The 56,358-nt window shown below is 66.5% G+C and carries 49 protein-coding genes (2 of these 49 running past the window's edge); 24 read left to right on the top strand and 25 right to left on the bottom strand.

The window, feature by feature from the left end:
• The 5 genes in view from DES47_RS15705 to DES47_RS15725 are tightly spaced (at most 39 nt apart) and all read right to left on the bottom strand, a layout consistent with a single transcriptional unit that may run on beyond the window.
• On the bottom strand, window positions 1-1,570 hold the 5' portion of the coding sequence (locus DES47_RS15705) for an ABC transporter ATP-binding protein (protein WP_133701689.1). 299 nt of this gene lie to the left of the window's left edge; only the first 1,570 of its 1,869 coding nucleotides appear in the window; it begins with the start codon at window positions 1,568-1,570; its stop codon lies off the left edge, out of view.
• 34 nt (window positions 1,571-1,604) lie between these two features.
• Window positions 1,605-3,104, bottom strand: coding sequence for a diguanylate cyclase domain-containing protein (locus DES47_RS15710; RefSeq protein ID WP_133701690.1), 1,500 nt, complete (start codon window positions 3,102-3,104; stop codon window positions 1,605-1,607).
• Between the two features lie 39 nt (window positions 3,105-3,143).
• Complete coding sequence (dbpA, locus tag DES47_RS15715) at window positions 3,144-4,568, bottom strand: ATP-dependent RNA helicase DbpA (protein WP_133701691.1); 1,425 nt, start codon at window positions 4,566-4,568, stop codon at window positions 3,144-3,146.
• A 34-nt stretch (window positions 4,569-4,602) separates the two neighbouring features.
• Window positions 4,603-5,238 carry a 7-carboxy-7-deazaguanine synthase gene (queE, locus tag DES47_RS15720; protein WP_133701692.1) on the bottom strand — a complete coding sequence of 212 codons (636 nt, stop codon included), beginning with the start codon at window positions 5,236-5,238 and terminating at the stop codon, window positions 4,603-4,605.
• A gap of 2 nt (window positions 5,239-5,240) precedes the next feature.
• Complete coding sequence (locus DES47_RS15725; RefSeq protein WP_133701693.1) at window positions 5,241-6,338, bottom strand: 6-carboxytetrahydropterin synthase; 1,098 nt, start codon at window positions 6,336-6,338, stop codon at window positions 5,241-5,243.
• A 171-nt stretch (window positions 6,339-6,509) separates the two neighbouring features.
• On the opposite strand from DES47_RS15725, the gene DES47_RS15730 reads away from it, so the two are divergent.
• The 3 genes from DES47_RS15730 to DES47_RS15740 all read left to right on the top strand — a co-directional run bounded on the left by DES47_RS15730 (window position 6,510) and on the right by DES47_RS15740 (window position 9,367).
• Window positions 6,510-7,460 (top strand): carbon-nitrogen hydrolase family protein, encoded by a 951-nt coding sequence (locus DES47_RS15730; RefSeq protein ID WP_133701694.1) that lies wholly within the window; start codon window positions 6,510-6,512, stop codon window positions 7,458-7,460.
• A 34-nt stretch (window positions 7,461-7,494) separates the two neighbouring features.
• A complete protein-coding gene (locus tag DES47_RS15735; RefSeq protein WP_133701695.1) occupies window positions 7,495-8,340 on the top strand; it encodes a phytanoyl-CoA dioxygenase family protein in 846 nt (281 codons plus the stop codon).
• 145 nt (window positions 8,341-8,485) lie between these two features.
• Window positions 8,486-9,367 carry a transposase gene (locus DES47_RS15740; RefSeq protein ID WP_133701696.1) on the top strand — a complete coding sequence of 294 codons (882 nt, stop codon included), beginning with the start codon at window positions 8,486-8,488 and terminating at the stop codon, window positions 9,365-9,367.
• Window positions 9,368-9,441: 74 nt separating this feature from the next.
• Here DES47_RS15740 and DES47_RS15745 read toward each other — a convergent pair whose 3' ends face one another.
• From DES47_RS15745 to DES47_RS15765, 5 genes are all read right to left on the bottom strand, one after another.
• Window positions 9,442-10,245 carry a peptidylprolyl isomerase gene (locus tag DES47_RS15745; protein WP_133701697.1) on the bottom strand — a complete coding sequence of 268 codons (804 nt, stop codon included), beginning with the start codon at window positions 10,243-10,245 and terminating at the stop codon, window positions 9,442-9,444.
• A 106-nt stretch (window positions 10,246-10,351) separates the two neighbouring features.
• Window positions 10,352-10,627: a BolA family protein gene (locus DES47_RS15750; protein ID WP_133701698.1), complete on the bottom strand. Its 276-nt coding sequence runs from the start codon at window positions 10,625-10,627 to the stop codon at window positions 10,352-10,354.
• Window positions 10,624-11,277, bottom strand: a complete 654-nt coding sequence (locus DES47_RS15755) for a septation protein A (protein ID WP_133701699.1) — start codon at window positions 11,275-11,277, stop codon at window positions 10,624-10,626. The genes DES47_RS15750 and DES47_RS15755 overlap by 4 nt, the downstream gene beginning before the upstream one ends.
• A gap of 87 nt (window positions 11,278-11,364) precedes the next feature.
• Complete coding sequence (gene msrB / locus DES47_RS15760; RefSeq protein ID WP_133701700.1) at window positions 11,365-11,775, bottom strand: peptide-methionine (R)-S-oxide reductase MsrB; 411 nt, start codon at window positions 11,773-11,775, stop codon at window positions 11,365-11,367.
• Window positions 11,772-13,295 carry a protein adenylyltransferase SelO gene (locus tag DES47_RS15765; protein ID WP_133701701.1) on the bottom strand — a complete coding sequence of 508 codons (1,524 nt, stop codon included), beginning with the start codon at window positions 13,293-13,295 and terminating at the stop codon, window positions 11,772-11,774. The genes msrB and DES47_RS15765 overlap by 4 nt, the downstream gene beginning before the upstream one ends.
• A gap of 83 nt (window positions 13,296-13,378) precedes the next feature.
• Here DES47_RS15765 and DES47_RS15770 point away from each other — a divergent pair, with 83 nt between their 5' ends.
• From DES47_RS15770 to DES47_RS15795, 6 genes are all read left to right on the top strand, one after another.
• The gene (locus DES47_RS15770) at window positions 13,379-15,028 is read left to right on the top strand and encodes a 3-(methylthio)propionyl-CoA ligase (protein ID WP_279537338.1); all 1,650 of its coding nucleotides are present in this window, start codon (window positions 13,379-13,381) and stop codon (window positions 15,026-15,028) included.
• A 164-nt stretch (window positions 15,029-15,192) separates the two neighbouring features.
• A complete protein-coding gene (locus DES47_RS15775) occupies window positions 15,193-16,431 on the top strand; it encodes a branched-chain amino acid ABC transporter substrate-binding protein (RefSeq protein WP_133702158.1) in 1,239 nt (412 codons plus the stop codon).
• 151 nt (window positions 16,432-16,582) lie between these two features.
• Window positions 16,583-17,560 (top strand): branched-chain amino acid ABC transporter permease, encoded by a 978-nt coding sequence (locus DES47_RS15780; protein ID WP_243748365.1) that lies wholly within the window; start codon window positions 16,583-16,585, stop codon window positions 17,558-17,560.
• A 393-nt stretch (window positions 17,561-17,953) separates the two neighbouring features.
• Entirely contained in the window at window positions 17,954-19,249 is a 1,296-nt protein-coding gene (locus DES47_RS15785) for a branched-chain amino acid ABC transporter permease (RefSeq protein WP_133701703.1), read from the top strand.
• Window positions 19,246-20,028, top strand: coding sequence for an ABC transporter ATP-binding protein (locus DES47_RS15790; RefSeq protein ID WP_133701704.1), 783 nt, complete (start codon window positions 19,246-19,248; stop codon window positions 20,026-20,028). Before DES47_RS15785 ends, DES47_RS15790 begins: the two co-directional genes overlap by 4 nt.
• Window positions 20,025-20,732 carry an ABC transporter ATP-binding protein gene (locus tag DES47_RS15795; protein ID WP_133701705.1) on the top strand — a complete coding sequence of 236 codons (708 nt, stop codon included), beginning with the start codon at window positions 20,025-20,027 and terminating at the stop codon, window positions 20,730-20,732. The genes DES47_RS15790 and DES47_RS15795 overlap by 4 nt, the downstream gene beginning before the upstream one ends.
• A gap of 88 nt (window positions 20,733-20,820) precedes the next feature.
• Here the strand turns inward: DES47_RS15795 and ybiB are convergent, their stop codons facing one another.
• Genes ybiB through DES47_RS15810 form a run of 3 tightly spaced genes read right to left on the bottom strand, consistent with a single transcriptional unit; the run spans window position 20,821 to window position 25,340 of the window.
• Window positions 20,821-21,741 (bottom strand): DNA-binding protein YbiB, encoded by a 921-nt coding sequence (ybiB, locus tag DES47_RS15800; RefSeq protein WP_133701706.1) that lies wholly within the window; start codon window positions 21,739-21,741, stop codon window positions 20,821-20,823.
• Between the two features lie 36 nt (window positions 21,742-21,777).
• The gene (locus DES47_RS15805) at window positions 21,778-22,836 is read right to left on the bottom strand and encodes an HD-GYP domain-containing protein (protein ID WP_133701707.1); all 1,059 of its coding nucleotides are present in this window, start codon (window positions 22,834-22,836) and stop codon (window positions 21,778-21,780) included.
• Window positions 22,833-25,340 (bottom strand): PAS domain S-box protein, encoded by a 2,508-nt coding sequence (locus tag DES47_RS15810; protein ID WP_166652029.1) that lies wholly within the window; start codon window positions 25,338-25,340, stop codon window positions 22,833-22,835. The genes DES47_RS15805 and DES47_RS15810 overlap by 4 nt, the downstream gene beginning before the upstream one ends.
• A gap of 261 nt (window positions 25,341-25,601) precedes the next feature.
• Here DES47_RS15810 and DES47_RS15815 point away from each other — a divergent pair, with 261 nt between their 5' ends.
• From DES47_RS15815 to DES47_RS15825, 3 genes are all read left to right on the top strand, one after another.
• Window positions 25,602-26,111: a DUF1993 domain-containing protein gene (locus DES47_RS15815; protein ID WP_133701709.1), complete on the top strand. Its 510-nt coding sequence runs from the start codon at window positions 25,602-25,604 to the stop codon at window positions 26,109-26,111.
• A gap of 96 nt (window positions 26,112-26,207) precedes the next feature.
• A complete protein-coding gene (locus DES47_RS15820; RefSeq protein WP_133701710.1) occupies window positions 26,208-27,305 on the top strand; it encodes a hypothetical protein in 1,098 nt (365 codons plus the stop codon).
• Between the two features lie 90 nt (window positions 27,306-27,395).
• Window positions 27,396-30,350: an HD domain-containing phosphohydrolase gene (locus DES47_RS15825; protein ID WP_133701711.1), complete on the top strand. Its 2,955-nt coding sequence runs from the start codon at window positions 27,396-27,398 to the stop codon at window positions 30,348-30,350.
• A gap of 2 nt (window positions 30,351-30,352) precedes the next feature.
• Here DES47_RS15825 and DES47_RS15830 read toward each other — a convergent pair whose 3' ends face one another.
• Both DES47_RS15830 and DES47_RS15835 read right to left on the bottom strand, forming a co-directional pair.
• Entirely contained in the window at window positions 30,353-31,246 is an 894-nt protein-coding gene (locus tag DES47_RS15830; protein ID WP_133701712.1) for a DUF4399 domain-containing protein, read from the bottom strand.
• A 23-nt stretch (window positions 31,247-31,269) separates the two neighbouring features.
• Window positions 31,270-32,046: a substrate-binding periplasmic protein gene (locus tag DES47_RS15835; protein ID WP_133701713.1), complete on the bottom strand. Its 777-nt coding sequence runs from the start codon at window positions 32,044-32,046 to the stop codon at window positions 31,270-31,272.
• Window positions 32,047-32,293: 247 nt separating this feature from the next.
• Between DES47_RS15835 and DES47_RS15840 the strand changes: the two genes are divergently transcribed.
• Complete coding sequence (locus tag DES47_RS15840) at window positions 32,294-33,130, top strand: class I SAM-dependent methyltransferase (protein ID WP_166652030.1); 837 nt, start codon at window positions 32,294-32,296, stop codon at window positions 33,128-33,130.
• Between the two features lie 107 nt (window positions 33,131-33,237).
• Window positions 33,238-34,113: a patatin-like phospholipase family protein gene (locus DES47_RS15845; protein WP_425057455.1), complete on the top strand. Its 876-nt coding sequence runs from the start codon at window positions 33,238-33,240 to the stop codon at window positions 34,111-34,113.
• A gap of 59 nt (window positions 34,114-34,172) precedes the next feature.
• On the opposite strand, the gene phaP is transcribed toward DES47_RS15845, so the two are convergent.
• Window positions 34,173-34,727: a TIGR01841 family phasin gene (gene phaP, locus DES47_RS15850; RefSeq protein ID WP_133701716.1), complete on the bottom strand. Its 555-nt coding sequence runs from the start codon at window positions 34,725-34,727 to the stop codon at window positions 34,173-34,175.
• Between the two features lie 213 nt (window positions 34,728-34,940).
• Between phaP and DES47_RS15855 the strand changes: the two genes are divergently transcribed.
• The 9 genes from DES47_RS15855 to DES47_RS15895 all read left to right on the top strand — a co-directional run bounded on the left by DES47_RS15855 (window position 34,941) and on the right by DES47_RS15895 (window position 44,840).
• Complete coding sequence (locus DES47_RS15855; RefSeq protein ID WP_133701717.1) at window positions 34,941-35,888, top strand: histone deacetylase family protein; 948 nt, start codon at window positions 34,941-34,943, stop codon at window positions 35,886-35,888.
• The gene (locus DES47_RS15860) at window positions 35,885-36,322 is read left to right on the top strand and encodes an acyl-CoA thioesterase (protein WP_133701718.1); all 438 of its coding nucleotides are present in this window, start codon (window positions 35,885-35,887) and stop codon (window positions 36,320-36,322) included. The genes DES47_RS15855 and DES47_RS15860 overlap by 4 nt, the downstream gene beginning before the upstream one ends.
• Window positions 36,319-37,020 carry a nitroreductase gene (locus DES47_RS15865; protein ID WP_279537339.1) on the top strand — a complete coding sequence of 234 codons (702 nt, stop codon included), beginning with the start codon at window positions 36,319-36,321 and terminating at the stop codon, window positions 37,018-37,020. Before DES47_RS15860 ends, DES47_RS15865 begins: the two co-directional genes overlap by 4 nt.
• On the top strand, window positions 37,013-38,410 hold the full coding sequence (locus tag DES47_RS15870) for a sodium:proton antiporter (RefSeq protein WP_133701719.1): 1,398 nt from the start codon (window positions 37,013-37,015) through the stop codon (window positions 38,408-38,410). The genes DES47_RS15865 and DES47_RS15870 overlap by 8 nt, the downstream gene beginning before the upstream one ends.
• Window positions 38,411-38,419: 9 nt before the next feature.
• The gene (locus DES47_RS15875) at window positions 38,420-39,418 is read left to right on the top strand and encodes a 2-hydroxyacid dehydrogenase (RefSeq protein WP_133701720.1); all 999 of its coding nucleotides are present in this window, start codon (window positions 38,420-38,422) and stop codon (window positions 39,416-39,418) included.
• Between the two features lie 97 nt (window positions 39,419-39,515).
• The gene (locus tag DES47_RS15880; RefSeq protein WP_133701721.1) at window positions 39,516-40,043 is read left to right on the top strand and encodes a GNAT family N-acetyltransferase; all 528 of its coding nucleotides are present in this window, start codon (window positions 39,516-39,518) and stop codon (window positions 40,041-40,043) included.
• A 79-nt stretch (window positions 40,044-40,122) separates the two neighbouring features.
• Window positions 40,123-42,180, top strand: coding sequence for a fused MFS/spermidine synthase (locus DES47_RS15885; RefSeq protein ID WP_133701722.1), 2,058 nt, complete (start codon window positions 40,123-40,125; stop codon window positions 42,178-42,180).
• Window positions 42,181-42,225: 45 nt separating this feature from the next.
• Entirely contained in the window at window positions 42,226-43,659 is a 1,434-nt protein-coding gene (locus DES47_RS15890; protein WP_133701723.1) for a DNA recombination protein RmuC, read from the top strand.
• Window positions 43,656-44,840, top strand: coding sequence for an MFS transporter (locus tag DES47_RS15895; RefSeq protein WP_133701724.1), 1,185 nt, complete (start codon window positions 43,656-43,658; stop codon window positions 44,838-44,840). Before DES47_RS15890 ends, DES47_RS15895 begins: the two co-directional genes overlap by 4 nt.
• 39 nt (window positions 44,841-44,879) lie before the next feature.
• Here DES47_RS15895 and DES47_RS15900 read toward each other — a convergent pair whose 3' ends face one another.
• From DES47_RS15900 to DES47_RS15925, 6 genes are all read right to left on the bottom strand, one after another.
• The gene (locus DES47_RS15900; protein WP_133701725.1) at window positions 44,880-45,509 is read right to left on the bottom strand and encodes a glutaredoxin family protein; all 630 of its coding nucleotides are present in this window, start codon (window positions 45,507-45,509) and stop codon (window positions 44,880-44,882) included.
• Window positions 45,510-45,592: 83 nt separating this feature from the next.
• Window positions 45,593-46,486, bottom strand: coding sequence for an alpha/beta hydrolase family protein (locus DES47_RS15905; protein WP_133701726.1), 894 nt, complete (start codon window positions 46,484-46,486; stop codon window positions 45,593-45,595).
• A gap of 86 nt (window positions 46,487-46,572) precedes the next feature.
• Complete coding sequence (locus tag DES47_RS15910) at window positions 46,573-47,856, bottom strand: sensor histidine kinase (protein ID WP_133701727.1); 1,284 nt, start codon at window positions 47,854-47,856, stop codon at window positions 46,573-46,575.
• Window positions 47,853-48,539, bottom strand: a complete 687-nt coding sequence (locus DES47_RS15915) for a response regulator transcription factor (protein WP_133701728.1) — start codon at window positions 48,537-48,539, stop codon at window positions 47,853-47,855. The genes DES47_RS15910 and DES47_RS15915 overlap by 4 nt, the downstream gene beginning before the upstream one ends.
• 9 nt (window positions 48,540-48,548) lie before the next feature.
• Window positions 48,549-49,607: a type 1 glutamine amidotransferase domain-containing protein gene (locus DES47_RS15920; protein ID WP_133701729.1), complete on the bottom strand. Its 1,059-nt coding sequence runs from the start codon at window positions 49,605-49,607 to the stop codon at window positions 48,549-48,551.
• A 58-nt stretch (window positions 49,608-49,665) separates the two neighbouring features.
• Entirely contained in the window at window positions 49,666-51,702 is a 2,037-nt protein-coding gene (locus DES47_RS15925; RefSeq protein ID WP_133701730.1) for a M3 family metallopeptidase, read from the bottom strand.
• A gap of 178 nt (window positions 51,703-51,880) precedes the next feature.
• On the opposite strand from DES47_RS15925, the gene DES47_RS15930 reads away from it, so the two are divergent.
• The gene (locus DES47_RS15930; protein ID WP_133701731.1) at window positions 51,881-53,368 is read left to right on the top strand and encodes a sulfatase-like hydrolase/transferase; all 1,488 of its coding nucleotides are present in this window, start codon (window positions 51,881-51,883) and stop codon (window positions 53,366-53,368) included.
• Here the strand turns inward: DES47_RS15930 and folD are convergent.
• From folD to DES47_RS15945, 3 genes are all read right to left on the bottom strand, one after another.
• Window positions 53,365-54,222 (bottom strand): bifunctional methylenetetrahydrofolate dehydrogenase/methenyltetrahydrofolate cyclohydrolase FolD, encoded by an 858-nt coding sequence (gene folD, locus DES47_RS15935; protein WP_133701732.1) that lies wholly within the window; start codon window positions 54,220-54,222, stop codon window positions 53,365-53,367. The genes DES47_RS15930 and folD overlap by 4 nt on opposite strands.
• Window positions 54,223-54,338: 116 nt before the next feature.
• Window positions 54,339-54,962 (bottom strand): response regulator transcription factor, encoded by a 624-nt coding sequence (locus DES47_RS15940; RefSeq protein ID WP_133701733.1) that lies wholly within the window; start codon window positions 54,960-54,962, stop codon window positions 54,339-54,341.
• Window positions 54,959-56,358: the 3' portion of a PAS domain S-box protein gene (locus DES47_RS15945; RefSeq protein WP_133701734.1), read on the bottom strand. It continues 1,153 nt past the right edge of the window; only the last 1,400 of its 2,553 coding nucleotides appear in the window; its start codon lies beyond the right edge, outside the window; the stop codon is at window positions 54,959-54,961. The genes DES47_RS15940 and DES47_RS15945 overlap by 4 nt, the downstream gene beginning before the upstream one ends.

Below are 56,358 nucleotides of genomic sequence, written 5' to 3' on the forward strand. Positions count from 1 at the left end.
GCAGTATCGGCGCGTCCTTCAGCATCACGCGGGCGATGGCGATGCGCTGACGCTGGCCGCCCGAGAGCTTGACGCCGCGCTCGCCGACATGGGCGTCAAAGGCGGTGCGGCCCTTGGGGTCGGTCAGGCTCTGGATGAAGTCGGTCGCCTCGGCACGCTCGGCCGCGGCGATCATGTCGGCATCGCTGGCATCGGGCCGGCCGTAGAGGATGTTGTCGCGCACCGAACGGTGCAGCAGCGAGGTGTCCTGCGTGACCATGCCGACCTGGGCGCGAAGGCTGTCCTGCGTGACCTCGCTGATGTTCTGCCCGTCGATCAGCACCCGGCCCTGCTCGACGTCATAAAAGCGCAGGAGCAGGTTGACGATGGTGGACTTGCCCGCGCCCGAGCGGCCGACCAGGCCGATCTTCTCGCCGGGGCGGATGTGCAGATTCAGATGGTCGATGACCTTCTTCTCGCCGCCATAGGCAAAGGTGGCCTGCTCGAAACGGATCTCGCCGCGGCTGACCTGCAGCGGCTTGGCGCCGGGATGGTCGACGACGGCATGGGGCCGGGCCAGCGTGTTGATGCCGTCCTGCACCGTGCCGATGTGCTCGAATAGCGCGGCGAATTCCCACATGATCCAGTGCGAGATGCCGTTCAGCCGCAGGGCCATTGCCGTTGCGGCGGCCACTGCGCCGACGCCGACCTGACCTTGAATCCACAGCCACAGCGTGATGCCGGCGGTGCTGGCGATCAGCAGCATGCTCAAGGCATGGTTGACGATCTCGAAGCCGCTGACCAGGCGCATCTGCGCGTGCGCCGTCTGCATGAACTCCTGCATCGCCGAGCGGGCAAAGCCAGCCTCGCGCTGCGCGTGGGAGAACAGCTTGACGGTGGCGATATTGGTGTAGGCATCGGTGATGCGGCCGGTCATCAGGCTGCGGGCGTCGGCCTGGCTCTTGGCGACCTTGCCCAGGCGCGGCACGAAGTAGCGCAGCGCCGCCACATACAGCACCAGCCAGCCGGCGAACGGGCCCAGCAGCCACAGATCGAAGCTGCCGACCACGGCCACCATGGTGATGAAGTAGATGACCACGAAGACCAGGATGTCGGCCAAGATCATCCAGGTGTCGCGCACGGCCAGGGCCGTCTGCATCACCTTGGTGGCGACGCGGCCGGCGAACTCGTCCTGATAAAAGCTCATGCTCTGGCTGAGCATCAGGCGGTGGAAGTTCCAGCGCAGCAGCATGGGGAAATTGGCCGCCAGCGCCTGGTGTTTGAGCAGAGTCTGCACGGCCACGATCAGCGGGCTGACGAACAGGATGGCGGCCAGCAGCAAGAGGCTGTCACGCTCCTGCGCCCACAGCTGGGCCGGCTCGACCTTGCCCAGCCAATCGACGATCTTGCCCATCATGCTGAACAGCAACGCCTCGAAGGCGCCGATCACCACGGTGCACAGCGTCATGCCGAGGATGAAGGGCCTCAGGCCGCGAGTCGCCGCCCACAAGAAAGCAAAAAAGCCCTTGGGGGGCGTTTGCGGCGGGGCGTCCGGATAGGGGTGAACGAGTTTTTCAAACCAGGCAAACAAGCGGGATCTCCGGATATGTAGAGGGGCCGTGCGCTCAGGCGCCGGCCTTGTCATGCCGCAGCGCGCTCTGCGCCAGGGCGATCAATTCTTCGGGCTGCTGCAGGGCATCGTCGATCTGGGCCACGCCCAGGCTGAGCGTCAAGGTGACGGGGCGGCCGTCGGGGGCATTCAAAGTGCCGGCCTGCAGCTTGGCACGTATGCGCTCGGCCACCTGCCGACCCTCGGCCAGATCGGTGTCGGGCATGACCAGGCAGAACTCCTGGCCGCTGACGCGGGCCAGCCAGTCCACCAGGCGGATGCTGCCCTGAGCCAGCTCGGCAAAGTGCTGCAGGGCCTTGTCGCCCGCCGCCCAGCCATAGCGCTGGTTCAGGTCATGCAGATGGCTGATGTCCATCCAGGCCAGGCTCAGCGGCCGGCCGTGCTTGCGCGCGCTGCCGAACTCGCGCTCCAGGCGCAGATCGAAATAGCGGCGGTTGTTGAGCTGCGTCAGCGGGTCCTGGTAGCTTTCGCGCAGCACCGCGTCGCCGGCATTCGGGCCAACCGGCTTCAGCAACTGATCCATCCGTTCGGACACCACCTTGGTCACGTTCAGCAGGTGCTGCAGCTGGGCCTGCTCCTGCGGGGTGCTGCCCAGCGGGCGTATGCCCACTGGCGCGGCATAGACCTCCAGCCGGTTGCGGCCGGCCGTCTTGGCCTCGAACACGGCCACGTCCAGCTGGCGCCACAGCTCCGGCGCGGGTGCGCCCGGCGCCAGAAAGGCCAGGCCGGCGCTGGCCGTCAGCGACAGATGGGTGGGTGCCGCACCCTCGGCCGCATGGGCGTCGATCATGAACTGGTGCTGGGCAATGCGCTGAACCAGCAGCCGAGCATCGGCCAGCAGGGTGGCGCGGTCATAGCGGCTCAAGAGGCAGACGAATTTGTCGGCGCCAACGCGGGCCAGCAGGTCGCTGGGTGCCAGCTCGCTGCCCAAGAGCATGGCCATCTGCACCAGCACCAGATCGCCGCCCAGGCGGCCATATTGCTCGTTGACCTGGCTGAACTGGTCCAGATCGAGAAAGACCGCGGCCTTGTGTACGTCGGCCGACAAGTTGACCAGACATTGCGTCAGCTCGGCGTCGAAGCGCTCGCGGTTGGGCAGGCCGGTCAGTGCATCGGTCTGGGGCGGCGCGGCGCGCTTGACCTGGCTGGCACGCCGGGCCAACCGCTCTAGCCGCAGCGCCAGCAGGTCGGCGCGCGGGGTGAACGGCGCCAGATCGTCGTGCTCGGACAGATAGCCCAGCACGCTCAGCTCCTGCGCCTCGGCGCTGGTCAGCACCAGGGTGGGGCGGGTGTCCTGCAGATACTCGGCCTGCAACTCGTCCGGGCCGGCAAAGGCATAGGCCGGCAGCACGCGCAACTCGGCCTTGAGCTGCCAGGAGTCACCCGGCAGGCAAGACCTGGCACTGAGACCCAGCGCCCCCAGCGCCTCCAACAAAGGCGCCAGTTCGGCGCCCGTGTCGGAGGTGGCAACCCACACCACACGTGTTGTATCCAAGACTAGCTCCCCGCAATGCTGGGCTTATTCTGCCTGTGATCAGCGTGTCAACTCTTCGAGCAATCTGACTTTGACTTTCTTGCCCTTGACCTTGCCCGCCGACAGCTTGCGCACCGCCTCGGCGGCGATATCACGGGCCACCGCCACATAGGTGTGGAACTCGGTGATATTGATCTTGCCGACCTGGGCTGCGGTGTAGCCGGCCTCGCCGGTCAGCGCACCCAGCACGTCGCCGGGGCGTATCTTCTCCTTGCGGCCGCCGAGGATCTGCAGCGTCTCCATCGCCGGCAACAGCGGTTCGCTGCTGGCGGGGGTCAGCTCACTGAGCTGGTGCCACTTCGATTCCTGGCCCTGCATCTTTTCGATATTGCCCACGCGCCCCATCTCGTCGAGGCTGGCCAGGCTGAAAGCCCAGCCGTCCTCGTCGGCGCGGCCGGTGCGGCCGATGCGGTGGGTGTGCACCTCGATGTCGGGCGTGATGTCCACATTGATCACCGCCTCCAGCTGGGCGATGTCCAGGCCGCGGGCGGCGACGTCGGTGGCCACCAGCACCGAGATGCTGCGATTGGCGAACTGGATCAGCACCTGGTCGCGATCGCGCTGCTCCAGATCGCCATGCAGGGCCAGCGCCTTGTAACCCTGGGCCTCCAGCACGTCGACCAGATCGCGGCATTGCTGCTTGGTGTTGCAGAAGGCCAGCGTGCTGGCCGGCCGGTAGTGGGCCAGCAGCAGCGACACCGCATGCAGGCGCTGCTCCTCGGTGACCTCGTAGAAGCGCTGGCGGATCTTGCTGGCTGAATGCTGGGTGGTCAGCTTGACCTCCAGCGGGTTGCGCAGGAACTGCTTGCTCAGATTGGCGATGCCCTCGGGGTAGGTGGCCGAGAACAGCAGGGTCTGGCGCGTCTTCGGGCACTGCTTGGCGACGGTGACGATGTCATCGAAGAAACCCATGTCCAGCATGCGGTCAGCCTCGTCGAGCACCAGGGTGTTCAGCGCACTTAAGGAGAGGGTTCCGCGGTCCAGATGGTCCATCAGCCGGCCGGGCGTGCCGACGACGATGTGCGCGCCATGCTCCAGGCTGGCGATCTGCGGGCGCATCGTCGAGCCGCCGCACAGCGTCAGGATCTTGATATTGTCCTCGGCGCGGGCCAGGCGGCGGATCTCCTGGGTCACCTGGTCGGCCAGCTCGCGGGTCGGGCACATCACCAGCGCCTGGACCTCGAAGCGGCGCAGATCCAGCTTGTTCAGCAGGGCCAGCGCAAAGGCGGCCGTCTTGCCGCTGCCGGTCTTGGCCTGGGCGATCAGGTCCTGGCCGGCGAGTGCGGCGGGCAGGCTGGCGGCCTGGATGGGCGTCATCTGCGAGTAGCCCAGCTGCTCCAGATTGGCCAGCATGGCGGGCGTCAAGGGCAGGCGCTTGAAGGCCAGGGAGTCGTCGGCGGACGTGTCTTGTAAGGCGATAGTCATCGCCCGATTATCCGGGTTTCCCCCGAATGCTCTCTCAGGCGATGCCGATGACCTTGTGCATCTGCACACTCAAGCGCCATTGCGGATGGGCCATGCAGTACTCGACCGCGCGGCGTGTGTTGTCGGCGCGCAGGACGCTGTCCATCGGTTGCAGGAAGAAATGGGTGAAGTTCAGCCCCTCGAAGCGCTCGGGCAGCGCCTGCGGCTGGGGGAAGACCAGCTTCAGCTCGTCGCCCTGGGTCAGCACGATCTCGGTATCGGCCTTGGGGCTGACGCAGATCCAGTCCAGGCCCTTGGGCGGTAGCTGCGTGCCATTGGTCTCGACGGCGATCTCGAAGCCGACTCCATGTAGCGCATCGACCAGCGCCTGGTCCAGCTGCAGCAGCGGCTCACCGCCGGTGCAGACGACATAGGGCTTGCCGCCCGCACCGGCCGGCCACAGTGCGGCCACCGCCTGGGCCAGCGCCTCGGGTGTGGCAAAACGTCCGCCGCCGATGCCGTCCATGCCGACGAAATCGGTGTCGCAGAAGTTGCAGGGGGCGGTAGCGCGGTCCTGCTCGCGGCCGCTCCACAGATTGCAGCCGGCAAAGCGGCAGAACACCGACGCGCGGCCGGCCTGGGCGCCTTCACCTTGCAGGGTGAAGAACATTTCCTTGACTGCGTAACTCATGCTCAAACCGGCAGTGCCGGCCCCTCCGAGGCAGCGCTGACGATAGCGCCGCAGCCGCGTGTTTCATACAGGTCCACGCGGTCCAGCTGCGGCAGCTGGGCGCGGGCCTTCTCCAGTATCCAGGCGGCGATGCTGGCGGTGTCGCCGTCGGCCATGTCTGCGATCTCGTACAGCGGCCGGTGGTCTATGGCCTTGAAGATGGGGTCGAACAGCGTCTTCACATCGCCGAAATCGACGGTCCAGCCCATCACCGTGTCCAGCGGCGCGCTCAGGTGCAGGCGCAGGGTGTAGGTGTGGCCGTGGATGCTGCGCAGGGCGCTGCCGTCGGGGGCTCGCTTGAGCTGAATCGCGCTGTCCAGCGTCAGCTCCTTCCAGATGCGGTAGCTCTCGCCATCGAAGTTGGCGCCGCAGGAGCCGGTTTCATAGACGGTGACCCAGGACAGCTCGGGCAGCTGCGGCTTCAGCCGCTGCCACAGCCAGCTGGAGATGACCTCGCTGGTCGGGTTGTCCAGGCCGGCTATGTCGTTCAGGCACTGGTAGTTCAGCTGGTGGTGCAGCGGCGCCCAGACCTCGTCGAGATGGTCGTAGTCAATCGAAAGATCGCGTGTGCCCAGGTCCTGATTCGCATGGACGATGACCTCGAAGCCATGGCCATGCATGCGTCCGCATTTGTGGCCCAGCGGCACCTGGGGCAGGCGATGGGCGGCCTGGAAGCGGTAGCGGCGCCAGACGTGGGCCATGCCTGCGGCGTCCAGATCGACGCCCGAATGGGCCGTGCTCTGGATGCCGATCTGGGCGATGCCGGGCACGTCCAGCCGTTCACGGATCCAGCGGGCGATGTTCTCGTCGGTGGGCTGGGCAATGGTGTTGTTCAGCAGCTGGTAGTCCAGCGGCGCCAGGCACTCTTCAAGGCGGGCGCGCAGGGCCTCGACCTCGCCGCCGGGGAAGGGCGCCCAGCCGGCCGACAGATCGGCGCGCACGGTGGCCAGATAGCTGTGGCCATGCAGGCCGCGCGAGCGGTGACCGACCGGCAGCAGGGTGACCTGGGCGGCCGATTCAAAGCCGCTGGCGGCGGAAAAAAGGGTGTGGGGCGTCGTCATGCAAATACCGGTAGCGGGGAGCGGCGGGCCGTGGAAGGGCAGCGCTCAAGGCGGTATTTTCGCTGTTTCGGCGCGCTGCCGGGCAGCCGGGGCCATTTGCGCAGGATTCTGCAAGCGCCGGTCGGGCGCGGGAGCTACAAATGGCGATCACTTTTGCTCAGGGAGATAGAAATGATTTCAAGCGTGTTGACCGTGGGCCTGGCCCAGATAGCGCCCATCTGGCTGGACCGCGCGGCGACGCTGGCCAAGATGGTGGACTGGGTGGCCCGTGCCGGCCGCGAGGGCTGCCAGTTGGTGGCCTTTGGCGAGGCGCTGCTGCCGGGCTATCCCTTCTGGGTCGAGCTGACCGATGGCGCGCGCTTCGAGTCGGCGCTGCAAAAGCGCTTCTATGCCCACTATGCCGAGCAGGCGGTGCGCATCGAGCGCGGCGACCTGGCGCCGCTGTGCGCCGCCGCCCGGGCGGCGAAGTGCTGGGTGCTGCTGGGTGTGATGGAGCAGCCCGCCGCGCGGGGCCACAGCGTCTATTGTTCGATGGTCTGGATCGATCCGCAGGGCGAGGTGCGCAATGTGCACCGCAAGCTGATGCCCACCTTCGAGGAGCGTCTGGTCTGGGCCACCGGCGATGGCGCAGGCCTGCGCACCTTCGACGTCGGCCCTTTCCGCGCCGGTGGCCTGAACTGCTGGGAGAACTGGATGCCGCTGCCGCGCGCCGCGCTGCAGGCGCAAGGGGAGGACCTTCATGTGGCGCTGTGGCCGGGCAATGTGCGCAACATCATCGATCTGACCCGCCACATTGCCCGCGAGGGCCGCAGCTTTTCGCTGGCCGTCAGCGGCCTGATGCGGCGCGGCGATGTGCCGGATCACATCCCCGAGGCGGCCCTGCTGCGCGAGGTGCTGCCCGAGACCTCGGCCAATGGCGGCTCCTGCATCGCCGGGCCGGACGGACAGTGGCTGGTCGAACCGGTGGCGGACGTGGAGACCTTGATCGTCGCCCAGCTGGATCTGGCCCGGGTGCGCGAGGAACGCCAGAACTTCGACCCCAGCGGCCACTACGCCCGGCCCGATGTCTTGCGTCTGGAGATAGACCGCCGCCGCCAGCAGGTGCTGATCGAGCGCGACTAAACTGAACTTCTCACATACAGACGGAGACCTCGGCATGCTCAGCGCGGCGCAACAACAGCAGTTCCAACAAGACGGCTACCTGGTCATGCCCGGCTTCAAGTCGGCTCACGAAGTGGCCGCGCTGCGCGAACGGGCCCAGGCCATCGTCGAGGCCTTCGACCCGGGCGAGCAGAAGAGCATCTTCACCACCGACGAGACCAAGCGCCAGGACGACAGCTACTTCCTGGGCTCCGGCGACAAGATGCGCTGCTTCTTCGAGGAGAAAGCCTTCGATGCCCAGGGGCGCCTCGGCCAGGCCAAGGCCCTGTCGATCAACAAGATCGGCCACGCGCTGCACGATCTGGACCCGGTGTTCGACGCCTTCTCCCACGGCCCCGAGCTGGCCGCGCTGGCCCGTGATCTGGGTCTGGGGCAGCCGCAGATCTGGCAGTCGATGTACATCTTCAAGCAGCCAGGCATCGGCGGCGAGGTGCGCTGGCACCAGGACGCGACCTATTTCGACACTGATCCGATGAGCGTGACCACCTTCTGGTTTGCGCTGGAAGACGCCACCCGCGACAACGGCTGCCTGTGGGTGGAGCCGGGCGGCCAGCAGGGGGCGCGCGGCGTGCTGCGCGAGCTGTTCGTGCGCGACGGCGACAAGACCGAGCTGCTGAAGCTGGACGCCACGCCCTGGCCGGACGACAGCCTGGCCGTGCCGGTGGAGGTCAAGGCCGGTACCCTGGTGTGCTTCCACGGCCTGCTGCCCCACTACAGCGCGCCCAACCTGTCGCCGGTCTCGCGCCATGCCTACACCCTGCATGTGACCGACGCGCGCACCCGCTACTCGCCGCGCAACTGGCTGCAACGGGACGGAGCGCTGCCGCTGCGCGGCTTCTGACCGGGGCTTGCTGCCGCAGGCCGGGGGGCCAGGTCTCCACCGGTATTGCGCCGGTTTTGACTGCGGGTTTTCACTCCAGATTCTTTCGGGATCAGGTGCCGGGCCAGGTCTTGTCTTTTTTTCATTTTGAGCCTAGATTGCAGTCATGGCACGCCCTCTACGCATCGAATTCCCCGGCGCGGTTTATCACGTGACCTCCCGCGGTCATGCGAATGCCGCGATCTTCATGGACGACGCGGATCGGCAGTCCCTGCTGTCGGTGATTGAGCAGGGCATGGCGCGCTTCGACGCCCAGGTGCTGGCTTACAGTCTGCTGGGTGAGCACTACCAGCTGCTGCTCTACACGGCCCAGGGCAATCTGTCGCGGTTGATGCGGCATATCAACGGCGTCTACACCCAGGCCTTCAACCGGCGCCACGGCAAGAACGGCCCGGTGTTCCAGGGCCGCTTCAAGGGCGTGCTGGTGAACCGCGATCAGCATCTGCTCTCGGCCTGCCAGTATGTAGAGTCGGCGCCCAAGCGAGCCGGACTGACCCGTGGTGATGGCTACTGGCCCTGGTCCAGCCACGCCGCCCACACCCTGCAGACCGACACACCCGCATGGCTGGAGACCAAGGGCCTGCTGAGCTATGTGCTGGGCCGCGAGGCGCGCACGCCGGGGGACCAGCGCAAGGCGGCGCAGAAGTACCAGTCCTCGCTGGCGGTGTTTGACGGTGACAAATTCTGGGACGCCACCCTGCGCCACCAGATCTATCTGGGCGACGAGGCCTTTGTGGCGCGCATGCAGGCAACGGCTGGCGCCGGCAAGGGTCGGCCGGCAGGCAAGAGCGGCAAGGCCAGGAACGGCAAGACCGGCGTGGCGCAGTGGATCAAGGACAGCGACAGCCGCGAGCAGGGCCTGCTGCGTGCCTATACCGAGGGGGGCCTGAGCATGACGGCAATGGCTGATGGCCTGGGCCTTTCGGTGTCTCGGGTCAGCCGGCTGATTGCACGGGCCGAGGCGCAGCGCGGCGGCGTCCCCCGATAAGGACGGACAGGCAAGACCTGGCGCCATGAAAAAAGCCTCCCGCGGGAGGCTTTCTCATTGGCGCAAGTCTGGACTTAGCGCGAGAACTTGTAGTCCGTCTTCGCCTTGTCCTTCAGCTCGTCGCGGAACTTGGCCAGCTTTTGCTGGGCCATGCGCTGCTGGATCTGGGGCTTGACTTCCTCGAAGCCGGGGAACTGGGCTTCGCGCGTGTCTTCCAGGCGGATGACGTGGAAGCCGAACTGGGTCTTGACCGGGGTCTCGGTCATCTGGCCCTTGGTCAGCTGCGTCAGTGCCTGGCTGAACTCGGGCACATAGCTGTTGGCATTGGCCCAGTCCAGGTCACCGCCGTTTTCGGCCGAACCGGTGTCCTTGGACGACTTCTTGGCCAGGTCTTCGAACTTGGCGCCGGCCTTGATCTGGGCGATCAGGGTCTTGGCGTCTTCTTCCTTCTCGACCAGGATGTGGCGTGCGCGGTACTCGCTGCCGCTGGCCTGGGCCTTGACCTTGTCGTACTCGGCCTTGGCTTCAGCGTCGGTGACCGGGTTCTTCTTGCCGAAGTCTTCGAACAGCTCGCGTATCAGCAGGCTCTGGCGAGCCAGCTCCATCTGGGCCTTGTAGTCTGCGCTGGCGGGGATGCCGCGCTTCTCGGCTTCCTGCATGAAGATCTCGCGCAGCACGACTTCATCGCGCACCTGCGCTTCCATTTCGGGCGTGCGCTGCTGCTGGCCGTTGCGTGTGACTTGCTGAATCAGCGTGTCCGCACGCGACTTCGGCACGGCCTTGCCGTTCACGGTCGCAATGTTCTGCGCGCTGGCCGAGATGGGCAGCAGGGCAGCGGACGCGGCCGCCAGCAGGGCGGTCAGGACGATCTTCTTCATGGGGGTGTGGCCTTTCAACAGACTCGACCGGCAGTTCCTGCCGGGACATTCGACACCGCGCAAGGCGGCTGTGGGCAAATTGACGGTTTGGGAAGACTTGAAAACGTCAGCACTCCTGAGGCGTGCGGGCGTCGATGACGAGCGCATGTATGCCTTGGTGCATCAATTCACGGAGGGCATCATATACGAGGCGATGGCGGGCCACTCTTGACAGGCCGGCGAAGCGTTCGCTGACCAGGCGCACCGTGTAATGGCCGCCCTCGCGGGCACCGGCGTGGCCGGCATGGAGGTGGCTGTCGTCCCGTACCTCCAGGCCCTGCTCGCCGAAGGCCAGGGCCAGGCGCTCGCGTATGGCTTCAACGCCGGCGTGTGTCGTGCTCATGGCGTGGCATCCTTCGCGGCACCTTCGGGCGGCGTCTCTTCCTTCAGATGGGGGCTGAGGTAGAGGCCCTGGGCGATGGTGAACAAAAGGATCAGCCCGGTCGTGCCGAAAACCTTGAAGCTGGCCCAGGTGGAGGTGCTGAAGTTGTAGGCCACCAGCAGATTGAGCACACCCATGAAGGCGAAGAAGCCTATCCAGGCCCAGTTCAGGCGCTGCCAGATGGCGTCGGGCAGGGGCAGCTCCTTGCCCATCATGGCCTGGATCAGGTTCTTGCCGAAGAAGCGGGCGCTGACCCAGAAGGTCAGGGCCATGGCCCAGTACAGGCCGCTGGGCTTCCACTTGATGAAGGTCTCGTTGTGGAACCAGACGGTGGCGCCACCCAGCACGACCACCAGCACCAGGCTGATCCACAGCATTGTGTCGACCTTGCGGCGCATCAGCTTGAGCACCAGCACCTGGGTCAGGGTGGCGGCAATCACCACCAGGGTGGCCAGCAGCACCGGCGCCTCGCTGGCGCCGACGACACCGCCCTTCACCAGAAAGCCGAAATGCTGGCTGGCAAAGGCCGCCGCTGCGTCCGCCGAGCCTTCGGCGAACTTGAAGGTCGCAAAAAACAGTATCAGCGGCAGGAAGTCGAGCAGGATTTTCATGGGCGAGGTCGGGCACGGCAGGGAGCAGCGCCATCTGATGTCAGGCGGCGTATTTGGTTCAATCGCGCCAGCCCGGGCGCTGGTGTATCAAGCCTTGGGCGCGAAGTCTATCGCAGCCGAGTTGATGCAGAAGCGCTCGCCGGTCGGCTCGGGCCCGTCGGGGAAGACATGGCCCAGGTGCGAGCCGCAGTTATTGCAACGCACCTCGACCCGCACCATGCCATGGGCCTTGTCGATCACCCTCTCGACCACGGCGCTGTTCACCGGCGCCCAGTAGCTGGGCCAGCCGCAGCCGGCATCGAACTTGGTGTCGGCCTCGAACAGCGGCGTGCCGCAGCCCACGCAGTTGTAGTGGCCGGCCTCGAAATGATCCCAATACTTGCCGGTGAAGGCGCGCTCGGTGGCGGCGTGGCGGGCCACCTGGTATTGCATGGGGTCAAGCTCGGCACGCCATTGCTCGTCGGTCTTCTTGACCGGGTACTTGCTGTCGTCGCTCATGATGAACAGGAGACCTCCAGATGTTGGGCCCAGTCGGGCGGGAAGGCCGCGTCGGCGGCCACTGCAGGTTCGTCGTACGGGGACGCCAGAACTTTCAGCAGGCGTTCGACCTCGCTGAAATCACCATCGCGGGCCTGGCGTATGGCCTGCTCGGCCAGGTGGTTGCGCAGGACCACGGCCGGATTGGTGGCCAGCATCCGCGCGTGGCGCTCGGCGGGCACCGAGCGCTCCTGCGCCAGCCGGTCCTGGTAGCGCAGCGCCCAGGCGTCGAAGGCATCGCGGTCGAGGAACAGATCGCGCACGGCGCGGCGGCTGGCCTCATCGTCGGCGTCGAATCGGGACAGGCGGCGGAAGGTGATCGTGAAATCGGCGCGGGCGGCGGCCATCAGTCGCAGCAGGTCATCGACCAGCGCGCGGTCGGCATCCAGCTCGGTGGCCAGGCCCAGCTTGGCGCGCATGCGGCGCATCAGCGCCTCGGGGAAGACTGTCTTGTAGGGTTCCAGCGCGGCGATGGCCGCCTCGCTGCCGTCGTTCAAGTCATTCAACAGAGGCAGCATGGCCTGGGCCAATGCATGCAGATTCCAGAACGCGACATTGGGCTGGCGGGCGTAGGCGTAGCGGCCCTGGTTGTCGGAGTGGTTGCAGACATGGCCGGGGTCGAAGGCGTCCAGAAAACCGAAGGGGCCGTAATCCAGGGTCAGGCCCAACATCGACATATTGTCGGTATTCATCACGCCATGGCAGAAACCCACCGACTGCCAGGCCGCCATCAGTTCGGCGGTCTGGCGGGCCACTTTCTCCAGCAAGGCCAGATTGGGATTCTCGGCGGCCAGGCATTCGGGTGCGTGGTGCTGAATCATGAAGTCGGCCAGCTCGCGCAGCGCGGCGTGCTGGTCGTCATTGGCGATATGGGCGAAGTGCTCGAAATGACCGAAGCGCAGAAAGCTCGGCGCGACGCGGGTGACGATGGCCGCCGTCTCCATCTCCTCGCGGCGCACGCCCAAGTGCGAGCCGGTGATGCACAGCGCCCGGGTGGTCGGTATACCCAGGGCGTGCATGGCCTCGGAGCAGAGGAATTCACGGATCGACGAGCGCAGCACGGCGCGGCCATCGCCCATGCGGGAGTAGGGCGTCAGGCCCGCGCCCTTGAGCTGCACATCCCACAGGCCCTGGGGCGTCATCGTTTCACCGAGGCTCAGCGCCCGGCCATCACCCAGCTGGCCGGCCCAGACGCCGAACTGGTGGCCGCTGTAGACGCTGGCCAGTGGCCGCATGCCCGGCCACAGCGCATTGCCGCTGACGACCTCCAGCGCGCCGGGTTGCTGCCACCAGTCCGCGGCCCAGCCCAATGTCTGCGCGCAGGCCTCGCTGCGCGCCACCCAGTGTGGGGCGGGGGCGGGGCTGGGCGGCAACTCGGTGTAGAAGCGGTTGCCGAGCGCTGCAATGCGTTGCGACCAGGCGGGAGGCGAGGGAACTTCGGGCGCTGTTTCGGGTCGCGTCAGACCGGTGTCGGCAAGCATCGTCGCAGTGTAACGAGGGTGACTTTGACCCGTGAATTGCAGGGGTAAACTGAACTGAACACACCAGCAACAGGAGACAAGCAATGCCAGCCTTGATGGGTCAGATGATGCAGATGCCGCTGCTCATATCGTCCTTGATCACCCATGCGGCGCGCCACGCGGCCGACACGGAGATCGTCAGCAAGCGCAACGAGGGCGATCTTCACCGCTACACCTGGAAAGACGCCGAACTGCGCTCGCGCAAGCTGGCCCAGGCGCTGGCCCGGCTCGGCTGTGAGGCCGGCGACCGCGTCGGCACGCTGGCCTGGAACGGCTACCGTCACCTGGAGATCTACTACGGCAGCTCGGGGTCGGAGCTGGTTTGCCACACCATCAATCCGCGGCTGTTCCCGGAGCAGATCGTCTGGATCGCCAATGACGCGGCCGACAAGGTGCTCTTCTTCGACCTGAGCTTCCTGCCCCTCGTGGAGAAGATCGCCGCCCAGTTGCCGACCGTGCGCCACTTCGTGCTGATGACGGATCGCGCCCATATGCCGGCCGCCAGCGTCATACCGGATCTGCTGTGTTTTGACGAACTGGTCGAAGCCGAAGATGGCCACTACCAGTGGCCCGAGTTCGACGAGAACACTGCATCGTCGATCTGCTACACCTCGGGCACGACCGGCCATCCCAAGGGCGCCGTCTACAGCCACCGCTCGACCCTGCTGCACGCCTTCGGCTCGGCCCTGCCCGATGCGATGGACTGCTCGGCCAAGGACGTGATTCTGCCGGTGGTGCCGATGTTCCACGTCAACGCCTGGGGCCTGCCCTACAGCGGGGCGCTGGTCGGCGCCAAGCTGGTGTTCCCCGGCCCGCACCTGGACGGCAAGTCGCTGTACGAGCTGTTCGAGGGTGAGCAGGTCAGCTTCAGCGCCGGCGTGCCAACGGTATGGTTGGGCCTGCTGACCTATATGAAGGCCAACGGCCTGAAGTTCAGCAGTTTCAAGCGCACCGTCATCGGCGGCTCGGCCTGCCCTCCGGCAATGATGAAGACCTTGCAGGAGGACTTCGGCGTCGAGGTGATCCACGCCTGGGGCATGACCGAAATGTCGCCGCTGGGCACCTTGGCCAAGCTCAAGGCCAAACACCTCAAGCTGAGTGCCGCCGAGCAGACCCAGCTGTTGCAGAAGCAGGGCAAGGTGATCTACGGCGTGGACATGACCGTGATCGACGACGATGGCAAGGAACTGCCCTGGGACGCGCAGAGTTCGGGCAATCTGGTCGTGCGCGGGCCCTGGGTGATAGAGCGCTACTTCCAGCGCGACGAGTCGCCGCTGGTCGAGATTCCAGGCAAGCGCGGCTGGTTCCCGACCGGCGACGTGGCCACCATAGACGCCGACGGCTTCATGCAGATCACCGACCGCAGCAAGGACGTGATCAAGTCCGGCGGCGAGTGGATCAGTTCGATCGATCTGGAGAACATCGCCATGGCCCATCCGGCCGTGCACGAGGCGGCCGCCATCGCCGCCCGCCATCCGAAATGGGACGAGCGGCCGCTGCTGGTGGTGGTGAAGAAGCCCGATGCGCAGGTCACCAGCGAGGAGTTGTTGGCCTTCTTCGAGGGCCGCATCGCCAAGTGGCAGATACCGGACGATGTCGTCTTCGTCACCGAGATTCCACACACCGCCACCGGCAAGATACAGAAGCTGAAACTGCGCGAGCAGTTCAAGGACCACCGACTGGCGACGCTGTGAATTTTGGGGGGGGCTGTCCCGTTTGCGACAAGCTGCACGGGTAGTCCCTAAACCCAAGGGCCGGACCATCCATTAAGGTCGAGCGGATACCGAACAACATGGAGACAAGCATGATGACGCTGCGTATTTCGACACTGAGTCTTGGCCTTGCCCTGGGCTTGTGCATGGCCTCTCAAGCTCAGGCACAGGCTGCCAAACCGGCGGCGGCGCCGGCCAAGGCGGCCGCGCCTGCGGTGAACCTGAAGGAGACCGTCAAGATCGCCTGGATCGATCCGCTGTCGGGCCTGATGGCGCCGGTGGGCCAGAACCAGCTGAAGAGCTTCCAGTTCTTCGCCGAGAAGTTCAGCCAGAACAACCCGGCCGGTGTGAAATACGAAGTCATCGGCATCGACAACAAGCTGAGCCCGGCCGAGAGCCTGAATGCGCTCAAGTCGGCCATCGACCAGGGTGTGCGCTATGTCACCCAGGGCAATGGCTCGGGTGCGGCCACGGCCATCATCGACGCCGTCAACAAGCACAACGAGCGCAACCCCGGCAAGGAAGTGATCTACCTGAATCACTCGGCCGTGGATCCCGATCTGACCAACAGCAAATGCAGCTACTGGCACTTCCGCCTCGACGCCGACACCTCGATGAAGATGGAGGCACTGACCACATTCATCAAGGACCAGCCCGAGGTCAAGAAGGTCTTCCTGCTGAACCAGAACTATGCCCACGGCCATCAGGTGGCGCGCTTTGCCAAGGAGCTGCTGGCGCGCAAGCGTCCGGATGTGCAGGTCGTCGGTGAGGATCTGCATCCGCTGGCCTCGGTGCGCGACTTCGCCCCCTATGTAGCCAAGATCAAGGCCTCGGGCGCCGATTCGGTGATCACCGGCAACTGGGGTTCGGACCTGTCGCTGCTGATCAAGGCCGCCAATGAGTCAGGCCTGAACGCCAAGTTTTACACCTACTACACCGGCGTCACCGGCACACCGACGGCGTTGGGTGCCAACGGAGCCGGCCGCGTCTACCAGATCGCCTACAGCCACTACAACATGGGTGGCGAGATGGGCAAGTGGATGACCGAGTTCAAGCAGAAGTTCAATGACGACTTCTACACCGGCAGCGTGATCCACGCCTACACCCTGTTGAACCAGGCCTTCGTCAAGGCCAAGTCCACCGACCCGGTCAAGGTGGCCGCGGCGCTGGAAGGCCTGAAGGCGCAGAGCTTCAACGGCGAGGTCGAGATGCGCAAGGCCGACCACCAGCTGCAGCAGCCGCTGTTCCTGACGGTGTGGCAGAAAGCCGATGCCAAGTACCCGTACAGCCCCGAGAACACCGGCTACACCCTGGTGCCGGTGAAGACCTTCGAGTCCTATGTCTCGAGCACGCCGACCTCCTGCCAGATGAAGCGTCCCACCTGATGCCTTTGAAGCGCCCGTGAGGGGTGCCCGGGCCCGTCGGAGGCAACTTCGCCGGGCCCGTTTTTTTCTGTGGTGGGGGTAGGAGGGGTAGGATTTGGACCAGATCGTCATCAATGTCTTGAACGGACTCAGCTCAGGGCTGCTGCTGTTCATGCTCAGCTCGGGCCTGACGCTGATCTTCAGCATGATGGGTGTGCTGAACTTCGCCCATGCCAGCTTCTACATGCTGGGCGCCTACGTTGCCTATGCGCTGGTGGGCATCATGAATTTCTGGCTGGCGCTGCTGCTGGCGCCGCTGATCGTCGGCCTGCTGGGTGCCGGCTTCGAGCGTCTGGCGCTGCGCCGGGTGCACAAGTTCGGCCACGTGCCCGAGTTGTTGATCACCTTCGGCCTGACCTATGTGATCCTGGAGTTGGTGCAGCTGATCTGGGGCCGCTCGTCGCTGACCTTTCCGCCGCCGCCCGCCCTGCAGGGCTCGGCCTTCACCATCATCCAGTCGTCGGCCGACGGCCTGCGCCTGATGCTGGGCGCCGCCCCGGCCGAGGTCTGCCGCCCGGCCGACGCGGCGATCCAGGTCGTCTGCTCCACCTTCCCGGCCACCCGCGCCTTCATGATGCTGGTGGCCCTGCTGATGCTGGTGGCGCTGTGGCTGCTGCTGACGCGCACCCGCATCGGCCTGGTGATACAGGCGGCGCTGAGCCACCCGGAAATGACCGAGGCGCTGGGCCACAACGTGCCGCGGGTGTTCATGCTGGTGTTCGGCAGCGGCTGTGCGCTGGCCGCGTTGGCTGGTGTCATCGGTGGCATCACCTTCGTCACCGAGCCCTCGATGGCGGTGCTGGTCGGGCCCATCATCTTTGTCGTCGTCGTGGTCGGCGGCATGGGCTCGCTGTCGGGGGCCTTCGTCGGCTCGATCCTGATCGGCCTGCTGCAGACTCTGCCGCTGACGGTCGATGGCTCGCTGGCCACCCTGGCACGTTCGCTGGGTTGGATGGTGACCCAGGACACGCCGGGCTATCCGGTCCTCAAACTGACGCTGGCCCAGGTGGCGCCCATCCTGCCCTACCTGCTGCTGGTCTTGATACTGATCTTCAGGCCCAAGGGTCTGTTGGGCACGCGGGATGATTGAGATGAAACTGATCGAGTCTTCACTGTTTGCCGATGCTTGGCGCCTCGCTGTGTTGGTGCGGCAGAGGGAGCGGGGGGCCGGCCACTGCGGGCTGAAGCTTGGGCCGTTCCTGAACGGACCGACCTCCAGCTTCCCTATGCCCGCCGTGGCCAGCCCGCCGCCCCCTCTGCGGATGCGCTGGTGGCCGCAAACCCGGAGCAGGGCGAGCGTCCTGTTGCACTACGGCCGCAGCAGGGATGAGGGCGTGCCGGCCGCAGCGGGCATAGAGAAGCCGGAGTCCGGTCCGTGCAGGACGGGACTAGGCTTCAGCCCGCAGCGGCCGGCGCGCCCTCGTCCCTGCCGCGACACGTTGAATATGTCGTGTGCCGCACCACGCGCGATGGAGCCAGTGAGATGAGCGGTACGCAGAGCTTCCACTTCAAACCGTACAACGTCGGCCGCTGGATCATCTGGGGCCTGTTCGCCGCGGTCCTGATCGTCGCGCCGCTGCTGTGGACCAGCAGCCTTGCGCAGACTTTGCTGAGCCAGATCGGCATCGGCATCATCGCCTGCCTGGCCTACAACGTCCTGCTGGGGCAGGGCGGCATGCTCAGCTTCGGCCATGCGGTGTACAGCGGGCTGGGCTCCTACCTGGCGATCCACACCTTGAATATGGTCGGCGCGGGCACGCTCAACCTGCCGGTCAGCCTGGTGCCCATCGTCGGTGGTTTCGGCGGCCTGCTGTTCGCGGCCCTGTTCGGTTATGTCAGCACCAAGAAGTCGGGCACGCCGTTCGCGATGATCACCCTGGGCCTGGGCGAGCTGATCTGGTCGATGTCGCTGATGCTGCCCGAGTTCTTCGGCGGCGAGGGCGGCATCTCCAGCAACCGGGTCATCGGCAAGCCCTTTCTGGGCATCACCTTCGGCCCGCAGATCCAGCTCTACTATCTGATTGCCGTCTACTGCTTTGTCTGCACCGCCCTGCTGTTTGCTCTGACGCGCACGCCGCTGGGCCGCATGCTCAATGCGGTGCGCGACAACCCGGAGCGCGTCGAGTTCGTGGGCTACGACACCCAGTGGGTGCGCTTCATGGCCTTTCTGATCTCGGGCTTCTTCGCCGGCATCGCCGGTGGCCTGGCGGCGCTGAACTTCGAGATCGTCACCGCCGAGGTGGTGGGCGCGCTGCGCTCGGGCGGCTATCTGCTGTTCACCTTCCTGGGCGGCGCGACCTTCTTCTTCGGCCCCATCATCGGCGGCGTGTTGATGGTGCTGGCCGGCGTGCTGCTGTCGGAGCTGACCAAGGCCTGGCTGCTCTATCTCGGACTGATCTTCCTGTTCATGGTGATGTATGCGCCTGGTGGCTTCTCCAGCCTGATCATGATGAATCTGCGCGTCGCCGCCTACGGCAAGCTGCGCCAGCTCTGGACCGGCTATCTGGCCCTGGCCGGCACGGCCATGACCATTCTGGTCGGCGCCGCGGCGATGATAGAAATGATGTACCACCTGCAGCTCAACGAGGCGCTGGGTCCGCAACTGACCTTCCTCGGCGCGAGCCTCAACAGCAAGGGCCTGGACAGCTGGTTCGGTGCGGGCTTCGTGCTGGTCATAGGCCTGCTGCTGTTCGAGCTGAGCCGGCGCGTGTTCAAGCAGCAATGGGATCTTGTGCAGGAAGAGATCGAGAAAGACATCAAGCGGAGAGAGTCGCTATGAGCAGCAGCACTCCGTTCGCGTTGGAGCTGAAGGACTTGCGCAAGCAGTTCGGCAAGACAGAGATCATTCGTGGCGCCAGCCTGGCCGTGAATGCCGGTGAGCGGGTGGCCATCATCGGGCCCAATGGCGCCGGCAAATCGACGCTGTTCAATCTGATCAGCGGCCGCTTCGCGCCCACCAGCGGCGAGGTGCTGCTGCACGGGCAGCGCATCGATGGCCACAAGCCCTATGAGATCAACCGCCGCGGCCTGAGCCGCAGCTTCCAGGTCTCGAATCTGTTCACGCGGCTGTCGGTGTTCGAGAACATTCGCTGTGCCGTCCTGTGGTCCATGGGCTACCGCTATGCCTTCTGGAAGTTTCTGGCCGATCTGGATGATGCCAATGACCGTGCCGACGCGGTGCTGGAGATGATCAAGCTCGACAGGAAGCGTGACGTGCTGGCCATCAACCTGACCTACGCCGAGCAGCGGGCGCTGGAGATCGGCATCACCATCGCCGGCGGCTCCAGCGTGATCCTGCTCGACGAGCCGACCGCCGGCATGAGCCAGAGCGAGACGCGGCGCTTTGTGCAACTGATACGCGACGTGACCGTCGGCAAGACCCTGCTGACCGTGGAGCATGACATGGGCGTGGTGTTCGGCCTTGCCGACAAGATTGCGGTGCTGGTCTATGGCGAGGTGATCGCCTTTGACGAGCCTGAGGCGGTGCGCGCCAATGCCCGCGTGCAGGAGGCCTATCTCGGCTCGGTGGTCGCCGATGCGCAGGGAGCTGCGGCATGAGCACAAGAACGCTGAGGCTGGAGAACCTGCATGCCTTCTACGGCAAGAGCCATGTGCTGCATGGCGTCAGCCTGGAGGTGCGGCCGGGTGAGATCGTCAGCCTCCTGGGCCGCAATGGCTCGGGCCGCTCGACCACCGTCAAGACCATCATGGGCCAGGTCGATGGCCAGGGCACGGTGAGCTGGGGCGAGGAGTCGATATTGGGCCGCAAGTCCTACCAGATCGCCCAACTGGGCCTGGGATATGTGCCCGAGAACCGCGACATCTTTCCGAAGCTGACCGTGCACCAGAACCTGATGCTGGGTGAGAAAGGCGGCAAGAAGGCCGGCCGCTGGAGCTTCGAGGACATGTACCAGATGTTCCCCCGGCTCCGAGAGCGCCAGCACACCGAGGCCGGCGTGCTGTCGGGCGGCGAGCAGCAGATGTTGACCCTGTGTCGCACGCTGATGGGCGACCCGGACCTGATCATGATCGACGAGCCCACCGAGGGCCTCGCGCCCAAGATTGTCGAACTGGTGGCCGAGTACCTTAAGGAGCTGCAGCGGCGCGGCATCTCGGTGCTCCTGGTCGAGCAGAAGCTGGCGATTGCGCTGGAGATCTCCGAGCGCTGCTATGTGATGGGCCACGGCCGTATCGTGTTCGAGGGCACGCCGGCCGAGTTGCGCGCCAATGCCTATATCCGCAAGGAGTGGCTGGAGGTTTGAAGGCGCACCCGGATTGGCATCCGGGCTACGAATACCTCATGTAGCCCGGATGCAATCCGGGGCCAACGTTGCTGACTCGGGCTACGGGTCAATGGTCGGCCAAGCCGGTCAGTGCGCAGACCTGCTCTGCAATGCGCGGGGGGACGACCTCGCGCCCGTCGAGCATCGCCGTTATCAGTGCGGCATTGGCCGCCGCCTCGACGGCGCCGGACAGCGGCCAGTCGATATTGGCCGATTCAGCGGCATGCAGCTCGCTGGCCTGACCGTCGGCAAAGCCGATCAGATGGGCCGGGCGGCGCAGATGGGCGTAGGCCTCGCCCTCGCTGGCGCGCATCAACAGAGCCCGGCCGCCGTTGGCGGTGAGGCCGGGCAGGGCCTGGCCCATGCTGTCGAGGTATTCGGGATGGGTGACGGCCACCACGCGCACGCTGCGGCCGGGGGCGGCATCGAGCAGCTTGGCGACGCTGTGGCCGCTGTTGCGCACGCCCAGACGGGGGCGCAGGGCCATCAGCCGGTCCAGGCCCGGGTTCAGCGCGGCCAAGGGCAGGCAGGCCAGGCGCCTTGCTGCTAGATGTTCGGCGGCCTCGGCGGTCGAGCCGGCCAACGGTATGCCCAGAGCCTCCAGCAGCGCAAACGGGCTCTCGCGGCTGTCGAAGTCATGCCGGCCATGGATCAGCACCGGCACGCCGGCACGGGCCAGCAGCAGGGCCACCAGCGGCATCAGATTCGCCTGCTTGCGCGCGCCATTGAAGGTGGGCAGCAGCACGCAGCGCGGCCCGTCAGGTACCTCGACGGCGGCGGTGCGCGCCTGCATAGCTCGCACAAAGCCGGCCACCTCGGCCGCGCTCTCGCCCTTGATGCGCAGGCTCAGCAGGATTGCGCCGAGCTCCATATCTGGCACCTGGCCGTCAAGGATGGCGCCGAACAGCGTCTCAGCCTGGGGCCCGTCCATGTCACGGGCACCCTTGCTGCCGCGGCCGATTTCTTTGATGAGGGGGGCAAACTGCATGGGCCGAGTTTAGGTCGGCACCGGGCGCATCGACGTTCAGAGCTCCAAATGCTGTTCGCGAATGGCCAGGATCTCGGCCGTCCTGAGCTCGAAGTGCCGCACCACCTCGGGGTCGAAGTGACCGCCGGACTGCTCGCTGATGAAGGCCTGCGCCTCGTCCAGTGGCCAGGCCTTCTTGTAGGGCCTTGACGAGCTCAGCGCGTCGAACACATCAGCCACGGCGACGATGCGACCGGCCTGGGCGATCTCGGCGCCTTTCAGACCTGCCGGGTAGCCGCTGCCGTCCCATTTCTCGTGATGGGTCAGCGCGATCTGCGCGGCCAGGCGCAGCAGGTCGGAGTCGCCGCCGTCGAGGATGTCGGCGCCGATGCTGGCATGGGTCTTCATGATGTCCCATTCGGCCGCGTCCAGCTTGCCCGGCTTGAGCAGGATGGCGTCGGGAATGCCGATCTTGCCGACATCGTGCATCGGACTGGCATGCAGCATCAGCTCGCAGTCGGGCTCGCTCCAGCCCAGGCTGCGCGCGAGCAGCGCCGCGTACTGGCTCATGCGCACGATGTGCAGCCCGGTCTCGTTGTCGCGGTACTCGGCCGCGCGGCCCAGCCGGTGCACGACCTGCAGCCGGGTCTGGTTCAGCGCCTCGGTGCGCAGGCGCACCATCTCATCCAGCACCGCCTTCTGGTCGTGCATCATGCGGTGCGCGAGTTGGGCGTCGAGCAGATTGGTGACCCGCATCAGCAGCTCGATGCGGTCAAAGGGCTTGCCGATGAAGTCGCGCGCCCCGGCCATCAGCGACTTCATCAGGTGCTCGCGCCCATGCTGGGCGGTGAGGATGACGATCGGAGGCAGCAGCGGGTCTTTCAGCGCCTGCAGCTGCTTCATCACCTCGAAGCCGTCAAGGTGCGGCATGTTGATGTCCAGCAGTATCAGGTCCGGCCGCGCCTCCTGGTAGCTCGGCAGCACCTCGCGCGAGTCCTGTATCGGCACCAGATGGCGGTAGCCCTGCACCCGCAGCAGCTTGTCCAGCAGCTTCAGATTGGCGGGCTCGTCGTCCACCAGAAAGATCCGGGCATGTTCGAGTCGAAGTTCGGTCATGGGGATGGCTCCGCTCCAGGGGCAAGGCAGCGCGTGACGGTGTCCAGAAACTGCCGGGCATCCAGCGGCTTGGTCAGATAGGCGGCAAAGCCGGCGGTCTCGCCGCGCGCGATATCGCGGGGCGTGGCATTGGCCGTGACCGCGATCACCGGAACGCCGGACAGGCCCGGATTGGCCTTCAGCAGCGCCAGCACCTGGTAGCCGTCCAGGCCGGGCATATTGATGTCCAGCACGATCAGGTCGGGGCGGCGGGCCAGCGCCAGTTCGAGGCCCTCCTCGGGGCCGGTGGCGGTCATCAGCTCAGTATCGGGGCGCAGACCGAAGAACTGTGCCATCAACTTCAGGTTGACCGGGTTGTCGTCGATGCACAGCACGAGGGAGGCCGGCCCATTGCGGTCCGACGCTCCGGGGCCCGGCGTTTGTGCGGCGGTGTTGTCGGTGGTCCTGGGTTCGGCGCCCGGCAGCTCGATCCAGAAGCTGGAACCCAGCCCCGGCTGGCTGTTCACGCCGACGGTGCCATCCATCATCAGCATCAGCCGACGGGTGATGGTCAGACCGATGCCGGTGCCTTCGACCTCGCCATGGGCTGCGTCCAGCCGGTTGAAGGGCTGGAACAGCTCGGCAATGCGCTCCGGCGCAATGCCGTCGCCGGTGTCGGTGACGGTGACGCGCATCCGCGCCTCGGCCAGCGGCTGCACGGTCAGCCTGATGTCGCCGCCCTCGCGGTTGTACTTGACGGCGTTGGACAGCAGGTTCAGCAGCACCTGCTTGAGCCGCACGCGGTCGGCACGCACCAGGGTCTGCTCGGGCACGGGCAGGTACATGCGGATCTGGCGCTGGGCCGCCACAGGCTGCAGCAGCTGGCGGCAGTCATCGACCAGCAGGCCCAGGTCCACGGCCTCGATCGACAGATTGGCGTGCCCGGCCTCGATCTTCGCCAGGTCCAGGACCTCGTTGATCAGCTCGAGCAGATGCCGGCTGGCATTCAGGATCTCGCCCACATTGTCCTGCTGGTCGGCGTTGAGCCCGCTGTCGAACTCGAGCATCTGGGCAAAGCCGATGATGGCGTTCATCGGCGTGCGCAGCTCGTGGCTCATGCTCGACAGGAAGTCTGACTTGGCGGCGTTGGCGCGCTCGGCCTCCTCCTTGGCCTGGGCCAGTTCGTTGCGCCGCGCCAGTTCGGCGCTGAAGTCGCTGAAGATGTTGAAGCCGTACTGGACGTTCCCGGCCTCATCCTGGATGAAGCCGATATTGTTGTTGGCGATGAAGCGGCTGCCGTCCTTGCGGCGCAGGGTCAGCTGGCCGGTCCAGCGCCGGTCTTCGAGCATGGCCTTGCGAAGTTCTTCGGGCAGGGTCGTCATGCTTTCCGGTGCCACCGTCAGAGAGAAGTGCCTGCCCCGGACCTCTTCATCGCTATAGCCCAGCTCAAGCGCATGCGCGCGGTTCTGGTATAGCGCCTTGCCCTGACCATCCAGAATGCTGATCAGTTGGCCGCTGGCGTCGAACACGCGGCGGAACAGTGCCAGCCTCGATTCGGCTGCCTTGCGCTCGGTGATGTCGGCGATGAAGGCCGTGAAGCGGTGCTTGCGTCCCGATTTCAGCGGAGTGATCGCCACTTCGGCCGGGAACTCCTCACCGTTGCGGCGCAGCGCCGTGGTCTCGATGCGGCGATTCATGCGCCCTTCCTCGCCGTGGCCCAGGAACTGCGCCAGCGCTTCACGGTAGCTGGCGCGGTGCCGCTGAGGAATCAGCACCGCCTCGAAGGCCTGGCCTAGGGCTTCCTCTGGGCTGCGCTCGAACACGGCCTGCGCCTTGAGATTCCAGTCAGTGATCAGGCCCCGGTCATCGATGCCGACCACAGCATCCTGTGAAGCGTCGAGCATCGCCCGCAGCTCGATCTGGGTCTCGAGCAGCGTGCGCATGGCCCGGTGGGCATTGCGGCCGACGACGATCATCAGCGACATGCCGCCCAGCATCACCATCGCCAGCAGGCGCTCCAAGGTGCCTTCGGTCAAGGCCAGCGCCACGGCAACCGGCAGCAGAGTGGCCAGCAGGAAGGCCTGCATGGCGCCCCGCTGCTCGGCCACCGAGGTCATGGCAACGGCGCAGACGCACAGCAGCAGGCTGGCCAGCAAGGCCAGCTCCGCAATCTGCGCGTGGCCAACCAGCAGAACCGGGCCTAGTGCCCAGGCGCCCCCGGCCAACAGGGTCTGAGCAATGAAGATGCGCTTCCAGCGAAGCAGCAACGAAGGCGACAGGGCCTCGGGCGTGGGCACAGCGCGCCGGAACGCGCGCAATTCCAGCCAGCCCAGCGCCGTGCACAGCAATACGGCGGCGGCCCAGGCCTGCATCAGGTGAGGCGCAAACATGGCCGCCTTCCACACAGTCACGACCACCACCGTCATTGTGCCGGCGGCCATCAGCAGGTTCAGCCGCTTGCGTTCGTAGGCCGCCAGGAGCAGATCGGCTTCTATATTGTGCGTGCTGAGCAGGCTGTTCGGCATGGGATCCCGACCGGAACGCATCATGCGATCGGGCGATTGGCGTGGAGGTAGGGCGCGTGGACTTGCTCACATGGCTGCCGTCCGGTCGAGACCTTGTGCTGGTTGGTCGACCGTCGAGCCTGATGAGCTCAGACCTATATCGGTGCCTGATCGCGACTCTTGAGCCGAATTGTCATTTTTATCGAATTTGTGTGAGCCTGACCACGCTCGCCCTTGGCCAGGGCCTGCGAGAATGCAGGCCCGCCCCGACTGGAAGACCCCATGACCGAACTGATGTACTCAAGCGCCGTGCCCATTTTCAAGCAAATGCTGGGGGGCCTGGATGATGTGCTGGCAAAGGCCGAGGCCCATGCGGCCGCGCGCAACATCGAGCCCGCCGCGCTGCTTCAGGCGCGGCTGTATCCCGATATGTTCACGCTGCTGCGCCAGGTGCAGGTGGCCTGCGACTTTGCCGCCAGCGTCAGCGCCCGTCTGGCCGGCGTCGAGGTGCCGGTGTTCGAGGCCAGTGAGCAGGGCTTTGCCGATCTGCATGAGCGTATTGCCAGGACACGGGCCTTTCTGGCCGCCCTGACGCCCGAGCAATTTGCAGCGGCCGCCAGTCGCGAGATCATCACCCGGCCCGGCACGCCCAAGGAGCGGCGCTTCAGCGGGCAGGACTATCTGCTGCACTATGGCCTGCCGCAGTTCTTCTTCCACGTCACCACCGCCTACGGCATCCTGCGCCACAGTGGTGTCGAGGTGGGCAAGAAGGACTATATGGGCGCCTATTGAGTTGTTGATTTTATCATTTTGTAGGTTTGCTGTCAGCGCGGCCCGCTAGGATCTCGGGCCCGTGAATGGATGGAGGGCGTGGATGCGCCGAGCCGGATGAAGTCGCAGTTACGCCATTGCCAGACCCTGTTGGAGCAGGCCGAGCAGAGCTTCGAGCTCGCCCGTTTTGACGAGGTCCTGTGCGCCACCGATGCGGTGCTGCGCGTGGTCGACGATCCTATCGAATGTCGCTCGGACGAGCTGCTGTTCCAGGCGCTGATGCTGCGCGTGCGCTGCCGGCTCAAGTTCGAGCGCTTCGATGTCGTGCTGAAGGACTGCCAGCGCTTGCTGGGCCTGGTGGCCCTGGACCAGCCCTCGCTGCGGCGCGCCGAGCTGCTGATCAATATGTCCTTCGCCCACAGCCAGCTGGCCATGCACGAACTGGCCCTGCGCGGCGCGCGCATGGCCTGGCAGGATGCGCAGGCGCTGAAGAACATACCGCTGGCCTCGCGCGCGATCGAACGCGTGGCCATGTGCCATCTGGCGCTGGGCGACGCGGTCGAGGCCGAGCGCTTCATGCAGGAGGCGCTGGGCCTGATCGAGCAACAGGGCTCGACCTATGAACGGGTACAGCGCTACTCGAATGCACTGCACATGGTCTGCGGCCTGCACGACAGCTATCTGGCCCAGGACAACCCCGGCATGGCCCTGGGTCTGCTGGCCCGCGCCAGCCGCGTGGTGGCGCAAGGATCGGCGGCGGCCCAGGCCATCGACAGCGAGTATCTGCGCACCATGTGGGAGGCCAATGTGGCACGTTGGCTGCGACGCCGTGGCGAGGCCGAGCGGGCCCAAGCAGAGTTGCTGCGCCTGGCCGATCTGGCCGGGGTCCGGGGTTGGGCGGCTATTCGCCGCTCGGCCCAGCTGGAAATGGCCCTGATCGCCGAAGTCGCCGGTCAGCGAAGCGCGGCGCTGGACTTGCTTCGGGCGCTGTTCGATCCACCCGAGTTGCGGGTGCGTGACGGCGTGGCTCTGCCGGCCCTGGAGGCGCAGGTGCGACTGCATGCTGCGGTGGGCGACAGCGCCGCCGTGGCACGGGTGCTGGAGCAACTCGTGGCGCGGCGCAGCGCGCGTGCCGCAGCCGTGCGCCAGGCCCGCGAGCAATTGCCCGGCGCCGGCATGGGCATCATGGACACGCTGTCCCAGACCGGGCGATAGCTGCCCCTGGCGCGTGGTTTGAACCACAGGCGCGGTTGACTTGTGCCACGATCTTGGGCCTCATCGGGGCAGCCAAGCTCGGGGAGTGCCATGAAGACGCTGCACTACACGCCGCGGTCCATTTATGTGACCTTGTCGGTGATCATGATCGCGCTGGTGGTACTGCTCTATCTGGCCCTGGCCAGCTACCAGCTGCGTGCCGGCAAGCAGCGCATGCTGCGCGTCGCGGCCGACACCTTCGAGCGGGTGGGCCGTGAGGCCGTCGCCGCCATCGAGGGCGAGTTGCGGCCGGCGCGCACCACCGCCGCGCTGCTGGCCGATACGGCGCTGCTGACCGCGCCCGACCAGCCCACCCGCCTGGCCCAACTGCCCCTGCTGGCCGGCGCGCTGAGCGCCAACCCCTCGCTGTCGGCCGTCTATGGCGGCAGCGAGAACGGTTCCTTTTTGCTGCTACGCCGGCTCGACAGCCCGGCCTTGCGCGAGCTGATGAAGTCCCCCGATCGTGCCGCCTTTGTGTTGCAGTCGGTCAATCGCGACCGACCGGTGATACAGGGCAGGCATGACTTCCTCGATGCCGATCTGCGCCTGCTGGAGGCACGGGAGCGGCCCGACTATGTGTTTGAACCGCGCGGCCGGCCCTGGTTCAAGCAGGCCCAGGCGGCCGAACCCGGTGGCGCCGTGGTGCAGACGGCGCCCTATCTCTTCTACACCACCCGCGAGGTCGGCCTGACGCTGGCCAGCGCCCGAGGCGGCGCGGTGGCGGGTGTCGATGTGAGCCTGCAGGCGCTGTCGGCCATGCTGGCGCGTCAGCGCATCACTACCTCCGCCGAGCTGATGATTGTCGATGCCCGCGGCGCCGTGCTGGCCTATCCGCGGAGTCTGCCTCCTAGCAGCGCCCCTCAGGTCGGCGAGTCGCGGCTGGTCACCGTCGATGAGCTGAATGTGCCCGTGCTCAGTGCCTTGTGGCGACGAGCCAGCAGCGGCCAGGCAAGGGCTGCCGATGAGTCGCTGCTGAACGTCGCCGACCGCGACTGGGTGGTGCGCCTGGAGCCGCTGGTCACGGCTGGCGGTCCGCCGCTGACCCTGGCGATTGCCGCGCCCAGCGACGAGCTCCTGGCCGATGCCATCCACAGCCGCAATCTGTCAGTGCTGATCACCGTCGGCATGGTGTTGCTGATGCTGCCGCTGGTGCACTGGGCGGCCAATCTGGTGTCCCGGCCGCTGGAGCAGCTGGCGCACGAGGCCGAGGCGATACGTCGTTTCGACTTCGGTGGCCCCGACCCGGCGCGCAGCCGCATCCGCGAGGTGGACCGCCTGGCCCTGGCCATGACCGGCATGAAACACACGCTGAGCCGCTTCATGGAAATTTCCAGTGCCCTGTCCGCCGAGCGTCAGTTCGACACCCTGCTGCAGCGCATCCTCAGCGAGACGATCTCGGTGGCCGGGGCCACCGGCGGCGCCCTGCATCTGGTCAGTGCCGATGGCCAGCGCCTTGAGCCCACGGGTGTGCGCTTGCGTGGCACCCAGGGGGAGCCAGCCTCGCTGATCGAGTGGCAGCTGGACGAACCCGACAGCCCTTCGGCGGCCGTGCAGGCGGTGCGTCAGGACCGCATGGTCAGCCTGGATCTGCACTGGGAGAATCCGGCCCATCTGGCCCGCTACAGCGCCGTCTTCATGGGGCTCAACACCACCAGCTTGAGACTCGTGGCCCTGCCTCTGAAGAACCGGCAGAACGAGGTCGTGGGTACGCTGTCGCTGAGCTTTCTGCCCGACACGGCAGACCATCCGCAAGACCTGTCCCCCTCGCGCAAGGCCTTCATCGAGGCCCTTGCCGGGCCGGCGGCGGTGGCCATCGACAACCAGCTGCTGCTGCGCGCCCGCAAGGAGCTGCTGGAGAGCTTCATCCAATTGGTGGCCGGCGCCATCGATGCCAAGAGCCCCTACACCGGCGCCCATTGTCAGCGCGTGCCCGAGCTGACCAAGATGCTGGCCCGAGCCGCCTGCGATGCCAGCGAGGGCCCCTTCGCCGACTTCCGCCTGGATGACGATGCCTGGGAGGCGCTGCACATCGCCGCCTGGCTGCATGACTGCGGCAAGGTCACCACGCCGGAATTCGTGGTCGACAAGGCGACCAAGCTGGAGACGATCTACGACCGCATCCACGAGGTGCGCATGCGCTTCGAGCTGCTCAAGCGCGAGGCCCAGTTGGCCCGCTATGAGGCCCTGTTGCCAGCCGATGTGCTCGAGCAGGTCAGGCAAGAGCTTGCCCCGCTGCTGGCGCAACTCGACGACGAATTTGCCTTCATCGCGGCCTGCAACGAGGGTGGTGAGGCGATGACCGAGGCGCAGCTGGCGCGGTTGCGCGAGATTGGCGCGCGGACCTGGACGCGCACGCTGGACGACCGCCTGGGCCTGTCCGGCGACGAGCTCAAGCGCAAGGCTGGCCGGCCCGTCGCCGCGCTGCCGGTGCAGGAGCCGCTGCTGGCCGACAAGCCCGAGCATGTGCTGCCGCGGCCCGAGCGCGAGCGCCCGCCCGAGGCCAATCCGCTGGGCTTCAGGCTGCAGGTGCCCGAGCATCTGTACAACCGCGGCGAGCTCTACAACCTCAGCGTCACCCGCGGCACCTTGACCGAGGAGGAACGCTACAAGATCAACGACCATATCGTGCAGACGATCAAGATGCTCAACGAGCTGCCGCTGCCGCGGCATCTGCGGAGCGTGCCCGAGATTGCCGGTGGCCACCACGAGAAGATGGATGGCAGTGGCTACCCGCGCGGATTGACCCGCGATCAGATGAGCGTGCCGGCGCGGATGATGGCGGTGGCCGATGTGTTCGAGGCGCTGACCGCCGATGACCGGCCCTACAAAAAAGGCAAACTGCTGTCCGAGGCGTTGGAGATCATGGCCGCGATGCGGCGCGAGCAGCACCTCGACGGCGAGCTGTTCGAGCTGTTCCTGCGCTCGGGTGTCTGCATGGACTATGCGCGACGCTTTCTGCATCCGGAGCAGATCGATGTCGGCGAGCTGGAGGCCTATCTGGCCTGAACTCAGCGCTCCTGGCGCGTCACCGGCACACGCAGCGGCGGCGCCTTCAGCAGTGCCGCGCCGCTGCCATCGAGCAGGCGCAGCTCGATCTCGTAGTCGCCACGGGGCAGGTCCAGCATCGCCTCGGTGCGGCCGTCTGCCAGCAGCACGCGCTGCGAAGGCGCGCCGCCGCGGCCGCTGACGATGAGCTCGAAATGGCCGGTATCGGCGATGCGCTGGCCGGCGGGCGCCACGCCGAGGCCGATCACGCCCAGGCTCAGCACAAAGGGGCTGGTGACCGGCTCCTCGTCGCGCAGATTCTTCACATAGACCTGCTTGGTCTTGGCGGGTGGGGTGCTCAGCTGGTCCTGGTACCAGAGGGCGCAGCTGGCCTCGAAGTCCTTGGCCTCAATGGTTGGCGGGGTGGTGTCGCGGCGCCCTAGCACGCGCACGGTGATCTCGGGGCTGAAGACGAAGTAGGGCCGGTGATCATGGTCGGCGAACAGCAGGCGCAGGGTGTGTTCGCCCGGCGGCAGATCCACCTCGGCGCCGGTCTGGCCCTTGCCGAAATGCTTGTGCGTGGCCGAGAACGGAATCTGCTCGCGCGGGTCCTTGGGCAGCGGGGTGTCGATCAGCAGATGGTGGTGGCCGGCCTTGTCATGCTTCGTTCCGGCCGGTATCACCCCCATGCCTCGAATGCCGAACTCGACCCAGAACGGCGCCCGGACCTGATAGCCGTGGCGTAGATTGGCGATGCGCACCCGCACCGGCTCGCGCAGATCGGCGCCGGTGCGCTGCTGGGTCTGGGCCAGCCAGCAGCGTCGTTCCAATGGGTCGCGTGGCAAGGGCTTGGCGCCGGCCGTGGCGCACAGCAAGGCTATGGCGAGAATCGACAAGGGGCCTGCGGTGATGGGCATGCTGGGGACTCCTTGCCTTGGTCTCAGTGATCGCCGATCCTGCGCCTGAACTCGCCCAGCATGCGCTGGTAGCTGCCGTTCTGTCGCAGCTCACCCATGCCTTGGCCGAACAGCTCGGCCATCCTTGCGCCGTCCGGGTGCTGTTTCGAGAAGGCGATCCAGAAGCCGTCCAACGAAATGGTGCCCACGCGCTTGGCCTTGCCGGCGAACTCGGGGCTGCCATTGATGCGCCAGTAGCCGGGTGAGCGATTGAGCAGGATGTAGTCCACCCGGCCGGACAGCAGCATTTTCAGCAGGTACTGGTCCGAGGTGGCGCTGTGCTTCTTGATCGCCGTGTCCTGCATGAACTCGGTCGGATAGGTGTATCCGTTCGTATAGCCGACGCTACGGCCACGCAGATCGGCGAGCGTCAGCTTGTCGGCGGAGGAGCTGGCCCTGGCAAAGATCGACAACTCCTCCTCGAACATGGCCGGCTGGTGCCACAGATAGCGCAGCTTGTTGTCTTCGGTGATGGTGGCATTGAAGCAGCCCACCACCCGCCCGGTGCTGGCATACAGCATGCACCGCGCAAAGGGCAGGGCGAGGAACTCGGCCTTGATGCCCTTGGCGGCAAAGCCGGCACGCACCAGATCGACGGCAAAACCCTGCACCGGCCCGCTGGCCGGAGCGCCTGCATCATGGCTGGAGGAGTAGGGTGCCCAGTCATTCTCGGCGCCGATCAATACCGTGGGCTGGGCCGAGCTTGCATGCGAGATGAGGGCGCCGATGGCCATGAGGGTCAGGCTGGAGCGAAGCATCATCGGAACAGCGGACTTTAGCGAAACAACCCGCTCCCTGCGGCTTGGCCATGGCGCCTGTCGGAGTCTCTAGGCCGGCTTCACTATAGCCGCTTGAGGCACTGTCCACGCGGAGCCGTCACCCCAGAATCTAGGGCTCGCGCAAGCCCGATCTGCTGTTTAAGATGAGTCGATCGTGCTGCGGCGACCGGTTGACTTGGAGGCTGCGGTGACCGCCATGGGAAGAAACCTGGCATTGGTAGGAGCAGTCGTGGATATCCAAACAATCTGTTCTGGACTGAATCTTGCCAATGACGGCATCTGGTATGGCCGGGGCAACGCCGCCGTTTCGTATCCGGCCGACGGCCACGAACAGTGTTTCGCCGTGGAGGACTCATCGTTCTGGTTCAGGCACAGGAACGCTTGCATCGTTGCTGTTGCAAATGAATTTCCTCCCCCGGGCGATGGTGCGATTTTCGACATCGGCGGTGGCAACGGGTTTGTTTCCATGGGGCTGGCGAACGCGGGGTTCGATGTTGCCCTGGTCGAGCCGGGTCATGTGGGGGCAGTCAACGCCAAGAGGCGGGGCGTCCGCAACGTCATTTGCGCAACGGCCGAGAGTGCACAGTTCACGCCGCCTTCGCTGTCGGCCGCGGGTTTGTTCGATGTGATTGAGCACATTGACGATGCGCCCGCTTTTCTGCGGTCGGTAAAGGGACTGCTGCGTCCGCAGGGGCATCTTTACGCCACAGTCCCCGCCTACCAAAGCCTTTGGTCCGACGAGGATGTATCCGCCGGCCATTACAGACGTTACACCATGAGCAGCCTGCAGGCCACACTTGACGCTGCAGGTTTCGACCTCCTGTTCGCGAGCTATATATTCAGATTCCTGCCCGTCCCGATCTTCATGCTCAGAGCCCTGCCTCACCGGTTTGGCATTTCTCGGGGCCAGCGTATGCCGGATGCGGCATCTCGGGATCACCGCGTTAAGCAAGGCCTGGCCTCGCGTTTGCTGCAAGGGATGCTGGACCGTGAGGTTGAGCTCTTGAAACGCCGCCAACCGATGAGGTTTGGAGGTAGCTGCCTGGTTGTAGCGAAGTGCCGCTGAGGTGGCAGCGGCCGACGGCCAGGCTGGCGACCTAAAATCGCGCTATGCCCAGCCAGGATAGTTTGCCCGCCCACCCGCCTCTGACACGCCGCCAAAGCTTGACGATTCTGCTGGCCATAGCCGCCAGCGGCTGTAGCAGTACCGCGCCACCGGCAGAGCCCCCGCCAATTGAAGTTCCCGTCGTCCCGCCGCCCAAACCGCCACCCAAGCCGCCGCGTATTGGCCTGGCCCTGGGCGGGGGCGCCGCCCGCGGTTTTGCCCATATCGGCGTGATACAGGTGCTGGAAGAGAACGGCATCAAGCCCGATCTGGTCATCGGCACCTCGGCCGGTAGCCTGGTGGCGGCGCTGTATGCCGCCGGCAAGACGGGTACCGAGCTGGCCGCGGTGGCCTCGGGCATGGACGAGGGTGCGCTGACGGACTGGTCGTTTCCCGGGCGCGGCCTGATACGCGGTGAGGCCCTGGCCCGCTATGTGCGCGAGAAGACCGGCGGCCTGCTGATCGAGCAGATGCGCCTGCCGCTGGGTATCGTTGCCACCAATCTGTCGTCCGGTGAGGGCATTCTTTTCCGCAGCGGTGACACCGGCATGGCGGTGCGCGCCTCCAGCGCCGTGCCGGCGGTGTTCCAGCCGGTGAGGATTGGCAATCAGGAGTTTGTCGACGGCGGCCTGGTGGCGCCGGTGCCGGTGCGCTACGCCCGGCAGATGGGGGCGGAGCTGGTGATCGCGGTGGACATCTCATCTCCGCCTGACGCCATCGCGCCACAGGACGCGATGCGCATGCTGATGCAGACCTTCAGCATCATGGGCCGCAGCATCAATACCTTGGAGTTGCGCGAGGCCGATGTGGTGCTGCGACCGAAGCTGAACGATGTCGGCAGCTCGGACTTCGGCGGCCGCCAGCGCGCCATCAAGGCCGGCCGAGAGATCGCCAAGGCGCAAATGCCGGCCATCAAGGCAGCGATTGTGGCCAAGACCCACTGAGTGCAGACGAAAAAAAGCCCGATGCTCGCATCGGGCTTTTTGATCAGGCTGGAAGCAGCTTAAGCGGAACGCTTGGCAGCCTTGGTGGCTTGACCTGCGGCCTTGACGGCCTGGGTGTTCATCGCCTGGAAGTTGGCTTCGGCGACGTCAGCGGCTTGCTTGGCGGCCTTTTGCACCGACTCGAAAGCGTTGTTGGCTGCCGAGACGGCCGACTTCACCAGAGCGACGGCGTTTTCCGAACCGGCAGGAGCGTTCTTGACGGCGGTATCGACCAGGCCCATGAACTTTTGCTGGCCTTCGGCGATTTGCGCTTCGGCAACCTTGGTCACTTCGGCGTTGGTGCCGGCAGCGATGTCATACAGATGACGGCTGTAGGCAGCGGCCTTTTCGGCGGCCGGTTGCAGCAGCGCGGTTTGCAGAGCCATCAGCTCTTGAGCGTCCTTGACCGACAGGGCGGCCTTGGCGGTTTCAGCGGCTTCGCCGAACGAGGTCTTGGCGACCTGCATGTTCAGCTCGACGAGCTTCTCGATACCTTCAAAAGCCTTGTTGGTCAGACCAAACAGGGTTTCAACGTTTGCCTTGTGGGCGGCCAGAATTTGTTCAGCAGTCAGCATGGTGCATCTCCAAGAGTAAAGTCATTGATCAGCGAAAATGTTGCACTGCAACATGAGCGCAATTCTACTGAGGTTTGCCAGGACTGCAAGCACTATTTGCTGCAGTGCAGCAATCTAGGGGGTGGGGCCTAAATCCCAGCGCAGGATCGCCTGTGCGCATGACGCGCCAATGACAGTCGGCGGCCGGCGCCTGCGGGCAGAATGTGCTTCCCCATGCAGGCCTTCCACTCCGACAACTTCAGCTTGACCTTGCCGCCGGGCCATACCTTCCCGGCCAGCAAGTACCGCATGTTGCGTGATCAACTGCCCGGCGTGGTCGGCCCCTGGCGGGTGCAGGAGGCGCAGGCCGCGACCGATGGCGAGCTGGCGCTGGCCCACACGCCTGACTATGTGGAGGCTGTGCTGCAAGGCCATCTGACGGCGGCCCAGCAGCGCGAAATCGGTTTTCCCTGGTCGCCGATGATGGCCGAACGCTCGCGCCGTTCGGTCGGCGCCAGCATTGCCGCCGCCCGCGCCGCGCTGGCCGAGGGCGTTGCAGCCAATCTGGCCGGCGGCACCCACCATGCCTATGCCGATCGCGGCTCGGGCTACTGTGTCTTCAATGATGTGGCTGTGGCCGCAAGGCTGATGCAGGCGGAATGGCACCGGCGCCACCGCCAGCGGTTGAGGGTGCTGGTGATCGATCTGGACGTGCACCAGGGCAATGGCACGGCCGCCATCTTCCGCGACGACTCGACGGTGTTCACGCTGTCGCTGCATGGGGCGAAGAACTTCCCGTTTCGCAAGGAGCCCAGCGATCTGGATGTGGACCTGCCCGATGGCTGCACCGACGCGCCCTATCTTCGGGCCCTGGACGAAGCGCTGGAGGCGGTCTGGGCCCGACTGGCCGGCACCCCACCGGGTCTAGCTTTCTATCTGGCCGGCGCCGATCCGCACGAGGGCGACCGGCTGGGCCGCCTGAAGCTGACCACCGCCGGCATGCGCGAGCGTGACCGCCGCGTGTTCGAGGCCCTGCGCGTCCGCCGCCTGCCAGTGGCGCTGAGCATGGCCGGCGGCTACGGACGCGACTTGCAGACCACCGTCGATGTGCAACTGAACACCCTGCGCGAGGCGGCAGCGTCCTGGCAGCAGTGGCAAGCCGAGACACAATCGAGCCCATGAACAGCCGATCCGCCCCCGAAGCCCGCGAGGCCTACAAGCACTTCGTGCCGCTGACCACCCGCTGGATGGACAACGATGCCTACGGCCATCTGAACAACGTCGTCTACTACAGCCTGTTCGACACGGCCGTAAACCAGATGCTGATCAATGGCGGCGTGCTTGATATCCACGCCGGCGCGGTGATCGGCCTGGTCGTCGAGACCCATTGCAACTACTTTGCCTCGCTGGCCTTCCCGCAGGCGGTGGACGCTGGCATCCGCGTCGCCCACCTGGGCCAGTCCAGCGTGCGCTATGAGATAGGCTTGTTCGGTGCCGGTGAGCCGCTGTGCGCCGCACGTGGCCATTTTGTTCATGTCTATGTGGACCGGCGGACCCGCCGCCCGGTGCCGCTGCCCGCCAATTTCCAGGCCTTGCTTGAAGGACTTCGCCCGTGACCCAGATCTCGCCCGACACCACCGCCGCGGTCGATGCCGCCATCACCTCGCGCCATTCGATGCGTGCCTTTCTACCGACCGAGGTGCCGCGGCAGACGATTGAAGAGATCCTTGCCGTGGCCGCGCGGGCACCCTCCGGCACCAACACCCAGCCCTGGCAGGTGCATGTGCTGACCGGTGGCTTCAAGCGCGAGCTGAGCGCCAAGATACTGGCCGCCTACGACGATCCGGCGGTGGCCGCCACCCACACCGAGGAGTACGCCTACTACCCGACCGAATGGCGCTCGCCCTACATCGACCGCCGGCGCAAGGTCGGCTGGGATCTGTACGGCCTCTTGCAGATCACCAAGGGCGACAAGACCCGCATGCATGCCCAGCATGGCCGCAACTACGCCTTCTTCGACGCTCCGGTCGGTCTGATGTTCACCATTGACCGGGTGATGTGCCAGGGCAGCTGGCTGGACTACGGCATGTTCCTGCAGAACATCATGGTCGCGGCCCGCGCGCGTGGCCTGCACACCTGCCCGCAGGCGGCGTTCACGCAGTTCCACAAGATCATCCTTGCCCATCTGGGCACGGGCCCGGAGCAGATGCTGGTCTGCGGCATGTCGCTGGGCCATGCCGACCCCGCGGCGATCGAGAACACGCTGGTGACCGAGCGCGACCCGGTGGCCTCGTTCACGACCTTCCATGAATAAGCGCGCGTCCCTGCTCGCACTGGCTTTGCTGCCTGGACTGGCACAGGCGGCCAGCTTTGACGGCGGCCAACTGGCCGTCTGGTGGGCGGTGCCCTTTGCCGGCATCTTGCTGAGCATCGCCTTGATGCCGCTGCTGCTGCCCGTCTTCTGGCACCATCATTTCGGCAAGGTATCGGCCGCCTGGTCGCTGGCCTTTCTGCTGCCCTTTGCCTGGCTCTTCGGCCCGGCGGTCGCCGGCCAGAACCTGGCCCATGCGCTGCTGGCCGACTATCTGCCCTTCATCATCCTGCTGACGGCGCTGTACACGGTGGCCGGCGGCATCTTCATCCGCGGCAATCTGCGGGGCAGCCCCGGCCTCAATGTCGGCTTGATGGCCATCGGTGCGGTGCTGGCCAGCTTCATGGGCACGACCGGTGCGTCCATCCTGATGGTGAGGCCGCTGATACGCGCCAATGACAACCGCAAGCACGCCGCCCATGTGTTCGTGTTCTTCATCTTCATCGTCTCCAACGCCGGTGGGGCGCTGACACCGCTGGGCGATCCGCCGCTGTTCCTGGGGTTTCTGAAGGGGGTGGACTTCTTCTGGACGGTCAAATATCTGCTGCCGGAGACCCTGTTCCTGGTCTGCACCCTGCTGGGCCTGTTCTGGCTGCTGGACCGCTACTACTTCAGCAAGGAAGAACTGAAGCCCTATGACCCGACTCCCGACCAGCCGCTGGGCATCGAGGGCGGCATCAATTTCCTGCTGCTGCTGATGGTGATGGGCCTGGTGCTGATGAGTGGCATCTGGAAGCCTGCGCTGAGCTGGAATGTGGCTGGCACCGAGGTCGGCCTAGCGCAGGTTGTGCGCGATGGCGCGCTGATCGCGGTCACCTTCGCCTCGCTGTGGCTGACGCCCAAGGCGGTGCGCGAAAGCAACCAGTTCAACTGGGGCGCGATGCAGGAGGTGGCCAAGCTGTTCGCGGGCATCTTCCTGACCATCATCCCGGTGCTGGCGATGCTGCGCGCCGGCCTGGCAGGGCCGTTCGCCGGCCTGCTGCAGGCGGTGACCGGGCCCGATGGCCAGCCGCTGCCCTGGGCCTATTTCTGGTTCTCGGGTGTGCTGTCATCCTTTCTGGACAACGCGCCGACCTATCTGGTGTTCTTCAATATGGCCGGCGGCGATCCGCAGGTCTTGATGACGACCTTGGCGCCGGTGTTGGCCGCCATCTCCGCCGGCTCGGTCTTCATGGGCGCCAACAGCTATATCGGAAACGCCCCCAACTTCATGGTCAAGGCCATTGTCGAGGGACGGGGCATACGGATGCCCAGCTTCTTCGGCTATATGGCCTGGTCGAGCGCGGTGCTGCTGCCCTTGTTCGTGCTGATGACCTTCATCTTCTTCCGCTGAGGAGCATTGATGTCCACCAAACCCGCCATCCTGGTCGCACGCGCGCTCTTTCCCTCGGTGCTGGAGGGGCTGCAGACGCAGTTCGAGGTCAGCAGCAACCAGGGTGACGAGCCCTATGCGCCGGCCGAGCTGATCGCCCGGTTGCAGGGCAAGAGCGGTGCGCTGATCACCGGCAGCGAGCGCATCGATGCGGCGCTGCTGGACGCCTGCCCGCAGCTGAAAGCCGTCTGCAATGTGGCCGTTGGCTACAACAATATCGACGTGCCGGCCTGCACCGCGCGGGGCGTGCTGGCCACCAACACGCCCGATGTGCTGACCGAGACGACGGCCGACTTCGGCTTCGCGCTGATGATGGCCGCCGCGCGCCGCATGGCCGAGGCCGAGCATGCGCTGCGCCGGGGCGAATGGAAGCGCTGGAGCTACGATATGTTTGCCGGCGCCGAGGTCAACGGCAGCACCCTGGCCATCCTGGGCATGGGTCGCATTGGCCGGGCCATCGCACGACGCGGCGCTTTAGGCTTCGGCATGCAGGTGATCTATCACAACCGCTCGCAGCTGCCGGCCGAGCAGGAGGCCGAGGTCGGGGCCCGCTATGTGGACAAGGCAACCCTGCTGCGCGAGGCCGACCATCTGGTGATCGTGCTGCCGTACTCGGCCGCATCCCACCACACCATCGCCGCGGCCGAACTGGCGCAGATGAAGCCCACCGCCACCTTGACCAATATCGCCCGCGGTGGCGTGGTCGATGACGTGGCGCTGGCCGAGGCTCTGCGTAACAGAACCATCGCCGCCGCAGGCCTGGACGTGTTCGAGGGCGAGCCCCAGCTGCACGCTGGCCTGCTGACCGTGCCCAACGTCGTGCTCACGCCCCATATCGCCAGCGCGACGATGAAGACCCGACTGGCCATGGCCGAGCTGGCGGCGGCCAATCTGACGGCGGCGCTGACCGGGGGCACGCCACCGACACCCATCAATCCCGAGGTGCTGGCCCGCACCAACTTGGGTTGAGTATTCTCGGTCCTGGTGCGCGTAGGGCGGCCGGCAAGGCAGTTCGGCTTGGCTTGCTTCTTGCTGTCATTGACGGCAACTCAAGCCCGTCACCGCCATGCGCATTGAACAAGTCACGCTTGCCACCTCGGCACTGATCGACAGCCTCTGTGATCTGCTGATCGACAGCGTCCATGGCGGCGCCGCGGTCGGTTTTCTGGCCCCGCTGGTGCCCACCGAGGCGGCCGCCTACTGGCGCGAGGTGTTCGGCAAGCTGTCGGCCCATCAGGTGCTGTTCGTCGCCCGCCACCGCGGCAAGGTGCTGGGCGCGGTGCAACTGGCCCTGTGCGAGCGTGACGATGGCCGCCATCGCGCCGAGGTGCAGAAGCTGCTGGTGCTGAGCACCTGCCAGGGGCAGGGCCTGGCGACGATGCTGATGCGCGAGCTCGAGACCTTTGCGCTTGCGCAGGGCCGTCAGCTGCTGGTGCTGGGGGCCGACGCCGGCTCCAAGGCCGACAGCGTCTACCGCCACCTGGGCTGGCAGCATGCCGGCGAGATTCCGGCCTACACCAAATGCCCCTGCGGCGAGCTGCACGCCACCGCCTACTTCTACAAGCAACTGGCGGCGCTTGATACCGGGCGCTAACCCGTATCGCCACGGTGACACCGGGCACCTAGACTCCGGCTCGCTGGCAGCCCTGCGCAAGCGCTGATCGAGGAGTTTCATGCTCGCCCATTTAGGCCTGGCCCTGCACTACGGCCTGACGATACTGCTCAGCGCCTTTCTGCTGTTCCAGGTGCAGCCCATCATCGCCAAGATGATCTTGCCCTGGTTCGGCGGTTCGGCTTCGGTGTGGACGGCCTGCATGCTGTTCTTCCAGATGCTCTTGCTGCTTGGCTATCTGTACTCGCACTTCGTTGTGCGCCTGCTCAGTGCGCGCCAGCAAAGCCTGTTGCATATCGCGCTGCTGGCCGTCAGCCTGCTGCTGCTGCCGATCAGCCCCAGCGCCGATTGGCGGCCCAGTGGCGGCGAGGATCCGACGCCGCGCATCCTGGCCCTGCTGACAGTGACCATTGGCCTGCCGTACTTCGTGCTGTCCACCACGGGGCCGCTGATACAGGCCTGGTTCGCGCGCGAGAAGCCCGGCGCCGTACCCTATCGCCTGTTCGCGCTGTCGAACTTTGGCTCGCTGCTGGCCCTGCTGGCCTATCCGGTGTTGGTCGAGCCGAACCTGCCGACGCGCTGGCAGTCGGCTTGGTGGTCGGCCTTGTTCGCCGTGTTTGCGCTGCTGTGCGGGGTGCTGGCCTGGCGCGGCCGGCATGGCGGGCCGGCGGTGGAGGGGGCCACCCAGGCGGCCACTGTGGTGGCGCCGACGGCGGCTTTGCGCCTGCGTTGGATCGCCCTGGCCGCATGCCCGTCCATCCTGCTGGTGGCGGACACGAGTTTCCTGACGGCGAACATCGCCCCGATACCGCTGCTATGGGTGCTGCCGCTGGGCCTGTACCTGCTCTCCTTCATCTTCTGCTTCGAACGCAGGGGCTGGTACCGGCGCGGGCTGTTCCTGCCGCTGCTGGCCCTGGGTCTGGGCGCAATGGCGTATCTGCCGACCTTGGGCGTGTCGGCCCTGCCCATCTACCTGGCCATGGGCATCAATCTGGCAGCCTTCTTCGTGGCCTGCATGGTCTGCCACGGCGAGCTGGCTCGGCTGCATCCGCACCCGTCCCAGCTGACCGGCTACTTTCTGATGATTGCCATCGGCGGCGCCCTGGGCGGGCTGTTTGTCGGTGTCTTTGCTCCCTATGTCTTCAGCGGGAATTTCGAGCTGTCCATCGGCCTGGTGCTGACGGCGCTGGTGGTCGCCTGGGTGGTGATGGAGGGCCAGGACTTTGCCGGCGGCAGATGGCGGGTGCCGGCCTGGGTCGGCGCCGGTGCCGTCGTTCTGGGCATTGCCTATGTGAGCGTCGCCGAGCACCTGGACGACCTGAATGGCGCCCGCGTCACCGTGCGCAACTTCTACGGCACCTTGCGCGTGCTCGACGGCGGCGAGGGCCTGGACGCCAGACGCAGCCTGATGCATGGCCAGATCGTGCACGGCCGGCAGTTCCAGGCGCCGGAGCGCCAGGACTGGCCCACCGCCTATTACAGCCAGGACTCGGGCGTGGGCCGGGCGCTGTTGGCCAAGGCCTCGATGGCCGCGGGCGGACCGCTGCGCGTGGGCGTGATCGGTGTCGGCATCGGCACCCTGCTGACCTACGGCCGCCCGGGCGACAGCTTCCGGCTCTACGAGATCGACCCGCTGGTGATGCAGCTGGCTCACAGCGAGTTCACCTTCCTGAGCCGCAGCAAGGCGGCCACCGAGATCGTGATTGCCGACGCCCGGCTGGCGCTGGAGCGCGAACCGGCGCAGCAGTTCGATGTGCTGGTGGTCGATGCGTTCTCGGGCGACGCCGTGCCCATCCACCTGCTGACTCGGGAGGCCTTTGCTTCCTACTTCCGGCACCTGAAGCCGCAGGGTGTACTGGCGGTGCATGTCACCAACCGCTTTCTGGACCTGAAGCAGGTCGTCAAGGCGGCCGCCGATCATTTTGGCTGGCAGGCGCGGATGGTCAGCACCGCTCCTGACGGTGAGCGGCTGGTCTATCGCTCGGACTGGGTGCTGGTCAGCGCCGCTCCGCAGTTCCTCGCGCAGCCGCTGCTCGCTGAGGCCGTTGCCATCGACACCAACCCCGGTTTCCGGCTCTGGAGCGATGACTACAGCAGCGTGCTGGCCGTGTTGAAGTAGCCGCTGCGCGCACAGCTTGTCCTGGCTGTCGGCGACAATCGCCGGATGACTTGGCAAGACTTCGTGATACTGGGCCTGATCGCCCTGCAGGTGGCAGCACTGCTGCTGTTATGGCGCAGCAGGTCTGCGGGGCAGAGCGACGAACAGGGGCAAGCACAGGCACAGGCGCTGGAGGCCCTGCAGCGCAATCTGATGAGTAGCGGCGAGCGCACCGAGCGCGAGCTGCGCGATGAGCTGACCCGCTCGGGCAGCGCCACGCGCCAGGAGCTATCGCAGACCCTGGCCAGCTTCCAGCAGACGCTGCTGAACCAGTCGGGCGACGTGGCCCGCACGCAGAACGAGCAGATCGACAGCTTCCGCGTCCAGCTCGCCAGCCTGCAGCAGGCGCTGGGCGGGCAGGCGCTGGCCGCCCGCGAGGCCCAGGATCAGGCGATGCAGCGCTTGAGCGACGCGATGCGCGAGCAGCTCAAGGCGATGTCCGCGGCGAACGAGCAGCGCCTCTCGGAGGTGCGCCACACGGTCGAGCAGCGGCTGACGGCGATCCAGCAGGACAACGAGAAGAAGCTCGAGCAGATGCGTGCCACGGTGGACGAGAAGCTGCACGCCACGCTGGAGCAGCGCCTCGGCGAGAGCTTCAAGCAGGTGGCCGAGCGGCTGGAGCAGGTGCACAAGGGCCTGGGCGAGATGCAGACCTTGGCGCGCGACGTCGGCGCCTTGAACCGGGTGCTGACGAATGTGAAGACGCGCGGCATCTTCGGCGAGGTGCAGCTGGCCGGCCTGCTGGAGCAGGTGTTCACGCCCGAGCAGTACGCCAGCAATGTGGCGACGATTCCGGGCAGCAGTGAGCGGGTCGAGTTCGCGATCAGGCTGCCGGGCCAGCGTGACGATGGCGCGCCGCTTTGGCTGCCCATCGACGCCAAGTTCCCGCGCGAGGACTACGAGCGCCTGCTGGAGGCCCAGGACCGTGCCGATGCGGTGGGCGTCGAGGCCTCGGCCAAGGCGATCGAGATGCGCCTGCGCATGGAAGCCAAGACCATACGCGAGAAGTACATCGCGCCGCCCCACACCACCGACTTCGGCATGCTGTTCGTGCCCACCGAGGGTCTGTATGCCGAGGCGCTGCGCCGGCCCGGCCTGGTGGAGGCCTTGCAGCGCGAGCACAAGGTCATGCTGGTCGGCCCGACCACGCTGCTGGCCACCCTGACCAGCCTGCAGATGGGTTTTCGCACCCTCGCGCTTGAGAAACGTTCCGCCGAGGTCTGGGAGGTGCTGGGCGCCGTCAAGACCGAGTTCGGCAAGTTCGGCGATGTGTTGGCCAAGACCAAGAAGAAGCTCGACGAGGCCAGCAGCAGCATAGAGATGGCCGAGACTCGCACCCGCCAGATGACGCGCAAGCTCAAAAGCGTCGAGGCACTGCCCGAGACCCGCGTTCAGGCCCTGCTGGGCACCACCGACACCGAGCCCGAGGCCGACGCGTGAGCGCTACGGCGCCGGCGCCGGCGCCGAATCTGCGCGCCGCGCTGCCCTATGTGGTGGCCACGCTGATCGGCGTCCATGCCTGCATGGCGGCCACCCGCGTCACTTCCAGCCTGCTGGTGCTCAAGCAGGGCTATCCGGAATGGACGGTGGGCGTGCTGCTGAGTCTCTATGCCGTCGCGCCGCTGCTGCTGTCGATGTGGGCCGGCCGGTTGGCCGACCGCTTCGGCTTCCATCGCCCGGTCGGCTGGGGCATTGCAATGGCCGGCGTGGGCGCGCTGGCGGCCGTGGTGTCCCAGCATCTGGCCGCGCTGATCATCGCCGGCCTGCTGACCGGCGGCGCCGTCAGCGTGGCGGCCGTTGCCATCCAGCGCGAGGCCGGCCTGATGGCCAGCGACAGCGGCGACCTGAAGCGGGTGTTCAGCTGGATGGCGCTGGGGCCGGCGATGTCGAACGCGCTGGCACCGATGGCCGCCGGCCTGCTGATCGACCATGCCAGCTATCGCTCGGCCTTTGTGCTGGCGCTGCTGTTGTGCCCCTTGGCCTGGTGGGTGGCGCTGAAGGTGCCGCGACTGCCCGAGGCAGGGCACGCCGAACCCGACTCGCAAGCCAAACCGCGCCGCGCCTGGGACCTGCTGCGTCTGCCGCATCTGCGCCGCCTGCTGATCCTGAACATCGTGTTGTCATCCTGCTGGGACGCGCACAGCTTTGTCGTGCCGGTGGTCGGCCATGCGCGGGGCCTGAGTGCCTCCAGCATCGGCCTGCTGCTGGGCTCGTTCGCGGTGGCCGCCACGGTGGTGCGCCTGGCCATCACCAAATGGGCCGATGAGCTGGACGAGGTGCTGGCCCTGCGCTCGGCCATGCTGCTGGCCACCGGGGTGCTGATGGCCTATGCCTGGCTACCGGGCACCTGGGGGCTGATGGTGGGCTCCAGCCTGCTGGGCCTGGCCCTGGGCTCGGTGCAACCAATGATTCTGGCCACCCTGCACCAGGTCACACCCCCGGACCGGCATGGCCAGGCGCTCGGCCTGCGCATGCTGTTCACCAATGCGGCCACCATCGTCATGCCCTCGGGCTTCGGCCTCTTGGCCACCGGCACGGTGGCCGCTGCACCGATGTGGCTGATGGCCTCGCTGCTGGTGGCGGCGCAGTGGCCGGCCAGGGCACTGCGACGTCAACCGTAGCCCGGATGGAATCCGGGGCCCCGGATTGCATCCGGGCTACTAGAACCGCACCGGTGCTTGCGCGGGCACATCGGATGGCAGCTCAGGCGTGAACGCCGGCTGCGGCGCGGCCTGCTTGTTGGCCTGGCTGGGTGGCCCGCTCAGCGGCGTGGCGGCGGGCTGCTGGTAGCTCGAGGGCAACACCGACGTGCGCGGATAGCCGGCGGCGTCCAGATAGCCCTGCCAGCTGTCGGGAGAGAAGCCGCGCAGCACCTGGGCGCCTATCGCCAGCGCCGGCACCTCCAGCGCGCCGATCAGCGCCTCCAGTTGGCGCTTGTCCTCGTTGCTCAGCGCCTGCTTCTCGGCATAGGGGATGCCGCGCTGGCGCAGCAGCGCGCGGGCGTTGTCACAGGGCAGGCAGACGTCGTTGCTGGTGTACAGCGTGACCGGATAGCGCGACACCGGTTCGCGCAAGGCCAGCGGCAAGCGGGCCAGCTCAGACTCCGCGCCGCCTTGAGCGCGCAGCGGCGTGACCTTGCTGCCGTCGGCCGGTGGCCTGTCGGTGTAGGTGACCCGGCCATCGGGCGCGACGACCTTGTACTGGGCAAAGGCAAGACCTGGCACCAGCATCTGGGCGACAAGAGCCAGGGCGGCAAGACCCAGGGCGGCCAGCGAGCTGAGTTTGGACATGGGCGTACTCCGAAGCAGCGGCCCCGACCGACGGACGGGGCGCGCAAGGCCCTATTGTCGCCTGAGGTGCTGCGGCGCGCTGCTTAGAACCAGGGTGCCAGCCGGTCCACATAGCCGGCCGGCAGCAGGTGGCCGCCGGCAAAGCGCAGATGCTGCTTGTCCTGGCCGGGAATGGCCTCGAACAGGGCCGCGTTGTCGGCCCGGGCTGAGTGTTCGTCGTCGTCCGCACTGAGCAGCCAGACCTTCTTGCCCGCCAGCCCGGCGAGCAGATTGCGTGGCGCAGCGGCAGCCACCTTGTTGTCCAGATGCGGCGGCACGATGGCTAGCACCGCCATCACCCGTGGGTCCAGGCCGCCGATCAGCAGGGCCATCTGGGCGCCCATGCTGTAGCCGGCGACGCGGATCTGGCCGGCATCCAGCTGGGGCTGGGTCTGCACCCAGTCCAGCAGCAGCCGGTAGTCGCGCACCGTGTCGATGATCATCTGCTCATAGGGATCGCGCTTGCCCCAGTAGTGAAGGTCCTGCATCAGGTCTTGCAGGGGGTACTCCGGATTCTTGCGCGCGCCATGGTTGCGCGCATCCAGGGCCAGCACCGCATAGCCCCGCTGCAGGGCCAGCGCGGTGATGCGGTGGGTATGCTCCACGGTTGGCCGCTGCTTGAACTCGCCCTGCCACCAGCGCACATGGCTGCGGCCCATGCCGTGCAGACCGACCAGCAGCGGAAATGGGCGCTGTGCGGTGGCCGGATCGCCGGGATAGACGATGCGGCCCTCGACCTCGCTGCCATCGAAGCTCTTGAATCGCAGGACCTGGGCATGGCCGGGCTCCGCGGTCTGCTGCATGGCCAGGCCTGCGGCCGTCGCGCTGTAGGCATAGCGGGCCCGCAGCGCTTCGTCGGTGATCGTGTACGGCTTGAGGCCGAACAGGGCCCACCAGAGTGCGGCGGCCACTGCGGCCAGACCCAGCAGGCTGGCCATGATCTTGATTGCTTTCCTTGCTGTCGTCATTGCTTGATCGAGGCCCGTATGGGGCGGTCGATGGCGGCAGACTAGGGCTCAGGACGTCAAGAAGATGTGAGGGCAGGGTCCTGGCGCAGGCTGACGCAGGTGCAGCCCTGCTGATGGCTCAGCTGCAGCTGCAGGCCGTGGCGCTCGGCCAGCCGGCGCACGATGGACAGGCCCAGCCCCAGACCGGCGCTGGCCTCGCCCTTGATGCCAGCGAGTCGTCCGGCCGCGTCATCCGCCAGCAGGGCCAGGGGCGGCTGCGGGCTGGGGTTGCAAAAGCGCATCGCCTGATCGTCGGCCGTGATGCTGATCGTTCCGCCCTGGCCATGGGCCAGGGCATTGGCCAGCAGATTGCTGACCAGCAGCCGGGTCAATGCCGGCGGCCAGTCGCGGCTCAAGCCCGGGTGCACGTCGAGGTTCAGCGTGATCTGCTGTTCGTCCAGCAGCGGCGCAAGGGCCAGTACCGCCTGTTCGATCTGCGGCAGCAGCGGGCGTTGCGGATGGGTCTGGGCAGGCTGCTGCCGCGCCAGCGCCAAGAGCAGCTCGACCGTCTGCTGCAACTGCCAGATCGCGGCGCGCATCGAGGCAATCTCGGGCTGGGCCGCTGTGCCGACCAGCGATTGCAGCCGCTCGCAGCCGAGGCTCAGCACGGCCAGCGGCGTGCGCAGCTCGTGGCTGGCGTCGCGGGTGAAGGCCTGTTCGCGTTCGATGAAGGCGGCCACACGCTGGTTCAGGCCGTCCAGATGGCGGGCCAATTGGCCGATCTCGTCATGGCTGTAGTGCCGGGCCAGATCGGTGGGCAGTTGCTCCGGCTGGCTGCCTGCCACCTGGGCGGCGAGGCGCGCCAGTGGGGCACTGCTGCGCCGCGCCAGCCACCAACCCAGCACCAGTGCCAGCAGGCTCAGCCCGCCGCCCCACAGGGCCAGCCAGCGCAGCAGCTGCTCACGCATGGGCCGCACCACCAGTTGGGCGCTCACCTCGGCGACGAGGCGGCTGCCGTGCTGGTCCAGCGCCAGCAGGTGGTAGTGGCGGCCTTCGCTGCCGCTGAGCTCGCGGGACTGCGGCCGTTGCTCAAGGGCCAGCCGCAAGTCATCGGGCAGGGCCTGGGCTGGTCGGTAGAGCTGGATGAAGGTCTGGGCGGGCGTGGTCCAGTCGCCACGGGCCTTGAGATGGGCCCGCTGGCGCTGTGCCTCCTGCGCCAGCGCGGAGTTGAAAAACTCGTCCTCCACCGAGTAGACGAAGGCCATGGCGAACAGGCCGAACAACGTGCTGATCAGCAGGGTGTAGCCAGCAAACGCCAGCATCAGCCGGCGCTGCAGGCGCGGGCGGTAGGGCGCTGTCATTCCGGCACGTCCAGGCGCAGGCCGACGCTGTGCACGGTCTTGATCAGCTGCTGGGCCGGGCCCAGGGCCTGGCGCAGCGTGTAGAGATGGCTGCGCAGGGCGTCGGACTCGGGAGGCTCGTCGGCCCACAGCGCCTGCTGCAGCTCGCTGCGGCTGACGGTGCGCGGCCAGGCCTCGGCAAGGGCCAGCAGCAGGCGGTAGGCCTGGGGCGGCATGAGCAATACCTGACCCTCGTTGAGGACCTGACCGCTGCGCCGGTCGATGTGCAGCGGGCCGCGCTGCAGCACCGGGCTGCGGCCCAACTCGCCGCGGCGGGCCAGGGCCTGGCAGCGCCACAGCAGCTCCTCACCTGCAAAGGGCTTGAGCAGATAGTCGTCGGCGCCGGCTGCGAAGCCCTGGCCCTTGTCTGCCAGACTGTCACGAGCGGTGAGCATCAGCACCGGGATATGGCGGTCGGCCCGCGCGCGCAACTGCCGGCACAGCTGCAGGCCGTCCAGGCCGGGCAGGCCCAGGTCCAGCAGCAGCACATCGGGCGGCTGCTGCAGCGCCAGTTGCAGGCCCAGGCGGCCATCGCTGGCCTCCTCGACCTGCCAATTCGCACCCTGCAGCAGGGCGACGATCTGGGCTCGCAGCGGGCCGTGGTCTTCGACGACCAGGATGCGCTGGGCCGGTGTGCTGCTCATGGTCGGACGTCAGCGAGCAGGTGCCGCCAGCGCCAGCAGCGACTGCCGCGCCTGGGCAATCGCCTGGGTCAGCTGCTCATGCTTGAAATGGGGCTCGGCCAGGCGCATCAGCGATAGCCCCTGCCGGCGGTTGGCGTCATCGGCCGCCTGCTTGAACTGGTAGAGGCCCAGCATCGCCACCAGCTCCATCTTGTAGGCCTTGGCATCGGCGGCCAGCAGCGCCTGCACCTCGGCCTGCTCGCCGTCCAGCCAGCGCTGGGCCAGGGCCATCGTGGCTTCGTCGCGGAAAGGCTTGCGAGGCTTCGGCTCGTGACCCAGTGCCCTCAGCACGGCCTCGGTCATGGCTGCGGTCGAGAAGGGGTTCTGGCCGGTGATCAGGCGGCCATCGACCACCACCCGGGGCAGCATCAGCGAGGCCTCTTCCCAGCGCGCCCCCTGGGCCTTGAGCCGGTCTTCCAGCAACCAGGGAAACTGCGCCGCCCACTTCTTGCCGAACGCAGTCTCTTCCTCGTTGGTGAAGCCGGTGAGGCGGCGGCCGGCCACCAGCGGCTGACCATCGGCGCGCCTGACCTCGGCCAGTGCGGCCGGCCCGTGGCAGACCGCGGCGATCACGCCGCCCTGGGCATCGATGGCCGTGAGCAGACGCTGCAGGGCAGGGTCCTTGGGCAGGTCGAACATGGCGCCTTTGCCGCCCATCACCAGCACGGCGCGGTAGTCGCTGGCACGCAGACTGGCGGTGGCCAGGGTCTGGCGCAGCTGGGTCAGCGCCTGGGCATCGCCCAGCAGCCCTGCGTTGTAGTCGTCCTGCGGGTTGTAGCGGTCCGCCTCGACCGGGCCGCCCGCCGGGCTGGCGACATCGACCGCTATGCCATTGGCGCGCAGCAGCAGCCAGCTCTGGGCGAACTCGTCCATCTCGAAGCCGGGTCGGGTCTTGCCCTGGTCGCGGCCTTCGCCGCTGACGACGATCAGCACCTTGGTCGGGGCCGGCGTTTGCGCCGAGGCCGCCAGTACGTGGGCAGCCAGCAGGCCGGTGAGGCAGTGCTGCAGCAGGTGGGCGAAGCGTTTCATGGGGGCTCTCCGGTGTGGGTTGATGACCCAGTCTAGAAAGCCGCTTGTGAAGAAAACGTCAAGCCATGCCCTGGTGACGCAGCAAGGCGTCGATGCTGGGCTCGCGGCCGCGGAAGGCCTTGAAGCTGTCCATTGCCGGGCGGCTGCCGCCGGCCTCCAGGATGGCGTGCAGATAGCGGGCGCCGGTCTCGGCATTGAACACGCCGGATTCCTCGAAGGCGCTCCAGGCATCGGCGCTCAAGACCTCGGCCCATTTGTAGCTGTAGTAGCCGGCGCTGTAGCCGCCCGCGAAGATGTGCGAGAAGCTGTGCTGCGAGCGGTTGAAGGCTGGAGGCATGAAGACGCCGACCTCGCGGCGCACCGCGTCGACCACCGCCTGCACGTCACGCTCGCTGCCGGGCTCGGCGTGCAGGCGCATATCGCTGAGGCCGAACTCGATCTGGCGCAGCGTCTGCATGCCGCTCTGGAAGTTCTTCGCGGCCAGCATCTTGTCGAACAGTTCGCGCGGCAGGGGCTCGCCGGTGTCGACATGGGCGGTCAGGCGCTTCAGCACATCCCACTCCCAGCAGAAGTTCTCCATGAACTGGCTGGGCAGCTCGACCGCATCCCACTCGACGCCGGAGATGCCGGCCACGCCGTAGTCGGAAATCTGTGTCAGCAGATGGTGCAGGCCGTGGCCGAATTCATGGAACAGCGTGGTCACGTCGTCATGCGTCAGCAGTGCAGGCTTGTCGCCGACGGGTGCTGCGAAATTGCAGACCAGATGGGCCACCGGTGTCTGCAGCACACCCTCGGGGCGCAACCAGCGGCCGCGCACATCGTCCATCCAGGCGCCGGGGCGCTTGCCGGGGCGGGCGTGCAGGTCGAGGTAGAACTGGCCGACGAGCGTCGGGCCTCGATCAATGCGATAGAACTTCACGCTCTCATGCCAGACCTGGGCCTGGTCTTCGCGTATGGCCACGCCGAACAGCGTCTCGATGATGTTGAACAGGCCCTGCAAGACCTTGGGCTCGGTGAAGTACTGCTTGACCTCCTGCTCGCTGAAGGCATAGCGGGCCTCCTTCAGCTTCTCGCTGACGAAGGGAAGGTCCCAGGCCTGCAGATTCGCGCCGGTGAGGCCGAAGGCGGACAAGTTCGCCTCTGCAAACTCGCGCAGTTCCTGCAGATCGCGCTCGCCATAGGGCTTGGCGCGGGCGGCCAGATCGCGCAAAAAGGTGATCACCTGCTGCGGCGAGCTGGCCATCTTGGGCACCAGGGAGACCTCGGCAAAGTTCGGATAGCCCAGCAGGGCGGCCTCCTCCTGGCGCAGCGCCAGCAGCTCATGCATCAGCGCGGTATTGTCCAGCTCGGCCGGGCCCAGCTCGCTGGCGCGGGTGGCGTGGGCGGTGTAGAGCTTTTCGCGCAGGGCGCGGTTCGTGCCGTACTGGATCACCGGCAGGTAGCAGGGCAGGTGCAGGGTGATCTTGTGGCCGGGCTTGCCCTCGGCCTCGGCGGCCGTGCGGGTGGCCTGCTTGACGTCCTCGGGCACGCCATCCAGCTCGTCGGCACTGGCGTAATAGCTGAAACCATCGGTGGCATCGAGCACATGCTCGGAGTACTTCTGGCCCAGCTCGGCGCTGCGTTCCTGGATCTGCGCGTAGCGGGCCTTGGCCTCGCCTTGCAGTTCCGCGCCGGAGAGCACGAAGTCGCGCAGCCAGTGGGCCAGGGCCTGCTGGCGCGGCGCGCTCAGGGTCTTGGCCTGGGGGCTGGCGGCGATTGATTTGTACTTGGCATAGAGGCGTTCGTCAGAGCCCTGCCGGGTGAAGTACTCGGTCACCGCCGGCAGCATCTCGTTGTAGGCGGCTCGCCACTCGGGCGTGCTGAGCACCTCGTTCAGATGGTTGACGGCGCCCCAGGCCCGGCCCAGGCGCTCGGTGGCCACCGGCAGTACGGCCGTGACGGCTTCATAGGTTGCGGGCACCTCGTCGCCGACGACGCGCTCCAGCGCCGCCTCGGCGTCGCGCAGCAGTTCCGTGATGGCGGGCTTGATGTGCTCGACGCGGAACTCGGCAAACAGGGGCAGGCCGGTGGTCTGAAGCAAGGGGTTCGGATTCATGGAGGCGGTAGGGCGAAAGCAGGAACCGACATGGTAAGCGCTATGGGCCGGGCGCTTTGCGCCCAGGGCTATCGCAGGCGACACAGATGTTTACCTTGGGCCATGTCCGGACACATGCACACAAAACTGCGCAACCGACCCTGCGCAGACTGCAGGCTTTGCGATTCGGGAGCTTGATGTGAGACCTTCTTCAAGCCCTTCGGCGGCACGGCGCTGGCTGCCGGTCCTGCTGGTGCTGTATGCGCTGCTCTTCGTCATCACCGGCAGCTGGTTTCTGCGCAAGTATCTGGGGCCGGTGACCTGGGACCAGGTGCTGTTCCATCTGCAGCATGGCGGCCTGGACTACAGCGACCCGCGCATGCTGTCACGCGCCTGGCGCTATCTGGGCGGCACGCTGCTCCTGAGCCTGCTGCTGCTGGCCGTGCTGCGCTGCAGCGGGCGGCGCGGCTGCCTGGCGCTGTGGGGGCTGCTGGGTCTTGGCGCGGCGGCCTCGGTGGCCGCCACCGTCAAGGACCCCTGCCTGCCCGGCGATGGCGACTACCTGGCCCAGCACTATGTCGATCCCTCGGTGCTGAAGCTGAAGGCCGCGGCGCCCCCGGCCCAGCGACCCGACATCCTGCTCGTCTTCATCGAGTCGCTTGACGAGGCCTACACCCGGCCGCGCGATGCCAGCCAGGCACCGCTGCCCCGGCTCAGCCGCTGGCACGAGGCGCACCAGACCTTTGGCGCGCTGCGCAATCTCAGCGGCGCGAGCTGGACGGTAGGCGGCCTGTTCACCGCGCTGTGCGGCGTGCCGCTGCAGCCGGTGGGGCTGATGAGCCGGCAGTCGTTCGAGTATTCGCAGCAGTTTTTCGACCAGGGCCGTTGCCTGACCGATCTGCTGGCAGCCCAGGGCTGGGACATCAGCTTCTACGGCGGTGCCTCGCTGCAGTTCGCCGGCAAGGGTCGCTTCCTGGCCAATCACCAGGTGGGGCGCCAGTTCGGGCGCGAGCAATGGCAGGCGCGCGGCGTGGCCGTGCCTGCCGAGGGCTGGGGGCTGCTGGACAGCGCCTTGAGCGAGCAGGCCTGGGCCGATATGAACCGGCCCCGCCGGGACGATGAGCCGCGCATGCACATCCTGCTGACCGTCAACACCCATGGCCCGGCCGGCAGCGAAGACCCTGGCTGTGCGCCGCCGCGGGCCGACGGGTCGGATGTCGCCGCGTCGGTGCTGATGGCCGACGCACTGCGCTGCACCGATCGCATGATCGAGCAGCTGGCGCGCCGCTTCACCGAGCAGGCCGATGGCCGGCCCAAGGTGGTGTGGATCATGGGCGACCACCTGGCACCTCAGCAGCTGCTGGCCGAGCGCCTGAGCCCATCGGCCGATGGCGCGCGCACCGTCTTCCATGTGCTGGCCCGCTTTGATGGCCGTGGCCGCGAACTGTCGGCGCCCGATGCGCAGCGCCAGTTCAGCCATGTCGATGTGCTGCCCACGCTGGCCGAGGCAGCAGGCTTGAGCTGGGCGCCGCAGCCGCACCGGCTGGGCCTGGGCGTGTCGCTGCTGGCGCCGGGTGCGCCGGCCACCCTGGTCGAGCGCGACGGCTTCGCCACGGCCGATGGCCGCCTGGCCTGCCACTCGCCGCTGTTCGCGAAGCTGTGGGGCGGCGACGCCGTTGGCGATTAAGCTGCCGCGGCAACCCGCTCGGCAGATTCGATCGTGTTGACCAGCAGCATCGTGATCGTCATCGGGCCTACGCCGCCGGGCACCGGGGTGATGTAGGAGGCGAGCTCGGCTACCGGCGCGAAGTCCACATCGCCGCAGAGCTTGTTCTCTTCATTGCGGTTGATGCCCACGTCGATGACGATGGCGCCCGGCTTGACCATGTCGGCCGTCAGCACATTGCGTCGGCCCACGGCGGCCACGACGATGTCGGCTTGGGCGGTGTGGAAGCCGATGTCGGCGGTGGCGCTGTGGCAGATCGTCACCGTGGCATTGGCCTGCAGCAGCAGCAGGGCCATCGGTTTGCCGACGGTGTTGGAGCGGCCTATCACCACCGCATGCTTGCCGCGCAGATCGATGCCGGTGCTCTCGATCAGCTTCATGCAGCCATAGGGCGTGCAGGGGCGAAAACCGGGCGCATTGGTCATCAGCTCGCCTGCACTCAGGGTCGAATAGCCGTCGACATCCTTGGTAGGCGCGATCGCCTCGATCACCTTGTGCGGATCGATGTGCTTGGGCAGCGGCATCTGGACCAGGATGCCGTGGATGGCGGCGTCCTTGTTCAAGGCATCGATGCGGGCCAGCAGCTCGGCCTCGCTCAGCGCTGCATCGTACTTCTCGAACACCGAGTGCAGGCCGTTGTCTGCGCAGGCCTTGACCTTGTTGCGCACATAGACCTGGCTCGCAGGGTCTTCGCCGACCAGTATCACGGCCAGTCCCGGCTGGTGGCCCCTGGCCGTCAGGGCCGCGGCGCGCTGGGCGACCTCGGCACGGATCTGGGTGGAGAGGGCGTTGCCGTTGATGATTTGAGCGGGCATGGGGGAATCTCCTTTCATTGCGGGACGGACCTTTCGGCGTAGCCGAATGCTCGGTCCCCAACTGACTAGAAACGACAAAGGCCGCTGAGCAGCGGCCTTTGCAGAGGTCTAACAATTCAAGTCTTGGCGGGCGCGCCGAGGGCAATCTTCAGCAGATCGGCCACGGTGTTGGCGTTCAGCTTCTCCATGATGTTGGCGCGGTGCGCCTCCACCGTCTTGATGCTGATGCCCAGATCGTCGGCGATCTGCTTGTTCAGGCGGCCGGCGACGATGCGCTCCAGCACCTGGGCTTCGCGCGTCGTCAGGCGGCTCAGCAGGGCGTCGCGGCTGGCGGCTTCCTGGTGCTGGCTGAAGGCCGAGCGGGCCTGGTCCAGCATGCGCTCGACCAGGTTCAAGAGCTCTTCTTCCTTGAACGGCTTTTCGATGAAGTCCATCGCGCCCTTCTTCATCGTCTGCACCGCCATCGGCACGTCGCCATGGCCGGTGATGAAGACGATGGGCAGCGGCGAGTGGCGCTCCATCAGGCGGTCCTGCAGCTCCAGGCCGCTCATGCCGTCCATACGAATGTCGCAAATCAGGCAGGCCACTTCACGCGAGTCGTAACGGCTCAGAAAGGACTCGGAGGAGTCAAAGCACTTGACGCGGTAGTCCTTGCCTTCGAGCAACCATTGCAGCGAATCGCGCACGGCCTCGTCGTCATCGACCACGTAAACAGTACCTTTTTTGGGGATCAGGCTCATGGTGTCGCAGAAATGTTCACAGCCCCTGCGGGCTCGGGTCGCGGGATGTCCACTGGGATGGTGAACGAGAAACGGCAGCCCACGACGGCTGGGCCATTGTATAAGTTCTGGGCACGGATTCTGCCCCGATGTGACTCGATGATGGAGCGACACAGGGATAGCCCTATGCCCAGGCCATCGGCCTTGGTCGAGAAGAAGGCCTCGTAGAGCCGGCTGATCACCTCCTCTGGCAGACCCGGTCCCATATCGGTGACGCTGAACTCGATGCCGCCGCCTTCCTCGGGGGTGTGACGGGGGACGACGCGCAGCTCAATATGGCGGCGCGAGGCCGGTAGATTGGCGTTGTCAATCGCCTCGGCGGCGTTCTTCAACAGATTCAGCACCACCTGCTCGATCAGGATCGGGTCCACCATCAGCATGGGCAGGCGCTGGGCCACATAGCTGTGGATGGCGACATTGCGCCGGCGCAGCTCGATGCCGGCCAGTTCGACCGCATCCTCGACGATCTGCGTGGCCGCCGAGGGCTGGCGCTGCGGCTCGCTGCGTTTCACGAAGGCGCGTATGCGGTGGATGATCTGGCCGGCGCGCTGGGCCTGCTTGGCAGTCTTTTCCAGCGCCACCAGCAGGTCTTCTGTGCGTATCGTGTCGGCCTTGACGCGCGAGACCATGCCGTTGCAGTAGTTGGTGATCGCCGTCAGCGGCTGGTTCAGCTCGTGGGCCACGCTGGACGCCATCTCGCCCATGGTCATCAGCCGGCTGGTGACCTGGGCCTTCTCGGCCTGCTGGGCCGCCACCGCCTCGGCGCGCAGGCGGGCGGTGATGTCGGTGGCGATCAGCATCTGCGCCAGGCGACCGTCGGTCCATTGCAGATAGCGCGCGCGCACGTCGAACCACATGCCCAGCGCCTCGATGAAGACTTCGCGCGGATCCGAGCCCACCTCGGTCAGCTCCTGCGTCGGCAGGCCGCTCAAGGAGTCCACCGCCTCGCCGGCATCACCCTTGCTGCCCCCCGTCTCGCCCATCTGGCTGCCGGCGAGCAGCGCATGGCCGCCGGGGTCGGCGCCGAACCACAGCCGGTAGGAGCGATTCGCGAACAGCAGTTCGCCCTGTTGCACCGACAATACCGACACCGCCGCGTCCAGCCCCTCCAGCACCGTGGTGAAGCGCTCATGCGAGGCCGAGAGCTGGTCGCGCACACGCTTGGCCTCGGTGATATTGGTCATCGAGGTCATCCAGCCGCTTTGCGCGCCCTTGGGGTCGATCAGCGGCGAGACATACATGCGCGCATCGAACAGGCTGCCGTCCTTGCGCATCACCTTGACCTCGATGCCGCCGGCCGGGCTGCGGCCCTGCAGCTCCTGCTGCAGCAGCCTCGCGTTCTCTTCGAAGCGGTCGC

Origin of the sequence: Roseateles toxinivorans (assembly GCF_004362525.1) — a bacterium.
GTDB classification, from domain to species: Bacteria; Pseudomonadota; Gammaproteobacteria; order Burkholderiales; family Burkholderiaceae_C; genus Paucibacter; species Paucibacter toxinivorans.

What these genes read in the sequence shown, in the direction of transcription:
- dbpA (WP_133701691.1), bottom strand. Translation starts at nt 4,568, where the DNA reads ATGACTATCGCCTTACAAGACACGTCCGCCGACGACTCCCTGGCCTTC.
- queE (WP_133701692.1), bottom strand. Translation starts at nt 5,238, where the DNA reads ATGAGTTACGCAGTCAAGGAAATGTTCTTCACCCTGCAAGGTGAAGGC.
- DES47_RS15725 (WP_133701693.1), bottom strand. Translation starts at nt 6,338, where the DNA reads ATGACGACGCCCCACACCCTTTTTTCCGCCGCCAGCGGCTTTGAATCG.
- DES47_RS15730 (WP_133701694.1), top strand. Translation starts at nt 6,510, where the DNA reads ATGATTTCAAGCGTGTTGACCGTGGGCCTGGCCCAGATAGCGCCCATC.
- DES47_RS15735 (WP_133701695.1), top strand. Translation starts at nt 7,495, where the DNA reads ATGCTCAGCGCGGCGCAACAACAGCAGTTCCAACAAGACGGCTACCTG.
- DES47_RS15740 (WP_133701696.1), top strand. Translation starts at nt 8,486, where the DNA reads ATGGCACGCCCTCTACGCATCGAATTCCCCGGCGCGGTTTATCACGTG.
- DES47_RS15745 (WP_133701697.1), bottom strand. Translation starts at nt 10,245, where the DNA reads ATGAAGAAGATCGTCCTGACCGCCCTGCTGGCGGCCGCGTCCGCTGCC.
- DES47_RS15750 (WP_133701698.1), bottom strand. Translation starts at nt 10,627, where the DNA reads ATGAGCACGACACACGCCGGCGTTGAAGCCATACGCGAGCGCCTGGCC.
- DES47_RS15755 (WP_133701699.1), bottom strand. Translation starts at nt 11,277, where the DNA reads ATGAAAATCCTGCTCGACTTCCTGCCGCTGATACTGTTTTTTGCGACC.
- msrB (WP_133701700.1), bottom strand. Translation starts at nt 11,775, where the DNA reads ATGAGCGACGACAGCAAGTACCCGGTCAAGAAGACCGACGAGCAATGG.
- DES47_RS15765 (WP_133701701.1), bottom strand. Translation starts at nt 13,295, where the DNA reads ATGCTTGCCGACACCGGTCTGACGCGACCCGAAACAGCGCCCGAAGTT.
- DES47_RS15770 (WP_279537338.1), top strand. Translation starts at nt 13,379, where the DNA reads ATGCCAGCCTTGATGGGTCAGATGATGCAGATGCCGCTGCTCATATCG.
- DES47_RS15775 (WP_133702158.1), top strand. Translation starts at nt 15,193, where the DNA reads ATGGCCTCTCAAGCTCAGGCACAGGCTGCCAAACCGGCGGCGGCGCCG.
- DES47_RS15780 (WP_243748365.1), top strand. Translation starts at nt 16,583, where the DNA reads ATGCTCAGCTCGGGCCTGACGCTGATCTTCAGCATGATGGGTGTGCTG.
- DES47_RS15785 (WP_133701703.1), top strand. Translation starts at nt 17,954, where the DNA reads ATGAGCGGTACGCAGAGCTTCCACTTCAAACCGTACAACGTCGGCCGC.
- DES47_RS15790 (WP_133701704.1), top strand. Translation starts at nt 19,246, where the DNA reads ATGAGCAGCAGCACTCCGTTCGCGTTGGAGCTGAAGGACTTGCGCAAG.
- DES47_RS15795 (WP_133701705.1), top strand. Translation starts at nt 20,025, where the DNA reads ATGAGCACAAGAACGCTGAGGCTGGAGAACCTGCATGCCTTCTACGGC.
- ybiB (WP_133701706.1), bottom strand. Translation starts at nt 21,741, where the DNA reads ATGCAGTTTGCCCCCCTCATCAAAGAAATCGGCCGCGGCAGCAAGGGT.
- DES47_RS15805 (WP_133701707.1), bottom strand. Translation starts at nt 22,836, where the DNA reads ATGACCGAACTTCGACTCGAACATGCCCGGATCTTTCTGGTGGACGAC.
- DES47_RS15810 (WP_166652029.1), bottom strand. Translation starts at nt 25,340, where the DNA reads ATGCCGAACAGCCTGCTCAGCACGCACAATATAGAAGCCGATCTGCTC.
- DES47_RS15815 (WP_133701709.1), top strand. Translation starts at nt 25,602, where the DNA reads ATGACCGAACTGATGTACTCAAGCGCCGTGCCCATTTTCAAGCAAATG.
- DES47_RS15820 (WP_133701710.1), top strand. Translation starts at nt 26,208, where the DNA reads ATGAAGTCGCAGTTACGCCATTGCCAGACCCTGTTGGAGCAGGCCGAG.
- DES47_RS15825 (WP_133701711.1), top strand. Translation starts at nt 27,396, where the DNA reads ATGAAGACGCTGCACTACACGCCGCGGTCCATTTATGTGACCTTGTCG.
- DES47_RS15830 (WP_133701712.1), bottom strand. Translation starts at nt 31,246, where the DNA reads ATGCCCATCACCGCAGGCCCCTTGTCGATTCTCGCCATAGCCTTGCTG.
- DES47_RS15835 (WP_133701713.1), bottom strand. Translation starts at nt 32,046, where the DNA reads ATGATGCTTCGCTCCAGCCTGACCCTCATGGCCATCGGCGCCCTCATC.
- phaP (WP_133701716.1), bottom strand. Translation starts at nt 34,727, where the DNA reads ATGCTGACTGCTGAACAAATTCTGGCCGCCCACAAGGCAAACGTTGAA.
- DES47_RS15855 (WP_133701717.1), top strand. Translation starts at nt 34,941, where the DNA reads ATGCAGGCCTTCCACTCCGACAACTTCAGCTTGACCTTGCCGCCGGGC.
- DES47_RS15860 (WP_133701718.1), top strand. Translation starts at nt 35,885, where the DNA reads ATGAACAGCCGATCCGCCCCCGAAGCCCGCGAGGCCTACAAGCACTTC.
- DES47_RS15870 (WP_133701719.1), top strand. Translation starts at nt 37,013, where the DNA reads ATGAATAAGCGCGCGTCCCTGCTCGCACTGGCTTTGCTGCCTGGACTG.
- DES47_RS15875 (WP_133701720.1), top strand. Translation starts at nt 38,420, where the DNA reads ATGTCCACCAAACCCGCCATCCTGGTCGCACGCGCGCTCTTTCCCTCG.
- DES47_RS15880 (WP_133701721.1), top strand. Translation starts at nt 39,516, where the DNA reads ATGCGCATTGAACAAGTCACGCTTGCCACCTCGGCACTGATCGACAGC.
- DES47_RS15885 (WP_133701722.1), top strand. Translation starts at nt 40,123, where the DNA reads ATGCTCGCCCATTTAGGCCTGGCCCTGCACTACGGCCTGACGATACTG.
- DES47_RS15890 (WP_133701723.1), top strand. Translation starts at nt 42,226, where the DNA reads ATGACTTGGCAAGACTTCGTGATACTGGGCCTGATCGCCCTGCAGGTG.
- DES47_RS15900 (WP_133701725.1), bottom strand. Translation starts at nt 45,509, where the DNA reads ATGTCCAAACTCAGCTCGCTGGCCGCCCTGGGTCTTGCCGCCCTGGCT.
- DES47_RS15905 (WP_133701726.1), bottom strand. Translation starts at nt 46,486, where the DNA reads ATGGCCAGCCTGCTGGGTCTGGCCGCAGTGGCCGCCGCACTCTGGTGG.
- DES47_RS15910 (WP_133701727.1), bottom strand. Translation starts at nt 47,856, where the DNA reads ATGACAGCGCCCTACCGCCCGCGCCTGCAGCGCCGGCTGATGCTGGCG.
- DES47_RS15915 (WP_133701728.1), bottom strand. Translation starts at nt 48,539, where the DNA reads ATGAGCAGCACACCGGCCCAGCGCATCCTGGTCGTCGAAGACCACGGC.
- DES47_RS15920 (WP_133701729.1), bottom strand. Translation starts at nt 49,607, where the DNA reads ATGAAACGCTTCGCCCACCTGCTGCAGCACTGCCTCACCGGCCTGCTG.
- DES47_RS15925 (WP_133701730.1), bottom strand. Translation starts at nt 51,702, where the DNA reads ATGAATCCGAACCCCTTGCTTCAGACCACCGGCCTGCCCCTGTTTGCC.
- folD (WP_133701732.1), bottom strand. Translation starts at nt 54,222, where the DNA reads ATGCCCGCTCAAATCATCAACGGCAACGCCCTCTCCACCCAGATCCGT.
- DES47_RS15940 (WP_133701733.1), bottom strand. Translation starts at nt 54,962, where the DNA reads ATGAGCCTGATCCCCAAAAAAGGTACTGTTTACGTGGTCGATGACGAC.